We start from the raw sequence: 55,465 nt of genomic DNA on the forward strand, positions 1-55,465 counted from the left end.
TCCGGCCAGGCGCGCATAGGCCTTTTGCCGAATGGTATGCTCGGGCCGGGCAAAGGCGTCTTCCCAGCCGATGTAGTCCCAATAATCGACATGCAGGGCCAGCGGCAGTACATCGTCGCGCTCCGCAAGTCGATGCAGCAGCGCGTCGGCAGGCGGACAGGACGAGCATCCCTGCGAGGTGAAAAGCTCCACCACCACCAGGTTCCCGCTTTCCCCGGCAAGGGCGCTTCGAACCCCTGCAACCGCGGCAAGCCAGACCAATACCGGCATTAAAAAGTACGACTTCATCGGCAGCATGAGTTCCCCTATCCGCCTACGTCATAGCGCCCCTGACCGGTCCAGACCAATCAAGGATTTGCGAGAGCCTGTTTCACTTTTGCGTCGTGCCCTGACCGCGACGCATCGTCCGTTTGCGGGCTGCGCCCTGCCCGGACAGCCCGGCGCCGCCACAGACGGTGTGCCATGGTATACCAAAATTGCCGCACCCGCCGATCTTCCCTTGATTGCGCCTGCGACCTCGGGCAAAGCGTTGGCAGCGAAGCCCTGAACATGAAAGGGAGGCCATCTCATGACGATTACTGTTGGAACGGATACAGCCAAGACCCGCAAGGATCTTACCGTTGGCGGAAAGACCTATTCCTATTATTCCATTCCCGCCGCTCAGGCCGCGGGCCTTGGCGACTTTTCCAGGCTGCCGGTGGCCCTGAAGGTCGTGCTGGAAAACATGCTGCGTTTCGAGGATGACGGCTTCACCGTTTCGGTCGAGGACATCAAGGCCTTCGCCGAATGGGCGACGCTCGGCGGCAAGAACCCCCGCGAAATCGCCTATCGCCCGGCCCGCGTGCTGATGCAGGATTTCACCGGCGTTCCCGCGGTTGTCGATCTGGCGGCGATGCGCGATGGCATCGTGGCGCTTGGCGGCGACCCCGACAAGATCAACCCGCTGAACCCGGTCGACCTCGTGATCGACCACTCGGTGATGATCGACGAATTCGGCAACCCGCGCGCCTTCCAGATGAACGTCGACCGGGAATACGAGCGCAACATGGAGCGCTACGTCTTCCTCAAATGGGGTCAGAAAGCGTTCAACAACTTCCGCGTCGTGCCGCCGGGAACCGGGATCTGCCACCAGGTCAACCTCGAATACCTCGCGCAGACGGTCTGGACCGACAAGGATCAGGCGGGCAACGAGGTCGCCTATCCCGACACGCTCGTCGGCACCGACAGCCACACCACCATGGTCAACGGCGCGGCCGTGCTGGGCTGGGGCGTTGGCGGGATCGAGGCCGAGGCCGCGATGCTGGGCCAGCCGATCTCGATGCTGATCCCCGAGGTCGTCGGCTTCAAGCTGACCGGCGAGATGGTCGAGGGCACGACCGGCACCGATCTGGTGCTGAAAGTGGTCGAGATGCTGCGCAAGAAGGGCGTCGTGGGCAAGTTCGTCGAATTCTACGGCCCCGGCCTCGACAAGCTGCCGCTGGCGCAGCGCGCCACCATCGCCAACATGGCCCCGGAATACGGCGCCACCTGCGGCTTCTTCCCGATCGACGACGAAACGCTGCGCTATCTGCGTCAGACCGGCCGTGACGAGGAGCGCATCGCGCTGGTCGAGGCCTATGCCAAGGAAAACGGCATGTGGCGGACCGCGGATTACGATCCGGTCTATACCGACACGCTCGAACTCGACATGAACACGATCGTTCCGGCGATTTCGGGGCCGAAGCGGCCGCAGGATTATCTGGCGCTGACCGCCTCTGCCGACGCCTTCACCAAGGTCGTGGCCGATTATCGCGGCCTCGACATCTCGAACGGCGCCAAGGACATGGCGGACGAAGGCCCGGTCGCGACCAAGCAGGTCGATGTCCACAGGACCGCCAAGGTCGAGGGCGAGGATTACGAGATCCGCGACGGCTCGGTGGTGATCGCCTCGATCACCTCCTGCACCAACACCTCGAACCCCTATGTTCTGATCGGTGCCGGTCTGGTGGCGCGCAAGGCGCGCGCGCTCGGCCTGACCCGCAAGCCCTGGGTCAAGACCTCGCTTGCCCCCGGCTCCCAGGTGGTGACCGAATACCTCGAGGCCGCCAACCTGCAGGAAGACCTCGATGCCGTGGGCTTCAACCTCGTTGGCTATGGCTGCACCACCTGTATCGGCAACTCGGGGCCGCTGCAGCCCGAAATCTCGAAGGCGATCAGCGACAACGACCTGATCGCGACCGCGGTGCTGTCGGGCAACCGCAACTTCGAGGGCCGGATCAGCCCCGATGTCCGCGCCAACTACCTCGCGTCGCCGCCGCTGGTTGTGGCCTATGCGCTGGCGGGCGACATGAACATCGACCTGACGACCGAGCCGCTTGGCAAGGGCAAGGATGGTCAGGACGTGTACCTGAAGGACATCTGGCCGACCAACCTCGAAATCGCCGAACTGGTCGAAAAGGTCGTCACGCGGCAGGCCTTCCTGTCCAAATATGCCGACGTCTTCAAGGGCGACGAGAAATGGCAGGGGGTCGAGATCACGGACAGCAAGACCTATGACTGGCCGACCTCCTCGACCTATATCCAGAACCCGCCCTATTTCCGCGGGATCACGATGGATACGAAGAAGATCGAGAACCTCAAGGACGCCAAGATCCTTGCGATGCTCGGCGACATGATCACCACCGACCACATCTCGCCCGCAGGCTCGTTCAAGGATACTACCCCGGCCGGCAAATACCTGGTCGAACGGCAGGTGCCGGTGCGCGAGTTCAACTCCTACGGGTCGCGTCGTGGCAACCACGAGGTGATGATGCGCGGCACCTTCGCCAACATCCGCATCAAGAACGAGATGCTGGACGGCGTCGAGGGTGGCTATACCAAGGGTCCTGACGGCGAACAGACCTCGATCTATGACGCCTCGATGGCCTATCAGGAAGCCGGCACGCCGCTGGTGATCTTTGCGGGCGAGCAGTACGGTGCCGGGTCGAGCCGCGACTGGGCGGCCAAGGGCACGGCCCTTCTGGGCGTCAAGGCGGTGATCGCGGAAAGCTATGAACGTATCCACCGCTCGAACCTGGTCGGCATGGGCGTCATTCCGTTCGAGTTCACCGGCGGCGACACGCGCAAGTCGCTGGGCCTGACCGGCGCCGAGACGGTGTCGATCTCGGGTCTCGACACGATCAAGCCGCTGCAGGAAGTGCCCTGCACCATCACCTCGCCCGACGGGACGGTGAAGGAGATCACGTTGAAGTGCCGGATCGATACCGCGGTCGAGATCGAATACATCGAAAACGGCGGCGTGCTGCATTACGTGCTGCGCAACCTCGCGCGGGCCTCATAGGCCGCAATCGCCGAGCTTGAAACACGGAACGCCCCGGCCAGAGATGGCCGGGGCGTTTTGCGTTGCGGAGCGTTGCGGGCTCAGCGCCGGCGGCGACGGGCGCTGAACGCGGCCACCCCACCGATGGCCCCGGCCAGCAGCAGCCCGGCCGCCGGCAGCGGCACGGGTGCCGTGTTCAGCGGATCGTGCGGATCGCGCGGACCATTGCCGCCGTGATATGGCCGCGAGGGTTCGTCGATCTCGCAGCCCTTCAGCGGCCCCTTCATGTCGGTGAACATCAAGGGACGGTCCCGGTTGCGGGCCCTGTCGCGATCCCTGTCCCCAAGGACGGAAATGACCAGACGGCGACCGCGATCATCCAGGCGGTTGTCGTGGAACTCGTGCCGGTCGCCATCGGTCAGGCCGAAGTGGAACTCCGACATGTCGCGACCACCGCCATGGCCGGCTTCGAAGTGGCCGCGTGTCTCGGCCGATTTCCGGGCCTCGCCCCGGTCGCCGTCAGTCTCGGGGCGGTTATCCGAGACGTCCTTGCCGCCCTTGTCCTTTCCCTTCGATCCGTCCGTGTCGGACAGGAAACCGGGGTCGGTCAGGGCGTACCCGGCACCGTCCTCGTGCCGGGCCTTGGAGCCGTCATCCTCGGAATCAATATGCATGGCCGATACGGCGGTGCCAGCCAGCGCCAGCGCCAGCGTCAGCGCGGCAAATAGGGTGCGATACATCGCGATATCTCCAACTCGTTACCCGGATGCCACCACCGGCGATCCGAACTTTGATGGAGATATCATGTCAGACCCGGGCCAATGCCGCAGGCGCTATCAGCGTTAATTTCCGTTTTATCATCAGATGGTTAACAGACAAAACGAAGAGTTAGGGTTAATATCGCCCGAGCGCCTCACCCGAGGGTCGCAAGCCCCGGGAACGTCTCGAGCAGCCAGAACGAGAATTGGGAAAAGCCGCCGGTCAGCATCATCAGCCCGATGGTCCACAAAAGCAGCCCCATAACCCGCTCGATCAGGTCCATGTGGCGCTTCATCCAGGCCATGACCCCGGTAAGGCGCGGGAAGAACGCCGCAACCAGAAGGAACGGAATGCCAAGCCCCAAGGCATAGACCGCCAGCAGCAAGGTGCCGCGCCTGACGTCCGCCTCGGAGGCGGCAAGGCTGAGGATTGCGCCAAGCTGCGGGCCGATGCAGGGCGTCCAGCCGAAGGCAAAGGCAAGTCCCAGCACATAGGCACCAAAGGCCGAGCCGCCGCGATCCCCGGCATCGAGCCGGGCCTCGCGGTTGAGGAAGGGAATGCGCAGGATGCCCAGAAAATGCAGACCGAAGACCATCACGAGCAGCCCGGCAAGCAGGTTGAACACCTGCTGGTTGCCAAGGAAGAACGCACCGAAGGCCGAGGCGGTGAAGCCGAGGAACAGGAAGACCGTCGACAACCCCATCACGAAGAACAGCGCCGCCAACACCACACGGCGGCGCCCGGCCGCCTTGTCGTCGGTCATCTCCGCCATGGAAATCCCGCTCATGTAGGCCAGATAGGGCGGCACGATCGGCAGCACGCAGGGGCTGAGAAAGCTGACCAGCCCGGCCACAAGCGCGATCGCCATTGCCGGCAGCAAGGCTGCGTCGATGATCTCTGGTCCTGCCATTTTGCTCTCCTTCTCCTGCGGCATAGCCGCTAATGCCGCGCTGGTCACGGGACCGAGCGTCACATTGCCGTGGATCGCCATGGACCGACGGCGCCGGCCGATCTAGATCATTTTCATGGACCAGATCGAGACCCTCGTTGATGCCCGCGGGCTGCTTTGCCCGCTGCCGGTACTCAAGGCCCGCAAGGCGTTATCGCGGCTGTCCGCCGGCGCCTTTCTGCGGGTTCTGACCGACGATCCCGCCGCGTTGATCGACATGCCGCATTTCTGTGCAGAGGCCGGGCACGCCCTGCTGACGCAGCAGGACACCGGGACCGGCATGAGCTTTGTCATTCGCAAGGGCGGTTGAAATGGATCGGGCGGCCCCCTGGGGGCCGCCCGATCCTTAGCTTGCTTTCGCGCCCTGGCTTCAGGCCGACCACCAGCCGCGCCGCTTCGGCTTCGGCTGTTCGGTAAAGCTCGTGTCTGCCGCGACAGGCTCCTCGGCGTCGGCGGTCTGCATCGAATCGGTGCCCTCGGCCGGCGCGGGGGCGGCCTCGGGGGTGATCTCGACAGCCTCCGCGTTGGCGGTTTCGACCTCGACCGGCGCGGACACCGGTATCTCGGCCTCTTCGGGCACCGCCTCCGAGGACCATTCACTTGCGGCTATTGCCACTTCAGCCACGTCGGGCGTGGACCATTCGGCGACCGGCACGGCTGCGTCGGGTTCGGTCCATTCGGCCTGCGCCTCGACAACCGGGACGGCTGCCTCGACTGGGGCCTCTGCGACCGCCTCGACCGGTTCCGCAACCGGCGCAGTATCGGACTCGGGCTCGGCCGCGACCTCGGTTTCCGCAGCGGAGTCGTCGTCGCTGTCGCCACTGTCGCTCGACTCGCCATCCTCCGACCAGGTCTCGTTGCCGGCCGCGTCGGTCCCGTTACCGTCGCCGTTGGCACTGCCACCCCGCCGCCGGCGCCGCCGACGCCGCCGCTTTTTCGGCGACTGGTCGTCGTTCGTCGTCTCGTCCGCCGCGGGCTCGCGAACCTCGGCCACGGGTTCCGCCGCAGCCTCGACCACGGCTTCGATTTCGTCTTCGTCCTCGTCTTCCTCGAGATCCGGCAGATCCGACGAGTCGACCGAAATCACCGTCGTGGTCGGCTCGGGCACGACGCGGGTCGCTGTCTTGAGCTTTTCGAGCGTGAAGTCAGGCGGGATCATCAGCGCATCGGCCTCGACCCGCACAGCCAGGCCGAACTCGGTCTCGATCTGGGCGATATGCTCGCGTTTCTGGTTCATCAGGAAGTTGACGATGCTGACCGGGGCCCGCACCACAACCTCGCGCGACCGCTTGCGGCCACCCTCTTCCTCCAGCTGGCGAATGATCTGCAGGCCGATGCTGTCGTCCGACCGCAACAGGCCGGTGCCGTGGCAATGCGAACAGGGCTGGGTTGTCGCTTCCAGCATCCCCGGCCGCAGCCGCTGGCGGCTCATCTCGAGCAGACCGAAGCCCGAAATCCGGCCGACCTGAATGCGCGCACGGTCGGTTTTCAGCCGCTCCTTGAACCGCTTCTCGACCGAGGCATTGTTGCGCCGTTCTTCCATGTCGATGAAGTCGATCACGATCAGACCGGCAAGGTCGCGCAGACGCAACTGGCGGGCGATTTCCTCGGCCGCTTCCAGGTTGGTTTCGAGCGCGGTTTCCTCGATCGACCCCTTCTTGGTCGCCCGACCGGAGTTGACGTCGATCGCGACCAGCGCCTCGGTGACGCCGATCACGATATAGCCGCCGGACCGAAGCTGCACGACCGGGTTGAACATCCCGGCAAGGTAGCTTTCGATCTGGAAGCGCGCGAACAGCGGCAGCGCTTCGGTGTAGTGTTTCACGTTCTTGGCGTGGGACGGCATGATCATCTTCATGAAGTCCTTGGCCACGCGATAGCCTTCTTCGCCCTCGACCAGCACTTCATCGATATCGCGGCTGTAGAGGTCGCGGATCGAACGCTTGATCAGGTTGCCTTCCTCATAGATCGGCGCAGGCGCAATCGACTTCAGCGTCAGTTCGCGGATCTGTTCCCACATCCGCTTGAGATATTCATAGTCGCGCTTGATCTCGGCCTTGGTGCGGTTGGACCCGGCGGTGCGGATGATCAGGCCGGCACCTTCCGGCACGTCCATCTCGCCGGCAATTTCCTTGAGCTTCTTGCGGTCGGTCGCGTTGGTGATCTTGCGCGAGATGCCGCCGCCACGCGCGGTGTTCGGCATCAGCACGCAATAACGGCCGGCAAGCGACAGATAGGTCGTCAGCGCAGCGCCCTTGTTGCCGCGTTCTTCCTTGACCACCTGCACCAGCATGATCTGGCGAACCTTGACGACTTCCTGGATCTTGTAACGCCGCATCCGAGGCTTGCGCGGGCGCTCGATCTCTTCCTGAACGTCGTCTTCAGCGACGGTCTCGATCTGCTGGTCCGGATGATCGTCCTCGCCATCGTCGGACTCGTCCGAACTGCCATTGTCCTGCGGGAACTCGTCGTCTTCGGCCGCATCATCCTCGGCCCCGGCCGAGTCCGGCGTTTCGCCAGCGTCGATATCCGAGGTCACGACATCGGCCGGATCATCCTCGAGCCGTGCCGCCATGGTCCCGCCACGGTGTCCGGTTTCGGGCTCGCCGTCATTCGCGGTTTCATCGGGTTCGGCAGCCGTCTCTGGGGCAACATCGGGCACTTCGGACGCCTGTTCGGGCGTCGCAGGCTCTGCGGTCTCTGCAACCGGCTCGACCGTCACTGCCTCGGCCGGAGCTGTCTCGACCGCGTCTGCCACTGCCTCGGGCGATGCGGCCTCTTCGGTTGCCGCGTCGTCGACGGGGTCCGCAGCGGCCTCTGCCGGGGCTGCTTTCGCCGCCCGTTCGGGGCGCCCACCGAGACTGTCCTCGATCACATCGACAGGGGTGTTCGCTTCTGCCGCTCCGCCGTTCTCGTCCAGATCGACGACGTCCATTCCAGCAATCTTGTCATTGCCGCCCTCGCCCGAGGACGAGCGTTTGCGGCTGCGAGAACTGCGGCGCCCGCGGGAGCGCGGTTTCTGGCCCTCCTCGGTCTCGTCGTCGTCCTCGGCCAGCACGGCTGCGCGTTCTTCGGCCAGCAGCGCCTCGCGGTCGGCGACCGGGATCTGGTAATAATCCGGGTGGATCTCGGAAAACGCGAGGAATCCGTGGCGGTTGCCGCCGTAGTCGACGAATGCCGCCTGCAGCGAGGGTTCGACCCGCGTTACTTTTGCCAGATAGATGTTGCCTGCGAGTTGTCGCTTGTTGACCGATTCAAAATCGAATTCGTCAACTCTGTTGCCGTCCACCACCACGACGCGGGTTTCCTCCGCGTGGGTGGCATCGATGAGCATTTTCTTTGCCATTCAGATCTTTCGCACCCGGGCGGGTCCTGCGTCCGTTCAGCGCAGAACAGAAAGCCGGGGTGAAGGGTTATGGCGATGGCGGGAGGCATGCAATCGGGCGCAACGGCGCGTTTCCGCGCGCTGTCCGATCCGTTGTGTTCCCTCACGCGTTCCATCGCGGTTCTTGTCTCCGATGACGCCACGGTCGAGCGGGGCGCACCAATTCATCACATAGCCCGGGCCTGGCCACGGGCGCTTTGTTCATTACAACCGGACGCTCTGGACCTTGCGTGCGCCAAGGGGCATACACCGCAAGTTCCAGGAAATTTCCTCGGCCGGGGGCATCCTTGCCCTTGTCAAGCCGTGAAACCGACTTTAGCGGGTGCGCTCGGGGAAATACAATCGGAAAAGTGTTTACCCGATTCCTTGCGACAGCGGTTACAGGTAGTCCGACCGCTGCAGCCCGTATTTCGCCATCTTCTCGTTCAGCGTCCGGCGCGGCAGGCAAAGCTCGTCCATGACCGCCGAAATCGAGCCCTTGTGGCGGCGCATCGTGTTGTCGATCAGCATCCGCTCGAAGGCTTCGACATATTCCTTCAGCGGCTTTCCCTCGGTCGTCATCACCGGATCGACGGTCTCGCTTTCGGCCATCAGCAGCGAGGCGATGGTGCCCGAGCCGCGGCGGCTTTGCAGCACGGCACGTTCGGCCACATTGATCAGCTGGCGCACGTTTCCCGGCCACGGCGCCTGCAGCAGCTGGGCCGCCTCCTGGGCACCGACCTCGGGCGCATCGCAGCCGTATTCCTCGGCAAAGTCGCCGGCGAAGCGGTTGAAAAGCTGAAGAATATCTTCGCCGCGCTGGCGCAGCGGCGGCAGCGTGATGCGCATTGCCGCCAGTCGATAAAACAGGTCCGGGCGCAGCGCATCCTCGCAGGTCTTGCCCTGCTCCTGCAGGTTCGAGACCGCGACGATGCGGGTCTCGGCCGGGGAACCCTGGTCGTTGATGAAGGTCAGGATCCGGGCCTGCACCGAAGGGCTCAGCGCCTCGATGTCCTCAAGGCACAGCGTGCCGCCGCGAGCCTGTTCGACCAGCGGAAGCACACCGCCATCGGGATTGCCCTCGAACAGCTTCACGCCCATCTCGTCGTCGGGATAGGCCGCGCAATGGACCAGAACGAACGGTTTCGAGGCCCGCGCACCGACCGCATGCAGCGCGTGCGCGGCCAGCGTCTTGCCGGTGCCGGTCTCGCCGTCGATCAGCACATGGCCGTCGGCCTGGCCGAGATCGAGGATATCCTCGCGCAGCCGCTCCATCGCCGGGCTGGCGCCGATCAGCTTGCCCATGATCTGGGTGCCACCCGACAGGTCGCGGCGCAACGCGCGCGCGTCGAGCGCCAGCCGCCGGCGCTGGGTCGCCCGCTTGGCCAGTTCGGTCATCTGATCGGGATTGAACGGCTTTTCGAGAAAGTCGAAGGCACCGACCCGCATCGCCTCGACCGCCATCGGCACATCGCCATGGCCGGTGATGATGATCACCGGCAGGGCGCTGTCCTGGCTCATCAGCCGCTTGAGGAAGGTCAGCCCGTCCATTCCGGGCATCCGCACGTCCGAGATCACCACGCCGGGGTAATCCGCCCCGATCCGCTTCATTGCCTCTTCGGCGGTCGCGAAGCTTTCGGTATCGAATCCGCTCAGTGCCAGCCATTGGCTGATCGACTGACGCATATCCTGCTCGTCGTCGACAATCGCAATCTTCATTGCCTTTGCCATCATGCCACCTCCCGGTGCCTCTGGACCATCTGGACGCGCGCGGTTACTCGGCGGCCCGTCGATCCGGTTCGTGCTTGGGCAGGCGGATCTCGAACACCGCGCCGCCGCCGGTCGCATTGCGCGCCGTAAGCCGTCCTCCGAAGTCGTTTATGATCCCCGAAGAGATCGCGAGCCCGAGGCCAACCCCGTCGCCCGCCTGTTTGGTCGTGTAGAAGGGTTCGAACAATCTGTCGAGGTCAGCAATCCCATGCCCGTTGTCCCGTACGCTGACCATTGCCGTTTCGCCGGAATAGAGGATCACCTCGATCTGCGGGTCGGCCAGCAGCTTGGTGGCGTCAATCGCGTTCCGGAACAGGTTGATCAGCACCTGTTCCAGCCGCAGCCGGTCAGCCATCACAATGACGGGATCGCGCGGCAGGGTTCGCACGATTGCCACCCGGCGGTTGCGCAACTGCGGCTCCATGATTGTCAGCGCGGCCGAGATCGCATCGCGCACGTCCAGCGGCTCGAACGCCACGCCGCCCTTGCGGGCATAGGATTTCAGCTGCCGGGTGATCGCGCCCATCCGCTCGATCAGGTCGTCGATGCGCTGGAACGAGCTGAGCGCCTCGTCCGGCCGCCGGCGTTGCAGCAGCAGCCGGGCGCCCGCCAGATAGGTCTTCATCGCCGCCAGCGGCTGGTTCAGCTCGTGACTGACCGAGGCCGACATCTCGCCAAGGGCGGCAAGCTTCGAGGATTGCTCGAGCGTCTGCTCGGCCACCTCGAGGTTCTTTTCCGCCCGCTGGCGTTCGGCGATTTCCCGCTGCAACCGTTCGTTCAGCCGCCGAAGTTCGGCCGATTCCATCTGGAACCGCCGCGACCAGGTCTGGGCCCGGCGCGACAGGAAATAGAACGTCATCGCCAGCAGCACCGCAAATCCCATGATCTCCAGCGCCAGCACGCCGTTCACCCGGTCGCGCACCGATGAAAAGGCGGTGAAGGCGGTGATCCGCCAGCCGCGGAACGGGATCCGCCCGTCCGATCGCAGCACCGCCTGCCCCTGCAGATAGGCATCGGGTTCGTGCTGGGACCAGTCGGTCGTTGCCAGCAGTGCCCGCTCGATCGCCGAGGGTGCGGATTGTGTCGCCAGCGCCTCCTCGACCGTGCGGCCGCGCCAGCGCCGTTCCGTCGCAAGGATGATCTTGCCTTCGCTGTCGGTCACCAGAACCGCGTCCGAAATTCCCGCCCAACTGCTTTCCAGCTTGCGCAGATCGACCTCGACCACGATCACGCCCATCGCCTGGCGATCCGACATGACCTTGCGCGAATAGGTGAAGGTCTTGGCGCCGGCCTCGTTCTCGACCACCGAAAACACCGTATCGTTGGTGCGCAGCGCGTCGATGAAATAGGGCTGGGCGCGAAACTGGCTGCCAAGCAGATTGCGGTCGGTCGCCGCCACGACCCGGCCGTCGAGGTCGAGCAGCATCAGCGCCGCCGCACCGATCTCGTCCATGAAGCTGATCAGGCGTTGCGAGCTTTGCGTGAAGTCGCTGGAATTGAGCGCATTCGACAGCGCCGGGTCCTGCGACAGCAGCAGCGGCACGACGGAATTGCGCTGCAACTCGCTGATGATATTGCCCGAATAGAGCGCAAGCCGAAGCTCGGCGCGGTTGCGCGTGGTTTCGGTAAATCGGTCGGTCAGCCAGATATTGGTGAAGTAGAGTGTGAAACCGGCCAGAAGCACGATCGTTGCGGCCACCAGACGCAGGGGTCTGGTGGTGCGCTCTCCGCTTTGATCGGGCTGCGTGCTAGTGTTCGTCATGCCGAACAAACTAGGCTTATCCGGTCCGAAACTAAAGTCCGGCGCAATACACTCAGGCGGATACCAGCGCTTCTGCGAGACCGGAGAACAGCGCAAGCCCGTCGGTGCCGCCGTGCAGCGGGTCAATCGCCCGTTCGGGATGGGGCATCATGCCCAGAACCCGCCGGTTCTCGGACAGGATCCCGGCGATATCCCCCGCCGACCCGTTGGGATTGTCGCAATAGCGGAAGGCGACGCGCGCCTCGGCATCGAGCATCCGCAGGGTTTCGGCATCGGCCTGATAGTTGCCGTCGTGATGGGCGACCGGAATCGTCACCTCGGTGCCGCTGTCGTAAAGCCCGGTAAAGGCCGAAAGCTCGGTCTCGACCTTCAGCGCGACGGGCTTGCAGACAAACCGCAACCCGGCATTGCGCATCAGGGCCCCGGGCAGCAACCCGGTCTCGACCAGCACCTGAAAGCCGTTGCAGACGCCCAGAACATGGCCACCGCGTTTGGCGAAGGCAATCACCTCACGGCAAATCGGCGCATTGGCGGCAATCGCCCCACAGCGCAGATAGTCGCCAAAGGAAAATCCCCCTGGCAGACCCACGACGTCAAGGTTGTCGGGCAGCGCGGTGTCCTTGTGCCAGACCCGTTCGACCTCGAAACCGGCGGTCTCGAAGGCCACGGCCAGATCCCGGTCACAATTCGACCCGGGAAAGGTGACAACAGCGGCGCGCATTGGCTTCTCCTTGAAACGCGGCGAACTGGGAAACGCGGCAAACGGGGTCGGGGTCGCTCAGGCGACCTCGACCCGGAAGCTTTCGATTACCGTGTTGGCGAGCAGTTTCTCGCACATCGCGGTCACCGCGGCACGGGCGGCCTCGGCGTCGGTCTCGGCCAGATCGAGTTCGATCACCTTGCCCTGGCGCACGGCCTCGACGCCCTCGAACCCGAGCGCGCCGAGCGCGGTTTTCACCGCCTCGCCCTGCGGATCCAGAACCGCCTGTTTGAGCATGACATGAACGGTGGCTTTCATCTCAGCGCGTCCTTTTCGGTTTCGGGACGGGCCCAGGCTGGTCGGCAGACCTGACCAGCCGGAGCTTTCAATTGATCAGCGTCGGTTTCCCCGACTGAGGTGCATTGGTCGGCAGAACGCCCAATCGACGGGCGACCTCGGTATAGGCATCGGCCAGATCGCCCAGATCGCGCCGGAACACGTCCTTGTCCAGATGCGCGCCGGTGTTGACGTCCCAGAGCCTGCAGGAATCAGGGCTGATCTCGTCGGCGACCACGAGGCGCATGAAATCGCCCTCCCAGATCCGCCCGACCTCGATCTTGAAGTCCACCAGCTTGATGCCGACGCCCATCATGATGCCGGACAGGAAATCGTTGACCCTGAGTGCCAGCGCCACGATGTCGTCAAGGTCCTGCTGGCCGGCCCAGCCGAAGGCGATGATGTGCTCTTCGGTGACCATCGGATCGCCGAGCGCATCGTCCTTGAAGTAGTATTCGACGATCGGCCGCGGCAGCGGCGTGCCCTCGGCAATGCCGAGCCGCTTCGAGATCGACCCGGCGGCAACGTTGCGAACAACGATTTCAAGCGGAATTATTTCAACCGCTCGAACGAGTTGCTCGCGCATGTTGATGCGTTTGATGAAGTGGGTCGGAACGCCGATATTGTTCAACCCGGTCATGAAGAACTCGGACAGGCGGTTGTTGAGGACACCCTTGCCCTCGATCACGTCCCTCTTCTCGGCATTGAACGCGGTGGCATCGTCCTTGAAATACTGAACGAGGGTCCCGGGCTCGGGTCCTTCGTAGAGAATCTTCGCCTTGCCTTCGTAGATCTTCTTTCGGCGTGCCATGGGATCCTTTCCTCGGCCCGTCTGCGTCAATTAGGCCGTGTTCCTGCTGCCCTATAAGCCAAGCCCGAGATCCTCGCAAGCGTGCGCCCCCGATGGCCCGGCTCAGGTTGACACCGCCCCTCGCCTCGCCGAGTCTGGGGCACCGAAAACAATGTCTCGCCGCAGTCTGGCTGGCGCACGGGAGTGGGGCAAGATGAGCGATGATTTCGTTCTGATCGACTTTGCCGTGGCGGCGCGCCCGCCGATCCATATCGTCTCGGCGATCGGGCGGCTCAGGCTGGCCGAGGCGCGGGCCGCGCGCGACCGTGCGCGGGCAAAGGCGGCGGGCGCAGGCTTTCTGAGCCGGTTGTTTCGCAGTGGCGGGACCGGCACCCCTGGTCTGGCCGAACTCATGATCCAGCCGGACGGCACCTTGCCGCCGGCGCCATTGTCGCGGCCAACCATGGCGCCGCCCGCGGACGATGCCGGCGGCGGCGGGGCGCTGCGGCTGACAGCGCCGGTCGGCAGCGCCGGGATGACGCTGATCGAGTTCCTGTCCGGCGACGGCGAGACCTCGGGCTTCTGCGAAAGGCTCAGCCAGCAGCTTGGCGGCGACGAGATCTTTTATTTCCGGCACTCCGGCAACAGCCATCCAGGCGCGTTCTTCGCCTTTCACGTCTATCGCAACGGCCGCGCCACCCGTCGTGCCGCGTCGATCAGCGCCGCTGGCACCGCGCCCGAGGCGGATTGGATCGGCATCGACGCCGGCATGCCGCATCCGGTCGAGGTCGACAGCCTGCCGCCGCCGGGCATCCCGGATTTCGAGGTCATGACCCCGATGCGCCAGGGCAGCATCCTCGAGGCACTCGGCATCGACCCCGAGGCGCTGTTCGAACCGCCCTCGGGGGACATGATGGTGTTGGAGCTGTCGACCGATCCGGGCGGCGCACCGCTGTCGGAGGCCGAGATGATCCTGTCCCACCGCCTGCGTCGCCCGCGACCGCCCCTGCGCGCGCTGCAGGGCGGCGCGGTCAAGCCCGAAGCACCTCAAGACGTCACCCCAGAACCGCCCGGCGTCACCGCGCCGCCCCCCGAGGCGTCCGATCTTGCTGCCCCGGCCCCGGCAGCACCGCCCCCGGCACCGTCCGCCGCAACGGCAAACCGCCGCACCCCGGACCAGCGCGACCTGTCGCGGCCGCCCTGGGAGCAGCAGACGCCAGCACCCTCCTGGGAAGAGGAAGTGACCTCGATCCTGGTCGCGGCCGTCGAGGCGGCGTTGCCGCCCGAGGAACAGGTCGCCTGGCTCGACATGCTGACAGCGCACCTGGAGGCAGGGCGGCTTGACGAGGCGCTGGAGGAGGCAACGGCCGTCATTTCGGCCGGCCACCGCTCGGACATTGTGCGCGCATCTGCGGCCCGGCGGCTGGCAGAACTGTTCGGCCGGCAGCCCTAGGGCTGCCGTTTGCACCGCCACCGCCACCGGCACACTAGGCAAGTCCCTCGCACACGCTTACATATGACGTAAAATATATGTGAGGAGGGAGATCCGTATCATGACCACTTTCGACGACCGCGAGGCCGCATACGAGGCAAGGTTCGTGCGCGACGCCGAACTGGAATTCATGGCGCAGGCGTCCCGGAACAAGCATCTCGGATTCTGGGCTGCCGCGATCATGGGAATGAACGCCGAAGAGGCGGTGCGTTATGCCAAGGACATCATCCGAACCGATCTGCAGGAGGGCGGCGAGGAGGCCGTGGTGCGCAAGATCGGCAAGGATATGGGCGATTTGCGCAACGAGGCGCGGATCCGCGAGCGGATGGCCGAGTTCCTTGTCGAGGCGCGCAAGCGGGCCAAGGCGGGCGATCTGGTCACGTTGATCTGAGCGCAGCCCCTGACGGGCGCCTCGCGCGCCCCTCAGGGAACCGCACCAAGGGTGCATGTTCTGGCCCGGCTCGCCCGCGCCAATTGCTCCTTGGGTCTGCACCTGGCGGGATTTGTAATCCGGGCCTGCGGGCAGGCGCGGGCCTCGGCAGATCGGTAACGAAGGTATGTGCACAAGATGACCGACGCACTTTCCCGCCTGCTGGTGGACCGCGGCTGGTTGATGGCCGACGGCGCGACGGGAACCAGCCTGTTCAACATGGGGCTGCGGCAGGGCGATGCGCCCGAGTTGTGGAACGCCGACTGCCCCGACCTGATCCGCACGCTTCATCGCAACGCCATCGCGGCCGGCAGCGACATCATCCTCAGCAACACCTTTGGCGGCACCGCGGCGCGGCTGAAGCTGTTCGGGGCGCAGGCACGGGTGCGCGAGCTGAACCGGCGCGGCGCCGAACTTGGCCGCGAGGTGGCGGATGCCGCCGGGCGCCGGGTGATCGTCGCGGGCTCTGTCGGCCCGACGGGCGAGATCATGGCGCCGATGGGCATGCTGAGCCACGCGCAGGCGGTCGAAATGTTCCATGAACAGGCTGAGGCGCTGAAGGAGGGCGGCGTCGATGTGCTGTGGGTCGAGACGATCTCGTCGGCCGAGGAATACCGCGCCGCGGCCGAGGCGGCGCTGCTTGCCGCCATGCCCTGGGTCGGCACCATGAGCTTTGATACCGCCGGGCGCACGATGATGGGGCTGACCACGGCCGACATGGTGGCGCTTCTCGCCCGGCTCGACAATCCCCCCGTGGCCTTCGGCGCCAATTGCGGCGTCGGCGCCTCGGATCTTGTGCGCACCATCCTTGGCTTCTCGGCGCTCGCCCCCGAGATCCCGATTGTGGCCAAGGGCAATGCCGGCATCCCGAAATATGCCGACGGGCACCTGCACTATGATGGCACACCCGCGCTGATGGCGGACTATGCCTGTCTGGCGCGAGATGCCGGGGCGGTCATCATCGGCGGCTGCTGCGGCACCACGCCCGAGCATCTAAGGGCCATGCGCCACGCGCTCGAAACCCGTGCGCCGGGACCGCGACCGACGCTCGAGGGGGTCGCGGCGACGCTTGGCGGTTTTTCCTCGGCCAGCGATGGCGCGCGCGAGGATGCGTCGCCGGGCCGGGGCCGAGGCCGGCGGCGCAGTTGAGCGCCGCGGGCCGGATCGGCCGCGGTCCCCGGCGCAGCGACACGGCGCGGCTCAGAACAGGCTGAGCTGGTCGCCCGGCTTGGGCGGGATGGCGAACAGGTCGCACCGCAGCGCCGGCCCCGGCCCGTCCATCCCCAGTCGCCGGCGCCAAAGGCGAAAGCGCTGGTGAATCATCTCGGCATAGCTTCCCTGCCCGGTCATGCGCTGGCCCCAGGTGGCGTCGTAATCGGCCCCGCCGTGGGTCTCGCGCACCCGCGCCATGACCCGCGCCGCGCGGCCGGGCTGGCAGGCCTGCAGCCATTCGCGGAACAGCCCCGACACCTCCAAGGGCAGACGCAACAGGATCATCGAGGCATGGCTGGCACCGGCATCGCGGGCGGCGCGCAGGATCGCCTCGATTTCGGAATCGGTGAGGCCCGGGATCACCGGCGCGACCGACACGCCCACCGGGCAGCCGGCCTTTGCCAGCGCCTCGATCGCCTTCAGCCGGCGGGCCGGCGCCGGCACCCGCGGCTCCATGCTGCGCGAAAGCTCCGGGTCAAGCGTGGTGATCGAGATCGCCACCTGTGCCAGCCCCGCCTGCCCCATCTCGCCCAGAATGTCGGCGTCGCGTTCGACCAGCGTCCCCTTGGTGGTCACGGTCAGCGGGTGGCGGAACGCCTGCAGCACCTCGAGGCAGCCGCGGGTGATGCGGTGCTCACGCTCGATCGGTTGATAGGGATCGGTGTTGGTGCCAAAGGCAATCGGCGCCACCCGGTAGCGCGGACGCGAGATTTCGGCCTGCAGCAGCACCGGGGCGTCGGGCTTGGCCTTCAGCCGCGTTTCGAAATCGAGCCCCGGCGAATGCCCCAGAAAGGCGTGGCTCGGCCGGGCAAAGCAATAGATGCAGCCGTGTTCGCAGCCGCGATAGGGGTTGACCGACCTGTCAAAGCCGATGTCGGGCGACGTATTGCGGGTGATGATGCTGCGCGGCCGTTCCAGCGCCACCTCGGTGCGCAGCAGCGGCAGATCCTCGATATCCCGCGCCCAGCCGTCATCGACGGCAGCCCGGACATGCGGTTCGAACCGCCCGGGGCGGTTCGATTGTGCGGCACGGCCCTTCACCCGGGCCTCGGGCAGATTGCGGGGATCGTCCTGTTCCATCGCACGAGATTAGAACAAAACAGGAACAAAAGACAAGCGGCGCGACGCCTCCCCTTGGCACATGCCGTAGCGGTGGCCATATCGGGACAGGAAGGAGGGATCGTCCCATGCCCTTGAATCGACTTGTTCTGCTCGTCCTGACGGTGATGGCCGCAGCGGGCGCCACGGTGCTTGCAGGCGCCGTTCTTGCCACCAGATTCGATATGCCCGCGAGCGTCCTTGGCATTGCGATACCACTTGCCGCGATCGCCTATCTGCTGTGGCGGGTGATCGCCGCGCGGATGGTCAAAAAGTAGCGGGACGACTTCACCCAGATTACCGAGGATGCCCGCAGGCTTGGCGCCGACGCAATTGTCGCGGTGCGGGTGCAGACGACGACCGTTCAGATCGTCGCGTCTGAGGTTATATGGTATGGCACAGCGGTGCGGCTTGGCCAGAAGTCCATGACCTGACCGAACCGGCCCCTTGCGGCGCGCAGCTTCAGGCCGCCGCCTTTTCGGACAGCACCCGGATCCGCTGAACCATGGCGCGCAGCCCGTTCGAGCGTTGTGCCGACAGGTGATCGTCAAGCCCGAGGCGCGCAAGCTCTGCCAGGGCATCGACCTTCAGAACCTCGGCGACCGAAAGACCGGAATAAAGCGCCTTCAGAACCGCGACGAGGCCGCGCACGATCATCGCATCGCTGTCGCCCTTGAACGTGAACCTGGCCCCTGCGCCTTCGCCCTCGATCTCGGGCACCAGCCAGACCTGGCTGACGCAGCCATCGACCTTGGTTGCGGGCATCTTCAGCGCTTCGTCAAGCGGCGCCATCGCCTTGCCCAGTTCGATGACATGGCGATAGCGTTCCTCCCAGTCATCCAGGAACTCGAACGTATCGACGATGTCTTCGAAATCCGGCTGTGCCATGGGCTGCTCCCTTGCTGGCCCCCTGTCCCTTTGCGTGATAGGTCGCCCCCGTCCCGAGGTCCAGTCCCCGGTCACGCGATGGCACAGGCTTTTCATCCCCGCTGCTTTTCGCTAATCGGAACCACGACGTCTTCGACGCTGGGGAGAACCTATGAAGATCTACAGGCTTGCCGGGCTACTGGCTCTGGTTCTCCTTGCCGGATGCGGCACGAGGCTCAACCCCGGCAACTGGGGCTGGTTCGGCGGCGGCCGCGACCGGACGCCGACGCTGGAACCGAAGAAAGGGTACGAGGACACAACCGACTATCGCCCGATGGTCGCCCGCGTCGTTTCGGTGCAAGTGGAGCCGGTGGCCGGCGGCGTGATCGTCACCGCCGTGGGCCTGCCGCCGACACAGGGCTATTTCGCAACCGACCTCGTGCCGACCTTCACCTCGGAAATCGGCAAGCCCGCACCGAAGGACGGCGTCATGGCGCTCGAGTTCCGGATCGTGCCGCCGCCGCGTCCCTGGCCTGCCGGCAGCCAGGCCTCGCGCGAGGTCACGGCAGCGCTGTACCTGACCGACCAGAGCCTCGGCAACACGCGCCAGATCACCGTTGCGGGCAGCCAGAACAAGGTCAGCGCCAGACGCTGACCGCCCGACCTGCACGGCGCCGCGACGGGGACCGGAGCGCCCCCCGGGCCACCGGCAAGGCCCATCGCCTGTTTGATTGTCAGCCTGTCACAGGATGCCGGCCGCGATTGAGCCGGGCCTAGAGCTCTATGATCGCGACGTCAGATCCCTTAGCCGCCAGCGCGATCTTGCCTTCACACAGCCGCAGTGCGTCGCTGCCAAAGACTTCGCCGCGCCAGCCGCGCATCACCGCACCGTCAAGCTGACCGGCCGCGATCTCGTCGAGATCGGACGACGTGGCGATCAGCTTCTGGGCCACACCGGCCTTCTCGGACTTTGCCTTCAGCAGCACCCGCAGCAGATCGGACAGCGCCGGATTGACCTGCAGCTTGTCGCGGCTGGTATCGGCGGCGGGACAGTCGGCTGTGGGCGTCGCAAGCCCGGCCTCGATTGCCGCCAGAATCCCGTCGGCGACCGGCCCCTTGCGGCCTTCGCGCATCAGCATCCGCGACTTGGCCAGATCCTGCAGGCTGCGCGGCTTGGTCGAGGCAAGCTCCAGCAGCGCATCGTCCTTGAAGACCCGGCTGCGGGGAATGTTGCGTTCCTGGGCATAGACCTCGCGGAACTTCGCAAGTTCGCGCACGATGGCCAGAAACTTGCCCGAATTTGTGCGGGTCTTGACGCGGCGCCAGGCTTCGTCGGGTTCGACCACATAGGTCGCGGGATCGGTCAGGACCGACAATTCTTCCTCGACCCAGTGCTTGCGCCCGGACCGCGCCAGCTCGGCGGCAAGAAATTCGTAGACCGACCTCAGATGCGTGACGTCGGCGAGGGCATAGGTCTTCTGGGCATCGGTCAGCGGCCGGCGCGACCAGTCGGTAAAGCGCGAGGTCTTGTCGATCACCCCGCGCGAGATCTTGCGCACCAGCGTCTCGTATCCCACCTGCTCGCCGAAACCGCAGACCATGGCGGCGACCTGGGTGTCAAACAGCGGCACGGGAAAGACATTGCCCTCGTGGAAGAAGATCTCCAGATCCTGCCGTGCGGCATGGAACACCTTGACCACCGACGGATCGCGAAACAGCTCATAGAGCGGTTCAAGCGACAGCGCATCGCCGCCCTCGATCGGATCGACCAGCACCGCCTCGCCCCCGTTCGGCAATGCCATCTGCAACAGGCAGAGCCTGGCCCAGTAGGTGCGCTCGCGCAGGAACTCGGTGTCGATTGTCACATAGGGGAAAGAGCGGGCCGTTGCGCAATACTCGGCCAGATCATCGGTCGTGATAAGTGTTCGCATCCAGTCGGTTCTTCTTGTTGTTGGCGGAATGGCGCGTCTGCCTGTTTGGTCAGTCTTCTGCCTGCTTGGTCAGTCTATAGACAAAAATCCCGCATCGGGAAAGCTTCAGGGCAGGAACAATTGCGTCCGGTCGCCCGCTGCAAATCGGCGCAGCACTGCGGGATAAAGCCTGTGTTCCATGGTCAGTACCCGGGCGGCCAGAGTCTCGGGCGTATCGCCTTCGATGATCGGCACCCGCGCCTGACCGAGGATCGGTCCGTCGTCAAGCTCGGGCGTGACCTCGTGGACGGTGCAGCCGTGTTCGGCATCACCCGCCTCAATGGCGCGCGCATGGCTGTGCAGCCCGCGATATTTCGGCAGCAAGGAGGGATGGATGTTCAGCATCCGCCCCGACCAGGGGGTCACAAAACCCGCGGTCAGCACCCGCATGAAGCCCGCCAGACAGATCATGTCAGCGCCGTGATCGGTGATGATCCTGTGCAGTTCGGCCTCGAACGCCGGGCGATCCTTGCCAAAGCGCCGGTGGTCGAGCGCAGCCGTGGCGACGCCCCTTTCGGCCGCCCGGGCAAGCCCCGAGGCCTGCGGATCGTTCGAGGCAACAAGACAGGGCATCCCGCAATGTCCCGGCTCGGCCATGCTGTCGAGCAGCGCCAGCATGTTCGACCCGCCGCCCGAGATCAGGATTGCGACGCGCTTCAAGTCAAGGCGCCCCGATAGCTGACGCCCTGCCCTTCGGTGACGGTGCCGATGCGGTGCACGGTCTCGCCAGCCTCGGCCAGCAGCGTGGCAATCGCCTCGGCGCGATCCGCCGCAACCACCACGACCATGCCGATCCCGGAATTGAAGGTCTTCAGCATCTCGGCCTCGGCCAGCCCGCCCGCCGCGCCGAGCCAGGCAAAGACCGGCGGCAGGGTCCAGGCCCCGAGGTCGATCTCGGCCCCCAGCCCCTCGGGCAGGACCCGCGGCAGGTTTTCGGTCAGACCGCCGCCGGTGATATGGGCCAGCCCGTGCACCCCGCCCGCGCGGATCGCTGCCAGCGCCGGGCGAACATAGATCCGGGTCGGCGTCAGCAACGCCTCGCCGAGCGTTCCTTCGGCAAAGGGCGCCGCGGCATCCCAGCCAAGGCCCTGCAGCTCGACGATGCGGCGCACCAGCGAATAGCCGTTGGAATGCACCCCCGAGGACGCCAGCCCCAGCAGCACGTCGCCCTCGCCCACGCCCGCGGGCAGCGCCGTGCCGCGTTCCATCGCGCCGACGGCAAAGCCTGCGAGGTCAAAGTCCTTGGCCGCATACATCCCCGGCATTTCGGCAGTCTCGCCGCCGATCAGTGCGCAACCGGCCTGCCGGCAGCCCTCGGCAATGCCCTCGACCACCTGCGCCGCGCCATCGACGTCGAGCGCACCGCAGGCATAATAGTCGAGGAAGAACAGCGGCTCTGCCCCCTGACACACCAGATCGTTGACACACATCGCCACAAGGTCGATGCCGACGCCCGCGACCACCCCGGTATCGATGGCGATCTTCAGCTTGGTTCCGACGCCATCGGTTGCCGCCACCAGCACCGGATCGGTGAAGCCCGCCGCCTTCAGGTCAAAAAGCCCGCCGAAGCCGCCAAGCCCGCCGGCAACGCCGGACCGGTCGGTCGATTTCGCCGCCGGCTTGATGCGGTCGACCAGCGCGTTGCCCGCGTCGATGTCCACACCCGCCTCTGCATAGGTCAGTCCGTTCTTGCCCGCGCTCACCGGCCCGCCCTTTCGTGCCATGAAATCTGTTGGCGGGGTAGCAAGCCCCGCAGCCGGTGTCCATGACGAGAAACGGAGGCCGGCACGCGATGCTGCCCGTCCCCGATTTGGATCGAGCGTTTTTTCGGGGCGGCGGAGAGCCCTTCGCGACCGCCCTTCGCCTGTCGACGCCCCCGGGGAGGGACGGCAGAGCCGCTTGACGCCGGGACCGAACATGCTAGGCAAATGCGCGGGGGCCTGTAGCTCAATTGGTTAGAGCAGAGCGCTCATAACGCTTTGGTTGCGGGTTCAAGTCCTGCCGGGCCTACCAGTTCCCCCAGATTTTCCGAACCGGACGCCGGAGCGAAGATCTTTCGCCGCCGCGCGATGTTCCGGGCCCTATCTTGGCCCGCCCGAATTTGTATTCAATATATTGAATTTTTCCCCGAAAGCGGTATATCCATCGCAAAGGTCCCGGGCTGCGGGGCCGGTCGGTTCGGGAAAGGACCCTGCCATGTCGCTTGATCGCGCGGTGATGATGTTCGCCGGTTTCATGATCCTTCTGTCGCTTGCCCTCGGCACCTGGGTGTCGGGTTGGTGGTATCTTTTCACCGCTTTCGTGGGCGTGAACCTGATGCAAAGCTCGGTGACCGGTTTCTGCCCGGCGGCAATCGTGTTCCGGAAGCTCGGGATCAAGAGCGGACCCGCCTTCGAATAGCCCCCGGGGCACCCCGGAAAATTCGCCTGACCCTGCGGCGGCGCGCTTGTCGCGGCGCCGGCTTTGGGGTTTCCATGGCGCGACCACAGCAGCGCGGGAGAGGCGAGATGAAGTTTTGCAGGATCAGGACGGCCGACGGAATCGTGCCGGCGGCTGTCGATGACGCGGGTGTGCTGCGCAGCCTTGCCGGTCATATCGGGGACCTCACCCGCGACTCGGTCGCCTATGGCGGGCTCGCGCCGCTCGAGGGGATCGAGCTCTCCACCCTGCCCGCCCTGTCCGAGCGCGACTATGCCCCGGTGCTGGCGGACATCAGGCGGATCTTCTGCATCGGGCTGAACTATGTGGAACATGCCGCCGAAAGCGGCTCGGCCGTGCCCGACCAGCCGCTGATGTTCATGAAGGTCTGTCCGCCCAGCGGTGCGACCGACCCGGTGATCATCCCCAAGGGGTCCGAGAAGACCGACTGGGAGGTCGAGCTTGGCGTGGTGATCGGGCGCAAGGCCGCCCATGTGACGGTCGACCAGGCGCTCGACCATGTTGCCGGATACTGCGTCGTCAACGACGTCTCGGAGCGGCACTTCCAGAAGGACTGTGGCGGGCAATGGGTCAAGGGCAAGTCCTGCGACAGCTTTGCCCCTGTCGGCCCCTGGCTGGTGACCCCCGACGAAGTGCCCGACCCGCAGGCGCTCGACCTGTTTCTCGACGTCAACGGCGTGCGGCGCCAGACCGGGCACACAAGCTGGATGGTGTTTCCGGTGGCCGAACTGATCGCCCATATCAGCCGGTTCATCACGCTGCTGCCGGGCGATCTGATCGCAACCGGCACGCCGCCCGGCGTCGGCATGGGGATGACCCCGCCGCAATACCTGAAACCGGGCGACCGGATGCGGCTGGGGATCACCGGGCTTGGCGAACAGGACCTGGCAGTCGAGGCCTATGCGCCGTGAGCGGCGCGGCCTTGCAGACCATCCCGGGGTTCGACCGGATCGGTGAGGAGAACGCCTTTGCCGTTCTGGCGCGGGCCGCAGCGCTTGCGGCCGAGGGGCGCGAGATCATCAACCTCGGGATCGGCCAGCCCGATTTCGCGACCCCCGAGCATATCGTCGAGGCGGCGGTGAAGGCGCTGCGCGACGGCCACCACGGCTATACCCCCGCGGCCGGATTGCCGGACCTGCGCGAGGCGGTGGCAGCCGATCTGTGGCGGCGCCACGGGGCGCAGGTCGATCCGGGCCATGTGCTGGTGGTGCCGGGCGGCAAGGTGACGATGTTCGCCGCAATCCTGATGTTCGGCGCCCCCGGGGTCGAGATCCTCTATCCCGATCCCGGGTTCCCGATCTATCGCTCGATGATCGAATTCACCGGTGCACGCCCGATCCCGGTGCCGGTCCGCGAGGAAAACGGCTTTGCCGTCTCGGCGGACGAGATCCTCGGTCTGATCACGCCCCGGACCCGCCTGCTGATCCTGAATTCGCCGGCAAACCCCTGCGGCGGCGTGACCCCGCGGGACGAGGTCGCGCGGCTGGTCGCGGGGCTCGACGCGCATCCGCAGGTGGCCGTGCTGTCGGACGAGATCTATGACCGGATCCTCTATGACGGCGAAGAACATGCGAGCCTGCTCGGATACCCCGAGATACGCGACCGGCTGATCGTACTGAACGGCTGGTCGAAGACCTATGCCATGACTGGCTGGCGGCTGGGCTATGGGGTCTGGCCCGCGGAACTGATCGACAAGGCGCGAAAACTTGCGGTCAACTGCTGGTCCTGTGTCAACGCGCCGGCGCAATACGCCGCCATTGCAGCGCTCGACGGCCCGCAGGAGGCGGTTGCGGCGATGGTGGCCGAGTTCGACGCCCGCCGGCAGATCATCGCAGCCGGGCTGAACGCGCTGCCGGGTGTAAGCTGTTCGGTGCCAAAGGGCGCCTTCTATGCCTTTGCCAATATCTCGGCCACCGGCTGGAAGGCGAAGCCGCTTGCCACCGCCCTGCTGGAGCAGGCCGGGGTCGCGACCGTCGGGGGACCCGATTTCGGTACGCTGGGCGAGGGATTCATCCGGCTGAGCTATGCCGCGCGCCGGGACCAGATTGCCGTGGCGCTGGAGCGGATGGCGGCGTTTCTGGCCCGGTCGGCCTGATCCCGTGAGGAGCCGGTGGCGCGCTGTTCCGGCGGCGGTGCCGCGTCGCGTGCGGGTGCCTCCGGCGGGGATATTTTTGAACAGAAGAAATCGGCAGTTGCGCCCGGCGGTTTTTGGCCGGGCGCGGCGATGGGTCAGAATGTGCCGGTGGCGTATAGCAACAGCACGATGACCTGTGGGGCAAAGATCCTCAGCCCCATGACCAGCGGATAGACCGCGGCATAGGCCACCGAAGCGGCCGGGCTTTCGTTCTGTGCATTGGCGAAGGCCAGTGCCGGCGGGTCGGTCATCGAGCCTGCCAGCACGCCGCAGAGCGTGAGATAGTTGAAGCCGAAGACGAAGCGCGCGACGAAGCCCACCACCATCAGCGGGATCAGAGTGATCATCACGCCATAGGCCATCCAGTGCAGGCCCTCGCCGTTCAGCAGCGTGTCGAGGAACTGATCGCCCGCCTTGATCCCCACCACGGCGAGAAACAGGATGATGCCGAATTCCCGCAGCGCGTGGTTGGCCACCGGCGGCATGAACCACATGAAGGGTCCCCAGCGGCCGAGCCGGCCGAGCAGGATCGCCACCACCAGCGGGCCGCCGGCCAGCCCGAGTTTGAGCGGGGCGGGCAGACCCGGCAGCGCGATCGGGATCGAGCCCAGCAGGATGCCGAGCGCGATACCGATGAAGACGCCGGGAAAATCGACCAGATCGAGGCGTTTGGACTGGTCGCCCAGCACGCCGCGGGTCTCCTCGATGGCTTCGGGTGTGCCGACAACGGTGACGATGTCGCCGAATTCGAGGGTGCTGTCGGCCTGCACCGGAAGTTCGATCCCTGCACGCATGATGCGCGAGATCGTGGCGCCGTGGCTTTCCTCGAGCCCGAGCGAGCGCAGGCGATGGCCGAGCACCGATCGCTCTGTCACCACCATGCGGGCCCAGGTCAGCTTGGTGCCCTTGGTGGTCAGTTGCGTGTCGGTTTCCTCGCCCAGCACAAGGCGGATCGCGTTCAGCCGGTCGGGCGCACCGACAAGGTGCAACATGTCGCCGTCGTTCGCCACGGTGTCACGTCTTGGTACAAAGAGATCGCTGCCCTTTTTCATCCGCGAGGCCACCACGCCCTGATCGAACAGGCCCGGCACCTCCGACAGCTTCAGGCCGTCGAAGTTCGGGTTCCGGATCACGACGTTCAGCGACGGCAGCGCGCCCGAGCCGCCGCGGCGTTCGGTGTCATAGGCCCCCGCTTCACCGGCTACGTCGACGCGGGCGAGAAAGCGGATGCTCAGCATGGTCAGCAGGATGCCGAGGATGCCGAAGGGATAGGCGACAGCATAGCCGAGCGAGGGTTGCGCCACCGCATCGGTACCGGCGCCGACATCGCGCAGCGCCTGGGTGGCGGCACCGAGGCCGGGCGTGTTGGTCACCGCCCCCGACATCAGGCCGACCAGCGCCGGCACCGGGACATCGAAGGCAAAATGGATCGCAACGGTGACCAGGACCCCCAGCACCACGATCATCGCGGCCGCGATGTTCAACTGCAATCCGGTCTTGCGCAGCGACCCGAAAAACCCGGGGCCGACCTGGATCCCGATTGTGAACACGAAGATGATCAGCCCGAATTCTCGAATGAACTCGAGCATTTCCGAGCTGAAATGAAGCCCGACGCGGCTGGCGAGGTCGCCGACCAGAATGCCTGCGAAAAGCACGCCGCCAATCCCGAGGCCGACGCCGCGATAATTCAGCCGGCCCAGCAACAGGCCGAGCGCGCCCGCAAGCGACAGCGCGATCGTGGTCAGGGCCACGCCGCTCATGGTTGGAAGGAACGGTATCATGCGATATCCCTCACTTGGCCGTTTGGGGTCGCCACCTGTGTAGCGTGCCACCTCGCAGGGCCGCAATGGGCTGCTATGGCGCTCGGTCAAGATCGTCACAGGTGTCGCGTATTCGCAGACATTGCCGGGGTCCGCCATGCGTGGGCCGCCAAGGACGGTGCAGGGCGTTCTCTCCGCTCAGCGCGCCAGAACGAGGCTGGCCTTGAGACCACCGAGCCGCGCGCTTTCCTCCAGCCGCAGGGTGCCACCATGACGGCGGGCAATGTCGCGCGCGATCGACAGGCCAAGGCCCACCCCCGACCCGCGATTCTGGTTGCGCGCCGGATCGAGCCGGGTGAAGGGGCGCATCGCCTCTTCGCGGCGCTCGGGCGGAATGCCGGGGCCGTCGTCTTCGACGCAGAAAGTCACCGTGCGCCGACCGAGGCTGACTGTGACCTCGGCCCGGGTGGCATAGCGCAGCGCGTTGCCGATCAGGTTGCCAAGCGCACGCTCCACAGCCTGGCCGCGCAGGACGACCGGTTGCTCGGTACCCGGCCCGAGGGTCAGCACCACCTCACCGCCGCTGCGCAGCGCCTTGTCCACCACGTCCCGGGCAAGCAGCGACGGCGCCACCGGCTCGGGATCGTCCAGTTGATCGCCGCGGGCGAAGTCGAGAAAGCCGTTGATCAGCGCCTCCATCTCCTCGACATCGCCCAGCATATCCGCGACATCGCCGTCGGGCGGCATCATCGACAGCGCCAGGCGCATCCGGGTCAGCGGCGTGCGCAGGTCATGACTGACCCCCGACAGCATCTGCGTGCGCTGTTCGATCTGCCGTTCGATCCGTGCCCGCATGTCGAGAAAGGCCCGCCCTGCGGCCCGCACCTCGATCGCTCCGGCCGGACGGTAGGACACGATCTGACCCTTGCCGAAGGCCTCGGCAGCATCCGCAAGCCGCGTGATCGGCCGCAGTTGATTGCGCAGGTAGAGAAAGGCGATGCCGGTCATCAGCGCCCCGATCGAGATCATCAGCACGAGAAACTGATGTGGGTTCGAGGCCGAGGCGCGTTTGCGGTCGATCACCGCGTCCACGAGCCCGTGTCTGGTCTGGATCTGGACCAGAAGCTTGCGGCTCGACCCGGCCAGATCGACGGCGTGAACCTGATGAAGCCCTTCGCGCAGGGTCCGGATGATCATCCGCCCCGAGACGTCATAGAACTCGCGCCGGTCGCCGGGCAGTTCCTCGCCCGACGGCGACAGCTGCACGCCGAGCGTATTGGCAATCGGCGCCGCCGAGAGAAGCCCGCGGTGCAGGTTGTCCACCGCGTCGATCTGTTTGACGATCTCGCGCAGCTCCAGCACGATGCCGCGGGTCAGCTGCTGGGTCACGTCTTCGAAGTGCCGCTGGATGAAGACCATCGACACCACCAGCATCAGCACCGTCACCGGCACGATCAGGATCAGCGCCGCGCGCCCATAGAGGCCGCGGGGCATGGATTGTTTGAGCCAGTCGAAATTCATGGCAGAAGGCTAGCGCCGCCATGGTGCGAGAGGAATGACCAAATTGCCCGAGCCCGCCTTCAGTTGCGTCACGATCCCGGAACCGGGCCTGCGCCGGGTGCTGGCGCCGAACCCCTCGCCAATGACCGAACGCGGCACCAACACCTATCTGGTGGGCAAAGGTGCTGTGGCCGTGATCGACCCCGGCCCCGACGATGCGTCCCATCTTCAGAAGATCCTCGGCGCGCTCGGCCCCGAGGAGCGGATCAGCCATATCCTCGTCACCCACGCCCATAAGGATCATTCGCCACTCGCCCGGCGGCTCGCCGCGCGCACCGGCGCCCCGGTGCTGGGATTTGGTCCGCACGATGCCGGGCGCTCGGCGCTGATGGAACACCTGGCCGCCGAGGGGCTTGGCGGCGGCGAGGGCATCGACGCGGACTTCCTGCCCGATCATGCGCTGGCCGACGGCGCCGTCATCGAAGGCGCGGGCTGGCGGATCGAGGCGGTCTGGACACCGGGGCATCTGTCGAACCACCTGTGCTTTGCCTGGCAGGGCGCGCTCTTTACCGGCGACCACGTCATGGGCTGGGCCTCCTCGCTGGTCTCGCCGCCCGATGGCGATCTGACCGCCTTCATGGCCTCCTGCGACCGGCTCGCGGCACGGTCTGACCGGGTCTACTATCCGGGCCACGGCGCCCCGGTTCAGGACCCGGCCGAGAGGATCGGCTGGCTGATCGCCCACCGCAGGGCGCGCGAGGCACAGATCCTCGCAGAGCTCGATGCCGCGCCGGCCGATGCCGCCACACTGGCGCACCGCATCTATCGCGACACCCCTGCCCCGCTGTTGCCGGCTGCGGAGCGTAACGTGCTGGCGCACCTGATAGATTTGTCCAGCCGCGGAATGGTCGCCCCGCTCGGCCCGCTCGGCCCCGGGACTGTCTTTCGCCCCGTCGCGGACGGCGACGGGATCATTGCGACAAAATCGTGAAATCCCCTCTGGACGCCCCCGAGAGCCATTGCTATACGCGCCCCGTGTTCCGGCGTAGCTCAGCGGTAGAGCAGTTGACTGTTAATCAATTGGTCGTAGGTTCGATCCCTACCGCCGGAGCCAAAAATCCCAAAGATTTCAGCTACATACGAAAAGACCCGCCACTGGCGGGCCTTGCCGTTTGGCTCTGGGGGAACACCGGGGGAACAGATTCACCCCCCTCTTGGCGGTCTATCCCCTATGGCGCGGCGTGCGTAATTGGCGGGGAATGAGCGCGTAGTTGAACTATGGGGCTATGTTCCGGCAAGGTGCGAGTCGGCAAGCCATACCTCTGCAACATGACCGTTTTGGGTAGTTTCAGGGGAGCCACGTCGCAAAGCCTGCACTCGGACCGAAATCCCGATCAGATACGCGATAAGCAGAATCCGGAGGACGAGTTCGGGACCGCTTGTGTGTCGTCCAGTAGAGCCGGTTGAAAGTCAGCGATGCGCAAGGAGCGTTCGCTGCAAAGTTGCGAACCGAGGTCGGCCCAGACGACGTGACCGGCCCGAAGCCGCCGTCCGATGCCCAACCTCGGTGTCGCGCTACGGCACGTCATTGCGGACCTTCGCCGCAACTGAAAAAATTAGGTGACGGGCGAACTCACACGTTGTGGGGCAGAGCTGTCGTTTCTAGTCTCGGGATCAATGACCAAGGCTTTTCGGGCTCATCCTTGGTTGCCCGAGCGGTCAATATGTTCTCGACACGAGGGGCGTTATCGGAGGGAAGTGATGATCAACCTGAGTGTGGGCGAACGAGATGCCATTGAAGACATGGATGTGGATGCACTTCGAAATGCCATCGAGGAAGCACGGAAAGCGCACAGCTCGACTGCAGTGACCCGCCTACAGCTTTATCGCCTTGGCGCTTACGTTCAGGAAGCCGAACGGCGGTTCAACTTGGCATTGGCCAACCTACGCAAGGCGAAGGCCGCGGCAAAGATTGCAAGTGCTGAGCAAGAAGCCATTCGTGCCGGATGGGATCTCGCCTCAGCAGTCGATCAGATGAAGAATCGGGCAAGACAGGAGAGGCGCGATGGTGAGCGCTTTTGTGTCGATGACCACATCCACGAACCCTTCACGTTCCGACCAGAGATGACTGTCTCGGTTTCGTACCGCTGGCGGACCATGGAAAACGACGACTGGTCTTATGGTCGGATAATCTTCCATCACCAGCATGTTGCCCGGCCCCAGCTCGGGGCTTTCGCTGATCGGCGCAAGCTCACTGCGCGTCAGCGCGAGAACGAGCTATCGGAGGCGCTCCGCCGGGAGTGGTATCACATGCGCGATTTGGCACTTTTCAGCGTGAGGGATTTTTTCCGCGATGGTGGCAACGGGGCCGACATCCCGGAGACGTTCGATGCCATCACTGATCGCGGCAGCTTGAATAACTTCAGTCTGAACTTCTGGGCATGACAACCTCGCAGCTGCCGATCTCCACAGTGCAGCGTTTCGTGGGGCCATATTCGGGTAAATCCGTTGTTCACGGCCCAGACCGGACCTTCGCCGCCCAGTAAAATGCTGCAATGCAGCAGATCGAAAGCGGACATCAAACCTGCTTTGATTTGCTACAGCTTTCGAGCCAACCAGCGATTGCGTCATGGAGCATCCATGGGGACGGGGCGCTGCACGTGATATCTGAAGCTCCATTTGCAGTGAAGTGACACCACTCTTCGTCATCTGACACCCATTCGCCGATGATTTCGCCATCGACCAGCAACACGTCTCCTTTGAATGCTTTATTGTGGTAGCCGAGCATTACGATGCCATGACGAACCATGCCGCCACTGTCGATCAAGTGGCAGATAGCTGCAAACAGAGCACGCAAATCGTCTTGCGAGCGCCCTGCAATTTGGCCAACCTCGAAGGAGCGGAATTTTAGTTTCCCAGTGAGTTGCTCGCTGCTATTGCCTTGTTCAACCTCACATGACAAATCGCCTTGGCTCAACGTCTCAATGTGCATATTCCTGACGCCTATGCCAACGTTTCGTTGATACGCTTGAACAGCGCCTCGAAGGCATTCAACGTCTCGTCCGACAATGCGGCAACCCGCTTCGCGCGTTCTCGCAGCAAAACCTCCGCTGGGGCATTGTGGTCATATCGATCCACGCCTTCTTGGCGGGCGATCTGCCGCACAATTGGGTCAGTGCCCTTAAGCTCCGCAGCCTTGAGCTTCTTACCGAACGCGGCGTTGTAGAGCGCCACATAGTCATCCTTGGCGAACAGGTCCTCAATGTCGGCCATCTTCCGGTCGGCAACCTCACCGATGGTGACGATCCGCTTCTCCCCGAGGAAACCAGCCTTGGCGAGGGCAGTCAGCTTCTGGTGGCCCTCCTTGCGAGAATCCACCACGACCGTAACATCAAGGTGGTTGCCCAAGAGCGCGACAAAGGCAGGGATCACGTCAGCGCCTCCCAGCGGCATGATCGACCAGCGCTTGTCGAGCCCCTCGCGCCCGTCCTCAATCAGCCGCTCCGAAATGGTCTGCATGAACAGGAAGTCAGACGGCCCCTCAACCACGAGGTTGTCCTTGGCGATAAAAAGGTGTTGGGCGATGTCGTATCCGAGCGCTGCCTGTAGCGGGAACAGTGTGTCGCTGTCGGTGGTCAACACGTCTGAAGTAGTCACGGAGCCACGGTCACGTCCCTTATCCTCAACAAGCCGCGCCCGCTCAAGGTGGTCTGGCTGGATCATGAAGGGCGAGTGCGTCGTGTAGATCACCTGACAGCGTTTCGACAACCGCTCCTCTATGAAGCGCAGGAAGTCGCGTTGAGCGGTTGCATGGAGCCCCAAGCCGGGTTCATCAAGGAGGATAATGATGGGGGTATCGTCAAACTCATAACGGGAGAAGGCAGTCAGGAAGGAAAAGAACCAGCGAAACCCGGAGGAGCGTTCATCAAAGCGCAGGGAAAGTTTGTGCTGGTCGTCCCACATTCTGATGTGGAGTTCATCAATGACAGTTGTTTGCCCGTTGTTGGCGGGCTGCTTCGTCAGCGTAAGGTCCATCTCCACGCGAAGGTGTTGATTGGTCGTCCAATAGTCTAGGACCTGTTCGCCCAACTCATTCGCTACATTCTGAAGTTCCCTTTTCCTGGTTTCATAGTCGGTATCAAGAAGATGGTCCTTCTCAAACTCAGCCAATTGGAGCAAGGCAAGCGCCGTTTGCTTATCGTCTTCAAGTTTGTCTTCATCGGCTTCCAGCAGTTCGCGGATTGGAACGGTGCTCGGGAGGCTGCTGTATTCCGAGAAGTAGAAGAATTGGGGCACCCGGGCGAACAACACACGCCAAACGGACTGCCAAAGTGTCGTGTCCTCCGGCAGCAATTCGTTGATGGCCTTCGTGACCTCCGCCAATGCGAGGGTGGTTGCGCTCGCCTCGCCTCCATCTGGCGAGAGGCTTGCGACTTTGGCGCGGAGGGTACTGAATGTCTCACACGAGTTGAGTGGTTCTAGGACCGTGGGAAGTTCAATATCTGCGAGCAGATTGACAACTGCTTTGGCCTCATCGACCTCAAAAACACCGGCGTATTTATTGGTGTATTTCCGCTCGATCGTAACCGTATCTGACAGCAACACATCTTCGCCAAACCTAGCTTCGACTGCCGCAACGTCCTCTGGCTCTATGGTGAAGGTCGCATTGATGGGGGACTTTTCGTCAAGGTCGCGTCCCTTCGCCTTCGCCTCCCGGCGATGCCTCTTCTCCAGCCAGGCGGGGTAATGTGTCGGTGAGGAAAAACTCGCTGCGCCCTGAGCAGGCTTGAGCCGTCGTAGCGCTTCAAGGAAGGCGCTCTTGCCGCTTTCGTTCTTGCCGACAAGGCAGGTGATGTCCGGCTGGATGGCAACCTCAGTCGAATCTAGCACGTGCTTGAAATGATCTATCCTAACTGTCTTGAGCTTCATACCCCTATCCCTCGAGCCTATTGCGCGCATTGATACGACATCGTGTGCCTGCCCGTCTTTAGGTTCAAGCTCAAATGGTGAAAATAGCGCGGCGCATACAACAGAAGCGGTCGCTGAAGCTCTGCTAAATTGTTGTCTACTTGCGTGCCGCTCAGGAGACCCACGGTTCATTGTACAAACGTTCAGCCCTTGCACTCGCGGCGAACGACCTCTTCCCTGAAGATCTGTCCCAAAACAAGATCAACCAGAACTCTCGGTGTCGAAGGTCCGTTTTCGCGGTTTCTTCACATCCTCGCTGCGGCGCGGCGAGTTCAAACTTTCCGGCCGCCCTCCACGTGTCGCGGCTGGACGTTGGTGCCCGCGAAGCGAACGGCAAATTTGGGCTGGCTCCGGACCTCCACCGCAATTCGTGCGAGGGTCCGGTCAGGGCCGTTCGCTCTGGTTGGGACAGCGCCCGAAGATGCCTGAAGCATCCTGCGCGTTGCCCGCCTGCGGCTGATCCGGAGCCTCGGAACGCCGAGGTCTCGGGGAACCCGGAAATCGCGCGAGATCTCGGCGACCGGGCTGATCGGCTTCCCTGCACTGAGGCGCCCTGCGTTACAGCAGGATTACAGGGCCGAGTTTCGTGATCGTCCCCCCACATGCGCCCCGCCCCACTTCACTTCACAGCCATTGATGATGTCCGCCCCGCAAGACCCTGGCAGCCTGATCCAGCGCCTCCGGATCCTGCGTTTCGGCGGTGCGGTTGACGCTCCGCATGACGGTCGAGGCGTGGACGCCCGACGCGGCGGCGATCTCGCGAAAGCTTTTGCCCTCGTAGACGTGCTGCACATACCAGGACAGATCGCGCTCCCCCGGCGCCTGCAGCTTGACCAGCCGGTAGCCGACCCCGTGTTCGGTCTCGATCCGACAGGGCGCGCCGTCGAGCTTTTTCCGGATCTTGCAGACAAAGACGTCGAGGATCTTCTGGTCGGGGGTATCGAGGGGGCGATCGGCATAGAGCCGTGCGAGCAGCGTCTCCTTGCCGATGCAATTCCCGGCCGAGCGTTCGAGAATGCGGAACAGACGCGCCTCGCGCTGGGTAAACCCGAACCGCTCCATCAGCGGGATCAGATCGCGCGCGTCGTCTGCCATAAGGAACGCGACGGTCTCGCGCGCGCTGGCGTCATCCTCGCCTGCCTCCTCGTGCGATCCCTGCATTTCCTGCAGCGCGTGCAGGATCAGGCCGACGATGGCCTTGGCCGACCGGGCGGGCCAGCCGCGCCGCTTCTCCATCGTCTCGAGCGGCTCGTCCCGCAGGATCGCGTCGTGCAGGACGCGATAGAGCGTCGGCGCGACGACGAAGGCGTTCGGGTTTTTCGAGAACCTGTGGGCGGCGAGGACCTGCTGTTCGGTCAGCAGACCCTTCCGCTTGAGCGCCACGATGTTCTGCAAGGGCTGCCGACGCACCATTCGAGCGCCTCCATTGTCCTGTTGCGGCATCGGATCCTCGTCAGGCCGCGGGCATCGTGCCGAGGACGCGGTCATAGAGAGCGTCGATCCAAGCGTCATCGACGCCGGTCGCGGCCGAGAACAGCGTTGCGGTGTCCGCGTCGCCGCGCACGAAGCGGGTCGCATATTCCCAGATCACCGCGGCCGGATCGTCGGCGGGCAGTGTCGCGACATGGCGCTGGACGAGGTCGAGCAGATTGCCCGCCTCGGGGAAGGCTGCGGCGAGCGGCGCCATCTCGGCAATGTCTGCACGCCCGCGCAGGGCGAGCCGCAGCTGCACGGAAGACAGCTCGGCCGTGGTCCGCCAGCGCGCCAGCCGTTCGTCGTATGGATCGACGATTGGATCTTCGAGCACCGGAACGCCGCCCGCCCCGGCGACGATCCGCTGGCCTGCGGCCTGTCCGGCCAGCAGGGCCGCATGCGTCTCGACAGAGATTTCGACTGCATCTTTGGGCAGGACGTCGGTGATCCGGCTGTCGTAAAAACCGCCGGTCGAAGCAGAGTAGCTGATCATGTCATTTTCCCACTGCGAACCAGGTGAACGGGACGGTTTTGTTGATCGTCGTGAAATGCAGCACGTCGCCTGTGAACAGGATCTGGGTCAGGGTGTTCGAAATCGACCCCATCACCGGCCAGCCGCCGGCGGCCGTGTTCACACCGTTCCGGGCGGTCGCCACGGCCGCAAACATGGCGCTCGGCCAGGCGGTCGGGAAAATCACCGCGACGGTCGACACCGTGTCGTTCGAGACCGGCAATGTGCCGGACCCCCATTGCAGGATCAGGCCGCCCAGCCACGACGGGAATTTGATATACCCATTTCCGTTCAGGACGGCGGCAAAGCCGGCCTTCACAGCCAGTGCGCCAAGCGCGGTATAAAGCCGGCCCGGCGACACCGCCTTCTCCGTTACAACCCCGGCATCGGCCTCGGCCTGCGTCGCAAAATCGACCGCGAGCGTCCGGTTCTGGCTCAGATCGCCGCCGCCGGTCAGGCCGGATCCGGTGTCGACGTGCCGCTCGGCCGGCACGAACGCATTGACGCTGTCGATCCGGATCACGAGGTTTTCGAGGGTCGAGAACGCCACGATCATGTCGGCGGCCGGACAACGACCGTGCAATGGCAGCGTGCCCAGGCCCGCCGGTCAGCCATCGATGGAGGCCGCCGACGAGATCGGGATGGCGGTCATCGGCCTGCTCTTGCTGATGGGGATCGTCTCGAAGAACTCGATCTTGTTGGGGATTACGCGCGGCTCGCGCGCAAATTCGGCATGAATCGCTTCGATGCTCTGGTGGATGCCTGTCACCGATGCGCGCGGCCGATCGTCATGACAACGGTTGCCATGTCCGACGGGATGTTGCCCGCTGCATTCAGCCTCATTGAGGGGGATTCAAGCTTCCGCCAACCAACGGCCACTGTGGTGATCGGCGGACTGATGACGGCGACGCTGCTGCGCCTGCTCGTCATCCCCGTGGTCTGCACCCTCGTCGACGATTTTGAACGCTTCGTGACAGGGCAATTCCGCGCGCCGTCCAAACAAGGGCCCGCAGAGTGACCTAGAAGCGGTGAAAGCCGCTCTCTCCAAACGGAATCGCAACGTGCCAGGCCTGCGGTTTCAAACCCCGGGCTGACGGAGAGAGCGCCCACGAAAGAGGTCCGCCGCCCGGCTTCGGACAACGTCCCAAGGCAGTACTATGGCGCAGGCTGCGTGGCGCCAAGCGATCAACGCGAACATGATCCTTGCCGGTCGCGCATCCCTCACCCTGCGCTCAAGGCCGAACCGACGAACACGGCGCGCACTTGCGCCTGTTCCGGCTGCGCGGCACTCACACGCGCCCCTCGGCCGCCGCCTGCCTACCCTTCCATCGCCTCCAGTTCGTCGATCATCCCCGAGATCATGCTAAGCCCCTTGTCCCAGAACGCCGGGTCCGAGGCATCGAGGCCGAAGGGGGCCAGCAGCTCCTTGTGGTGCTTCGAACCGCCGGCACGCAGCATGTCGAAATACTTCTCCTGGAACCCCGGATCGCCCTCCTCATAGACGGCATAGAGCGCATTCACCAACCCGTCGCCAAAGGCATAGGCATAGACGTAGAACGGCGAATGGACGAAATGCGGGACATAGGCCCAGAATGTCTCGTAGCCCTCCATGAAGGCAAAGGCAGAGCCGAGGCTCTCGCCCTGCACCGACATCCAGAGCGCGTTGATGTCATCCGAGGTCAGCTCGCCCGCCCGCCGCGCCGCATGCAGCTTGCACTCGAAATCATAGAAGGCGATCTGACGGACCACGGTATTGATCATGTCCTCGACCTTGCCGGCCAGCAGCACCTTGCGCTGACCCGGGTCCTTGGCGCCGGCCAGCAGCTTGCGGAAGGTCAGCATCTCGCCGAAAACGCTCGCCGTCTCAGCGAGCGTCAGGGGCGTCGAGGCCAGAAGCTCGCCCTGCCCCGCCGCCAGCACCTGATGCACGCCATGGCCAAGCTCGTGGGCCAGCGTCATCACGTCCCGCGGTTTGCCAAGGTAGTTCAGCATCACATAGGGATGCACATCGACGACCGTCGGATGCGCAAAGGCGCCCGGCGCCTTGCCGGGCTTCACCCCGGCGTCGATCCAGCCCCTGGTGAAGAACGGCGCGGCGATCTCGGCCATGCGCGGGCTGAACCCGGCATAGGCCTCGCTGACCGTCGCACAGGCCTCGTCCCAGCCGATGGTCCGGGTCTCCTCCAGCGGCAGCGGCGCATTGCGGTCCCAGACCTCCATCACCTCAAGCCCCAGCCACTTGCGCTTCAGCTCGTAATAGCGGTGGCTCAGCCGCGGATAGGCCGCCACCACCGCATCGCGCAGCGCCTCGACCACCTCGGGCTCGACATGGTTCGACAGATGCCGCCCGGTCTGGGGCGTCGGCATGCCGCGCCAGCGATCCTCGATCTCCTTTTCCTTGGCCAGAGTGTTGTGCACCCGCGCGAACAGCTTGATGTTGGCCCCGAAGACCCGCGCCAGTTCCCGCGCCGCCGCCTCGCGCAAGGATCGGTCCTGATCGGTCAGAAAGTTCAGCGTCGATTCCAGATTGTGCGGCTCGCCCTGAACCTCGAATTCCAGCGCCGCGGTCGTCTCGTCGAACAGCCGGTTCCAGGCGGCCGCCCCCACGGTCGACTGATCGTGCAGGAACTTCTCCAGCTCGTCCGACAGCTGATAGGGCTTCATCGCCCGCAGCCGGTCGAAGATCGGGCGGAACCGGCCAAGATCGGCATTCGCGTCCAGCAACGCATCAAGCTTGGCATCCTCGATCCGGTTCAGCTCCAGCGAGAAGAACACCAGCGGGGTCGTGAAATTGGTGATCTTTTCCTGACAATTGCCAAAGAACTGCGCCCGCTCGGCATCGACCGTGTTCTGGTAATAGCGCAGCCCGGCATAGGACATGATCCGGCCCGAAACCGTCTCGATCCGCTCATAGCGCAGCACACAATCGAGCATCCCTGCCGCATCGAGCGTCGCAAGCCTGCCCTCGTAGTCGCCGGCAAAGCCGATGCAGGCAGCCTCGAGCCAGTCGAGGTCGCGCTTCAGTTCGGGCGCGTCAGGGGCGGGATAGAGGTCGCTCAGGTCCCAATCGGGCAGCGCGCCAAGGCCCTTGCCGCCGGCGGGATCGGCATCGAAGACGGGATGAGACTGGGCAAAGAGCATGCAAGGTTCCTTTCGGGATGGATGGCGCCCAATAAAGGCCGTGGCGGCGCAGACTGCAAGCGCCGGTTCGGCCGATCCGTGCCCCTGCAGCTTGCGATCCGAAGGCCAGGTGCCGAAGGACCGGGATCGCCATCCGGCAAGGGCTGGATCGGTTGTGGCGCGGCGCCCTCTGGCGCCCAAAACCGGCGGCCCCCGCGCTACCTGTGCCCGATGAAACCACCCCCCAGTTCTTCTTGGTCAAAATACCTCGGGGGAGTCGCGGGCACCCGCCCGCGACGGGGGCAGCGCCCCCTGCCACCGCCACAGCCCGAGTCCCTCCGTCAGAACAAAGCCGACCGACCCAGGCCCTACCCGGCCTCGTTCAGCCGCGCGACATAGCGGGCGAGCGTGTCGATCTCGAGATTGGCGAAATCACCGACCGCGATCCCGCCCCAGGTCGTCACTTCCTTGGTATGGGGGATGAAGTTCACGCCGAATTCTGCCCCCTCGACCTCGTTCACGGTCAGCGAGGTGCCGTTCAACGCGACCGATCCCTTCGAGGCGATAAATTTGGCCAGTTGCTCCGGGGCACGGAACCGGACCCGGGTGCTGTCGCCCTCGTCGGCGATGCCGATCACCTTGGCCACGCCGTCGACATGGCCGGTCACGATATGGCCGCCCAGTTCGTCGCCCACTTTCAGCGCCCGCTCCAGATTGATGCGCCGGCCCGCGCCCCAGGAATTGGCGCCGATGGTCGTCATCGACACCGTCTCGGCCGAGGCATCGACGGCAAACCAGTCCGGACCCTTGTCGACCACGGTCAGGCAGACCCCGTCGCAGGCAATCGAGGCGCCGATCTCGACGCTGTCCATGTCATAGCCTGTGCCAATCCGCAGCCGCAGATCGCCGCGCTGCTCGATCTGCCTGATCTCGCCGATGTCGGTCACGATGCCGGTGAACATGAGGGGCCTCCTTGAGTTTCCTCAGGACGTAGCCCCGGTGGGGCGGCTCGGCAAGAGCCCGGCTGCGGCTGGCCCGTCCACCCGGCCGCCAGATCAGGGCGTCAATGGCCGCCAGCAGGCCATCATGTCCGGCCCGATCTGCGCCACCCGGTCGAGCGCGAACCGCGGCGCCTCGGCCAGACGGTCGATGCCCATCGCGCCGAGCCCCGGCTGGCCCTCGGCGCCGAGCCCGAGACCGGCGGTGAAGGTGACCAGCTCGTCCACCAGCCCCGCCGACAGCAAGGCCGCGGCCAGCATGCCGCCACCCTCGCAGAACACCCGTGTCAGCCCCTCGGCTCCAAGCGCGGACAGCATCGCGCCCGGGTCAAGCTGGCGGTCGCTTGCGGTCGCGACCTCGATCGGATGCGCACCGCGCGCGCGCCAGACCGCCACCCGTTCAAGTGTTGCATCGGGCCCATGGCAGAGCCAGACCGGTGCCTCCGAGATCTCGTCAAACAGATGGCTGGCAGTCGGGATCTCCAGCCGCCGCGAGGCCACGATGCGCACGGGCTGGCGGTCGATGCCAAGGCCGCGGATTGTCAGCGAGGGGTCATCGGCGCGCGCCGTGCCGGCGCCAACCAGAACCGCATCGTGACTGGCCCTCAGCGCATGGACCTGGCGCCGCGCGGCCAGCCCGGTGATCCACTGGCTCTCGCCCGTCGCGGTGGCGATCCGCCCGTCGACCGAGGTCGCAAGTTTCAGCGTCAGATGCGGCCGCCCGCTCGTGACCCGCCGCAGAAAGCCCTCGTTGGCGCGCCGCGCCTCGGGTTCCAGCACACCGGTCGTGACCGCAATCCCGGCCCGGCGCAGGATCGCATGGCCGCCGCCCGCAACCCGTGGATCGGGATCTTCAAGCGCCGTGACGACCCGGGCGACCCCTGCGGCGACCAGCGCCTCGGCGCAGGGCGGGGTGTGCCCGTGATGCGCGCAGGGCTCGAGCGAGACATAGGCCACAGCCCCCCGCGCCGCCGCGCCCGCCTGTGCCAGCGCGATAACTTCGGCATGGGGCCGCCCGCCATCCTGCGTCCAGCCGCGGCCGACGATGCGGCCGTCCCGCACGATCACGCAGCCGACGGCCGGATTGGGCCAGACACGGCCCAGCCCGCGCCGCCCGAGCGCGATTGCCAGCGCCATGAACCGGCGGTCCGCCTCCGGTCCGACGCTCACTCCTTCGGGGGGTCCTTGGGCCGCAACTCGCTGACAAAGCGGTCGAAATCGCCGGCCTCCTGGAAATTCTTGTAGACGCTGGCGAAGCGCACATAGGCAACGGTATCGATCCGCGCCAGGCTCTCCATCACGATCTCGCCAATGACCTTCGAAGGGATGTCGGTCTCGCCCATGCTTTCGAGCCGGCGCACGATGCCCGAAATCATCTGATCCATGCGCTCCGGCTCCACGGGGCGCTTTTGCAGCGCGATGCGGATCGAGCGTTCCAGCTTGTCACGGTCGAAATCCTCGCGCCGACCGTTCGACTTGATCACCACGAGGTCGCGCAGCTGCACGCGCTCATAGGTGGTGAAACGGCCGCCGCAGGCCGGACAGAACCGGCGCCGCCGGATTGCAACGTGATCTTCCGCGGGTCGCGAATCTTTCACCTGGGTGTCGACGTTTCCGCAAAACGGGCAGCGCATGGACCCCTCTTTCGTTGCTGATCTTGGGCCTCGTCCCTGGCCCCTCACGACGACTATAGGGAAGCCTCCACGCCTTGGGTAGGGGATTTATCCACATACCCTATCTGGGTCCAACGGACGTTGCGGCTGCGCTACCGTCACGCCAGATGCGCCACCACGTGGCGCCGGTGCATCGCCCGGCGGTGTTCGAACAGATAGATCCCCTGCCATGTTCCCAGCGCCATGCGACCGCCCGACACCGGGATCGACAGGCTGACCGGCATCAGCGCGGCCTTGATATGGGCCGGCATGTCGTCGGGTCCTTCGAAGGTATGGCGCAGATAGCTCATCGCCGGGGTGTCGGCCGGTGGCACCAGCCGGTCGAAGAACGCTTCCAGATCGGCCCGCACCTCGGGGTCGGCATTCTCCTGGATCAGCAGGCTGCAGGAGGTGTGGCGCACGAACAGCGTCAACAGCCCCTCGGCAACATGCAGCCCGGCGACCCAGACCGCGACCTCGTGGGTGAACTCGTACAGCCCGGCGCCGGAAGTCCGGATGGAAAACTCGGTCTGCATCGCCTTGCTCCTTTCGGGACGACAGGAAGGCGCCCGCAGCTGGCGGGCGCCTTACGTGTCGCGCGGATCCTGCCGGCCGTTTCCGGATCCGGTCAGGCAGTTTCTGTCAGGCCGGCACTAGGGTATCGCCCGGCACGCCGTGGTAGAAGCCGTTGACGAACGGCGCCGCGATGCCGAGCGCGCCCAGCCGCGCCGCGCCCTCGGCCGCCTCGATCCGGCCCTGCAGCACGTCGTCAAAGGCCTTCGTCACCTCGATCATGTCGCAGGAATGCGGCATGACCCGGAAGTGGCTGACCCCCATGTCCCGCATCTCGTGCATCTCGGCCATCATCTCGAGATAGCCATAGCTGAGGGTCTGGATGCCGTTGACCGCCAGGAACGGCTTCTCGTCGAGCGTGGACAGGACCATCCCGTCGTCATCCTCGCCACAGACGAACTGGCAACTGTCCTTGATCCGGCCGTGCGCCCGCGCGTGATAGCAGCGCGCCGACAGCGCCAGCGAGGCGCGTCCGAAGACCTGCACCTCGACCCCGACGCCAAGCCCGCGCGCCGCTTCGGCAAGCCCTGCGACGGCCGGTTTCGGCAGTTCGGCCAGCAGGCTGAAATGGGTTGCGCCGCGACCGGCCAGATAGGCCATGGTGTCTTCGTTATAGACATTCAGCAGCGCGCCGATCCGGTGCGGCCGGTCCTTGAGATGCAGCAACGCGGCGGTGTTGTTCACCTCCAGATCGCGGCCCTGCTGCTGCGACCACTCCATCAGCAGCTTGCGCTCGCGTTTGATCACCACCTCGGCGAGCGAGGAATACACCACCTGCTTGCCCGCGCGTGTCAGCCGCTCGGCGACCTCTTCGAGATGACGATCGTCGAAGAACGGCGTGCGTTTCGAGCAGACGACCTCGCCCAGATATACGGTGCCCACAGGGCTTTCATCGGCAATCCGGCGATAGAAATCGAGCTTCCGCTCGGGGGCCCAGTGAAACAGGTTCGGGCCCAGGGTCAGTTGCGCGTCCATCGCCGTCACCTCCACGTCTTGGTTTTCAGCGCGCCTTCGGTCTGTTTCTGCCCCTCGGTCAGGGCGACCAGATCGGCCAGCACAGGTTCTTTCCCGGCGACGATGGCATCGACTGCCGAACGGAAGGTCGACACCACTTTCTTGACATAGGCGCGGCTGCGCTGCCGCCCCTCGATCTTGAAGGCATGGACCCCGGCCGCAATCAACTCGGGCAGGACGGTCGCGGCATTCAGGCTCACCGGCTCCTCGAAGGCATAATATCCGCCCTCGCGCGAGTCGGTCAGATAGCGTCCCTTGCAGATCGTCGGATATCCCGCGGTCTCGTTGGCGCCGAAGCGGTCGATGGTATATCCGCCGAGCCGCGTCGACAGCGTTCCGTCGGGCGCCGACTGATAGCTGACATTGGCCGCCGGCGAACAGGCGCCGTCCATGTTGGTCGACTGGCCGGTGACATAGCACGACAGCGAACAGCGCCCCTCGACCATCAGGCCATGGTTGCCGAAGATGAAGGTCTCGACCTCGCAGGGGATCTCGGCGACCAGCCCGCCGATTTCGCTGACCGTCATGATCCGCGGCAACACCACACGCTTCACCCCGAATTCGCGGACATAGAAGTCGATGGCCTCGGGGCTCGAGGCTGCGGCCTGCACCGACAGGTGGATGCGCAAGTCGGGATACATCCGGCAGATATAGTCGGCGACCGAGATGTCGGCGACGATGCAGGCATCGGCCCCCAGTTGCGCCGAAAGGTCGACCGCCTGTTTCCACAGCGCCACCTTGCCCGAGGGCGGGAACGTGTTCAGCGTGATCAGCACCTTTGCGCCGTGATCGTGGGCATAGGCGATGGATTGCTCCATCTCGGCGGGAGTAAAGTTCAGCCCGGTGAAGTTCCGCGCATTGGTCGCGTTCTGATAGCCGCAATAGACCGCGTCTGCCCCGGCATCGACGGCGCTGCGCAGCGCCGCTGGCGTGCCGGCGGGACAGATCAGTTCGGGTTTTCTCATGACGGGTTGTCCTCCTTGCCTGTATTTCTGCTGGCTGCCCCTGCCCGTCTGAGCGCGTCGAGCGCAGCCTTGCCGGGCCGGCCCAACAGGCGGGCCACCGATTCCGCAATCGGTTCATCGACGTCGTCGAGCGCATTGCGCAGGCAGACCACCGCCTCGGTGTCGCCGCTGACGGTCAGCGCACGCGAAAAGAACAGCGCATCGCCGTCCTGTTCCCCGTCCATCAGGGCCAGCAGGTCGAGGAAACGCCCCGAGATCCGCGCCGCGTAGACGGGCATGTGGCGCCGGTCGAGGACCCGGAAATCGAGCGCGTCGGGGTCCGGGCGCAGGTACAACACGACCGGCAGGTCTGTCGGGTCGATCAGGAAGTAGACGTGCCGGTGCGGCCCCAGACGGTCGAACATCTCGGGGTTTTCAGCCGCGATCGCGGCCGCGATCCGCTTCAGGATCGGGGTCAGCAGGAAGGTCGGCAGCGGCGGATGCGGCAATGACCGCAACAGCGATAGGGGAAACCTCCCCGTGGCGCCGGATGGGCGTGAGGAACTGAGGTCGATCGTCATTGCACTGGAAAAACCGTATCGGGAAAGGACACCCCGGTCATAAAGCAGATCGCCGTCGATGTCCGCGGAACGTATTGTCACAAGCAGCAGGACAGGCCCTCAGCAACACATTAAAATAAGAATTATTTCAATGTGTTGCTGTGCACACCGGGGCAACCGCCCCGGGGGGTGCCTGCCGGCGCCTCAGAACCCGATCTGCCGCATCTTGATCCGGCTGTCGCGGCACAGCGCCCAGCCGTGGGCTGCAGAATAATTCTGCCCGATCCGCGTGGCATTCATGTCCATCCCCTGCGGATCAGCCGCACCCTTGGCCACCGGGCCCGACGGATCGATGGTGAACACGACCGAGCGGCTGCGTTGCTGCGTCAGCGACGGCCCCAGCGGTCGTTCGAGATAGACCCGCGTGGTGCCGGACTGGTTGACGAATCGGCGGGTGAAATCCCCTGCCGCGCACCAGAAATCGGTGTCCACCGCGCGCGGCTTGTAGATCACCTCGAACGCGCCTTGCCGCCCCGGGATCTCGTTCACCACGAGAGTGTTATAGGCCCAATAGGCATTTGCCGGCGCCATGCCGGCAAGGCTTGCCGCCGCCGCGATCATCGCCCCGGCAAGCCGTTTTCCGATGTGTCGTTTCATCGCCCTTCTCCCCAAGTTGACTACCCCGCCGGCCCGTCAGATCTGTCCGGGCTCGACAACAAACGAACTCACGCACCCCGCCTGCGCGTGCGAGGCGCCATAGCTGTGGCCAACGGATTTTACGCTCATCGCATGGCCCTGTTCCGCCGCAGCAGCAGCGCCCGAGACCTCGGTCGAGGGGCGAACCGTGAAGGTGACCGAACTGCGCCCGGGATTGATCGCGCTTTTGCCGACAGGAGCGGCAACATAGATCCGTGTGTCACGCGGCAGGCCGAGACCCCGGATCGCATGGTCGCCGGCCGCACACCAATAGTCCTTGGCCCCCGCACCGGACATCCGGAACACCTCGAAGACACCCGGCCGCGCCGGATCGTCGATCACGATCATCCCGTTCGCCGCCCGATCCGCCAGCGCCGCAACCGACATCAGCGACAGCGCTCCGGCAGCTATCACAGATCCGAACCGAAGACGCATTTCCCCCCCTAGGACGACGACGACGTTGCGTTCGGGACGTTGCAGAACGACAGCGAATGCGCGACCGAACGGTTCATGCCCACCCTGCGTGGCGTGACCAGCACCCCGCCACCCCAGGGCGAGCGCACATCGCGTCCGACAAGCGCAAAGCTCACGCTGTAGCGGGTTGCGACCGTCGGGCTCGGACCGAGGGGGCGGATTATCACCAGCCGGTCGGTCATCCGGGCATTGAGCGGGCCATCGGCATAGCGCGCGGCATTGCAGAAAAAGACCGACCCTTGCTGGGCCCCGCCACCGGCAAACACCTCGATATTGTCAGGAGTGCCTCTGGTCAGAAGCCGCGGCGCATTCCCGTTGCGCGCAAGTGCCTGCCCCGCAGACAGCGCCAGTGTCACCGACACTGCCGCCGCCACCCCGAAAGCCATCAATCCGCGCCGTACCATGCGTCGTTCCTTCCACAGCAGTTATTCTGGGCCGCCGCACGCCTCCAGACAATTCACGTCTGCGCGCCCGGACCCCCGATGCCCGACCCTAGCCCGCCGGCATGGCGCCTGCCAGACCGGCCCGGCAACGCGGGCAAGCCGACAGGGACCAAAGATAGATGGTATGCAGCCCCTGGGTTTGCCAGCCCCGCCCCCGTCGCCGCCGGCGGCTCTCAGGCCGGATGGATGGCGCCGGATACGGCGCGGCTGCCGCCCGGATCGGGCATGTGCAGAAACCGGGCAAAGGCGCGCCAGACCTCTTCATCCCAGCTTCCGCTCGCGGCGCCCGAGGTTGACGGCAAAATCCACATCGCCATGCCTCCGACCTCGATCGGACCATAGTCGACATGACGCCGTTGCAGAAATCTCTTGGCGGCGTTCTTGCCGTTGAAGGCAAAGCTCTGCGGGCGGTGCTGGCGCAGGAAGGCGGCAAGACGGCCCGGATCATAGGCTGCGGCCGGTATCGCGGCATCTGCGCCCGACACCCCCTTGGCAAGATCGGTCAGACCGATGCCAAACCCCAACAGCCGCAACTCGTCGCCCACCGACAGCGGCTCCGGGACCAGCCCGGCCCGAAACAGCACCGGCCAAAACTTGTTGCCCCGCCCGGCGTAATAGGCGCCAATTTCGCCGGACCTGCGCCCCGCGGCTGTGCCGCAGATCACGCTGCGGAGATTTGGGGCAACATGGTCCGGCAGCATGGCAAAACGCCCCCGAACCGGGGGCGCCTTTCGTCACTGATCCAGAAAGCTGCGCAGCTTGCGCGAGCGGCTGGGGTGCTTGAGCTTGCGCAGCGCCTTGGCCTCGATCTGGCGGATCCGTTCGCGGGTAACGCTGAACTGCTGGCCGACCTCTTCCAGCGTGTGGTCGGTGTTCATGCCGATGCCAAAGCGCATCCGCAGCACCCGTTCCTCGCGCGGCGTCAGGCTGGCCAGAACCCGCGTCGTGGTCTCTTTCAGGTTCTCCTGAATCGCCGAATCGAGCGGCAGGACCGCATTCTTGTCCTCGATGAAATCGCCGAGCTGGCTGTCTTCCTCGTCGCCGATGGGGGTCTCGAGGCTGATCGGCTCCTTGGCGATCTTCATCACCTTGCGGACCTTCTCGAGCGGCATCTGCAGCTTGGCGGCCAGTTCCTCGGGCGTCGGTTCGCGACCGATCTCGTGCAGCATCTGCCGGCCGGTACGCACCAGCTTGTTGATCGTTTCGATCATGTGGACCGGGATCCGGATCGTGCGCGCCTGATCGGCAATCGAACGGGTGATCGCCTGACGGATCCACCAGGTGGCATAGGTCGAGAACTTGTAGCCGCGGCGATATTCGAACTTGTCCACGGCCTTCATCAGGCCGATATTGCCTTCCTGAATAAGATCAAGGAATTGCAGCCCGCGGTTCGTGTATTTCTTGGCAATCGAGATCACCAGTCGAAGGTTCGCCTCGACCATTTCCTTCTTGGCCTGACGGGCTTCCTTCTCGCCCTTCTGTACCTGCTGGACGATGCGGCGGAACTCGCCGATATCGACACCGACGTACTGGCCGACCTGGGCCATTTCGCCGCGCAGTTCAGCCACCTTGTCGGTGGAACGCTCGAACAGCGCCGTCCAGCCGCGGCCCGGCTGTTCGGCCATCCGGTCCATCCAGCTCGGGTCGAGCTCGTAGCCCTTGTAAGCGTCGATGAATTCGCGCCGGTTGATCCGCGCCTGATCGGCGAGTTTCACCATCGAGGAATCGATCGACATGATCTTGCGGTTGATGCCGTAGAGCTGGTCGATCAGCGCGTCGATCCGGTTCGAATGCAGGTGCATCTCGTTGACCAGTTCCACGATCTCGGAGCGCAGCTTCTGATAACGCTCTTCCTCCATGGACGAGAAACTGTCGTCCTCGTTCAGCGTCGCCGACATCCGCTGGTCCTGCATCTGTTCCAGATCGGAATAGTCGCGGGCAATCCGGTCGAGCAGGTCGAGCACGCGCGGCTTCAGCGCGGCCTCCATCGCGGCAAGCGACATGTTGGCCTGCTCGTCTTCCTCGTCGTCGTCCTCGCGGCGGATCGGATTGCCGTCGGCGTCGTATTCGGGGTCCTCGGATTTCTCGCCGGATGGCGCCTCGGGCTGGGCCTCGACCTTGAGCCCTTCGGCAACAGGTTCGGACTCCTCTTCGCCGTCCTCGTCGATGCCGCGGCCGAACGTGGCCTCGAGGTCGATGACGTCGCGCAGCAGGATGTCTTCGCTCAACAGCTCGTCGCGCCAGATCGTGATCGCCTGGAAGGTTAGCGGGCTTTCGCAAAGCCCCGCGATCATGGTGTTGCGCCCGGCCTCGATCCGCTTGGCGATGGCGATCTCGCCCTCGCGGCTCAGCAGTTCGACCGAGCCCATCTCGCGCAGATACATCCGCACCGGATCGTCGGTGCGGTCGAGCTTTTCGGTCTCGCTTGTGGAGACAGCCACTTCGCGCGAGGTCGATGCCTCGACCACCTCGGTGGACCCGACGGGCGTTGCGACGTCGTCGTCCTCGGCCTCCTCGGCCTCGATCACGTTGATGCCCATTTCCGAGAGCATCGACATCACGTCCTCGATCTGCTCCGAGGACACCTGGTCGGGCGGCAGGACCTGGTTGAGCTGATCGTAAGTGATATAGCCCCGCTCACGAGCATCGGCGATCATCTTCTTGACCGCTGTCTGGGACATGTCGAGCGTGATTTCCTGCTCGTTGTCCTCGGGCTTGCGGTCTTCGGTGTCCTTGGCAGCCATCCAGATCTCCTGTCTCGCGGGAGCTGATTCGAAAAGGTACGGATCCCTGATTCCATACCCCACGAATCGCGCAGTTTCACCCGCCATAGTCGCAAGCACCGGTGATTCCAATCCCCACCGCTCGCATGGTTTAAAGCTCTGCCGCTAAGTCTTCTTCGGGGTTCCTAACCCGATCAAAGACAGCAGCGCATCCAGATCCGAGCGTTCGTCCCGGTCGATCCGGGCACCGTTCTCGGCAATATCAAAGTCCGCCCTGTCCCCGTCGTGGTTGCGCGAAACCTGCTCGCGCGCCCGCGCCGAAAGGCTCAGGCGATGGTCTATCCACTCTTCGGGCGTCTCGGCGAAGCCGGCAACCGCTTCCTCGATCTCGCGCCTCGTGCCGCTCTCGGCGGCCAGCTTGGCGATTTCCTCGGTCAGGCACATGCGGGCCAGGTCAACGTCGCCGGGATGACGCACCGACGGGGCGAGCGAGACATGGCGCCCCTTGAGAAGCCTTTCAAGTACCTCGGGGCCGAGTGAGTCGCGAATCTGTGATTCGATTCGCTCGGCCGTGGCATCCGCATCGCATCTGAGCAGCGCAGAGGCCAGAGCCGCGTGGCCGGCGCCGACAAAACTCATCTCCTCCAGCGCATGGCCGAACTCCTCCAGCAGCGCCGGGATCTGCGTCAGCGTGACAAGGATCACCGCCTCGCGCAGCACGGTCGCCGCGCCGTCGTCGGACGAGGCCAGAAGCGAGGCGCGCGTGCCCGCGGTCGGAACGGCAGATCGGTCCGACCGCTTGCTGCCCCAGTCGCGACCCCGCCCCTTGCCCTTCCCCTTGGCGTCCCAGGGCCGGAACGGCCGGTCGCCGCGATCCCCCCCCGCAGCCCCGAAAAGCCCGGCCCTGAGCCGGCCGATCTCATCGGCATAATGCGCCCGGATGCCCGGGTCGGCGATGCCGCGGATCACGGCGCGCAATTCCTTGTCGAAGGCCGCCCGCCGTTCGGGACTGTCCAGCACCTTGCCTTCGGTCTCGCGCTCCCACAGCAGGGCGATCATCGACACGGCCGTATCGAGCGCCGTCTGCATCGCATCGGGCCCGCGGCTGCGGATCAGTTCGTCAGGGTCGAGCCCGCCCGGCAGCAGGCAGAACCGCAACGACTGGCCGGCCTGAACCAGTGGCAGCGCGGTGTCGATGACCCGCATCGCCGCCCGCCGGCCCGCCTCGTCGCCGTCGAGCGCGATCACCGGCTCGGGATGGGTGCGCCACAAAAGCTGCAGCTGGGCGGGCGTGATCGCGGTGCCGAGGTTGGCGACGGCGCCGCCAAACCCCGCCTCGACCAGCGCAATGGCGTCCATATAGCCCTCGGCCACGACCAGCGGCGTGCCTTTGCGTCCGGTCGCCTCGCGCGCCGGGCCAAGGTTGAACAGGTTGTTGCCCTTGTCGAAGATCTCGGTCTCGGGCGAATTCATGTATTTGGCGCGGTCGGCCGGGTCCATCGCTCGGCCGCCAAAGCCGATGGCGCGGCCACGGGCGTCGCGGATCGGGAACATGATCCGGTTGCGAAAGATGTCATAGGGCTCGCGCCCCTTGTCCGAGGGCCGGGCAAGCCCGGCGGCAAGGATCAGGTCGGGGGCGATTCCCTTGGCAGTCAGGTGTTGCCACAGCCCGTGCCAGTCTGCCGGCGCAAACCCCAACTGCCAGCGCTCGATCGCCTCGGGCGACAGCCCGCGGGTGCCGGAAAGATAGGCACGTGCCGCACCGGCGGCCGACGTCTTCAGCTGCAGGCGGAAGAAACGCACCGCCTCCTCCGTCACCTCGATCAGCCGGCTGCGGCGGTCGGTGGTTTCCTGGGCCCGCGGGTCGCGTTCGGGCATCGGCAGTCCGGCCTCGCCGGCCAGAAGCTCGATCGCCTCCATGAAGCCGAGGTTCTCGGTCTCCTGCACGAATCGGATGGCGTCGCCCTTGGCGTGGCAGCCGAAGCAGTAATAGAATCCCTTGCGGTCATCGACGTGGAACGAGGCAGTCTTTTCCTGATGAAACGGGCATGGCGCCCACATGTCGCCCTTGCCGGGGATCGAACGACGCGCATCCCACGTCACCTTGCGCCCGACCACCTGGGCAAGCGAGAGGCGCGAACGAAGCTCGTCAAGGAATCCGGGGGGCAGCGACATTTCGCGACTATCGCCCCGGACGCAGTTGCTGTCTAGCGGCCGCGACCTGCCAAAGGCCCGCGCCGCGACAAGACCTTCTCCGGCATCTGTGCTAGTCTGGCAGCAGGCAGAGAACATGCCATCAAAAAAACAGACCATCGGAGCAGGCAAGATGCGAAACGGATTCAGGCGGGCGGGCCGCGGCCGCCTCCTCATTCTGGCGATAGTGGCAGCGCAGGCAATCCCCGTGGCGGCGCTGGCCGCGGGACCTTCGGGGCGCACGTCCATGGTCGAGGTGACCGGGGTCGAGGACGAGGACATGCTGAAGATGCGTGCCGGTCCAGGCACCGGCTATCGCGTGATTGTCGGGCTGCCGAACGGAACCGTTCTGCGCAATCACGGTTGCAACCGGGTCGGCGGGACGCCGTGGTGCAAGGTCTCGCTGCGCGAGGCGCGCGGGCTGACGGGCTATGTCTCCGGGCATTATCTGACCGGCAACTGAGCCGGACCGGCAATCGACGCCGCCGCGGCGGCACGGGCGCACCCCGGCCAGACGGAAGGGTGCGCCGCATGCCGCCGGAGACAGGGCGGGAACCCGCACCGGGCCCGCCGCTCCTTGCGCGCCGGTCAGAGCCCCTTTTCGCGATAGCTCAGGGCAACCCGCTGGATCGCCACGATATAGGCCGCCATCCGCAGGTCGGGCACGTCCTCGCGGGAATGCCAGACCTCGCGCATCGCCTGATAGGCGATCCGCATCGTGTCATCGAGGCCCGAGCGCACCAGTTCCAGCTCGTCGGCGCCGCGCAGATAGCGTTCCTTGAAGGTCGGGGTCATCGACCAGCTGTCGCCCAGATAGCGGTCCAGCCGTTCGAGTTCGTTCACCACCAGCCGGTGCCGCGCCTCCTCCTGGCGCCGCTGCATCCGGCCGAACCGGATATGGCTGAGGTTCTTGACCCATTCGAAGTAGGACACCGTCACACCGCCGGCGTTGGCATAAAGATCTGGGATCAGCACGACGCCGCGGCCGCGCAGGATCTCGTCGGCGCCCGCCGTCACCGGGCCGTTCGCCGCCTCGATGATCAGCCGCGTGTTGATCCGCGCCGAGTTTTCGCGGTTGATCACGCCCTCCATCGCCGCCGGGATCAGGATGTCGCATTCCTTTTCGAGCACCCTGGCGCCGTCGCTCACATAGCTGCCTTCGGCATAGCCTTTCACCCCGCCATGAGAGACGATCCAGTTGTGCAGTGCCTCGACGTCGATCCCGTTGTCATCGATGATCGCCCCGTCGCGTTCGACGATGGCGGTGACCTTCGCCCCGTCCTCCTCGCTGAGAAACTTGGCGGCGTGATAGCCGACGTTGCCAAGCCCCTGCACGACAATCCGCTTGCCTTCGAGCCCGCCGTCGAGACCCGCGACCGCGCAATCCTCGGGATGGCGGAAGAACTCCTGCAGCGCGTATTGCACCCCCCGCCCCGTCGCCTCGACCCGGCCGTGGATGCCGCCGGCGTGGATCGGCTTGCCGGTCACGCAGGCCATGGCGTTGATGTCGGTGGTGTTCATCCGGTGGTATTGATCGGCGATCCAGGCCATCTCGCGTTCGCCGGTGCCCATGTCGGGGGCCGGCACGTTCTGGCTGGGATGGATCAGGTCGCGCTTGGCCAGTTCATAGGCAAAGCGGCGGGTGACCAGCTCCATCTCGTGTTCGTCGTATTCCCGCGGATCGATGCAAAGCCCGCCCTTCGATCCGCCGAAAGGCGCTTCGACCAGCGCGCACTTGTAGGTCATCAGCGCCGCAAGCGCCTCGACCTCGTCCTGGTTGACGCTGAGCGCATAGCGGATGCCGCCCTTCACGGGCTCCATATGTTCGGAATGGACCGAGCGGTAGCCGGTGAAGGTCTGGATCCTGCCGCGCATCCGCACGCCGAAGCGCACGATATAGGTCGCGTTGCAGACCCGGATCTTCTCTTCGAGTCCCGGCGACAGGTCCATGACCGCGACCGCGCGGTTGAACATCAGATCCACCGATTCCCGGAAGGAACGCTCTCTTACACGCCCTGTCGTGTCGTTTGCCATCACACTCTCCCTGTCCCCTGGATGCTCCGGCCCGGCGCACAAATGCGCCGCTCCCTGAAACAAAGCCTAGGCGGAAAGCACGAAAAAAACACGGATAATCTCAGTCAGGGGCAGCGTCATTCCGGCTCGACCCGCCCCTGCGCTGCCTCGGCCTCGACCAATGCGGCAAGGATCTCGGCCATGCCGCGCGCTTCGGCGGCAGAAGCAAGGCCGCCGACCCCGACCCGCCGTCCGATACGCCACCACAGGCCCGGCGCCCAGGCGATGCCGCCCGGCTCGGGCTCTGACAGGTGCAACAAAAATCCGTTCGAGGGTTTGAGCGCCAGCGCGCCGCGGTCGACCGCCGCAATCCGCGCAACGGACGCGATCCGCCGTCCCGATGCCTCGCGCAGTTCCTCTGCCGTCAGCTCGAGCCCCCGTCCACCGAGCAGGGCGAGGCGCGTACCCAGCCAGATCACAAGCGCGCCGAGCCCCAGCATGCCGCCCCGGATCACAAGCGACACGGGATCGAGCAGCGCCAGCGCACAAAGCAGCCCGCCAAGCCCGAATACAATCACGACCCCCAGCCAGCGACGGGGCGGCGAGACGTGCAGCCGGGCGAGAATGCCATCAGAATCGGGATTTCCCATCCTGACTGTCTAGCGTTTTACGGAGAGACCGGCGAGTCCCGGCGGCCGTTGTTCAAAAATGCACAGGTTGGCGCAGTTTCATCGAGATTCCGCGCATTGCCGCAAGGTCGCAGTCCCCCTACTTTCATCAGCAACGGACATTTCCAGCGCGAAAGGAGAGCTTCCATGTCTCTCAGACCCATAGAACGTCTCAGCCATGCCCGCCCGACCATGGAGGGCGCCGGCGTCAAACTGCACCGTGCCTTCGGCTTCGGCGATCCAAGCGAGCTCGACCCCTTCCTGTTGCTCGACGATTTCCGCAACGAGCGGCCCGAGGACTACCTGGCCGGCTTTCCCTGGCACCCGCACCGCGGGATCGAGACCATAACCTATGTTCTGTCCGGCTCGGTCGAACACAGCGATTCGCTCGGCAACAGCGGCCGGCTTGGCGGTGGCGACGTGCAATGGATGACTGCCGGATCCGGGATCCTGCATCAGGAGATGCCGACCGGCAATAAAAAGGGCCAGATGCACGGCTTTCAGCTTTGGGCCAACCTGCCCGGATCGCTGAAGATGACCGCGCCGCGCTATCAGGACGTCTCCGGTGGCGAGATCCCCGAAGTGATCGACGACGACGGCACGCGGGTGCGGGTGATCGTCGGCAGTTTCTGGGGCAAGACCGGCCCGGTGGACGGCATTGCGGCCGAACCGCAGTACCTCGACATCTTTGTCCCTGCGGGCGTGAAAAAGACCTTCCCGGTCGACACCTATCGCCGTGCCTTCGCCTATGTCTTCGAAGGCGCCGGCGCCTTTGCCGACGCCTCGAAACCGACCGGCGTGCTGCTGGAAAAGGAGGTCGCGGGCCGCGAGGTGAATATCCGCGACATGTCAGGCGACCGGACGCTGATCCGCTTTGGCAGCGGCGACGAGGTGACGGTGCAGGCAGGACCCGAGGGCATCCGGTTCCTGCTGATCTCGGGCGCGCCGATCCAGGAGCCTGTTGCCTGGCACGGTCCTATCGTGATGAACACCCAGGCCGAGCTGGCACAGGCGTTCAGCGAGCTGCGCAACGGCACCTTCATTCGCCCGGCGCACTGATCGGGCCTTGGCGGATTCGTCCCCTTGCCGGCGCTCTTTTCGTGCGCCTGCGAGGGGCGGTCGGCCGGGTTACGACCCGTCGTCGACGCGGACAACGGCCGTCTGCGTGCTTCCAGCCTCATGTGCCATCGGAAATTCCGACGGTGCGGCGCGTCATGTCCCAATAGATGTTCTCGACATCCGTCCGGCTCAACCGCCCTCCATCGCGAAACCAGGTGCTGGCACCGGTCAGCATGGCGATCAGTCCGCGGGTCATCACCTTGGCGTCACCAATGACAAAGACCCCTGCGGCAGCGCCCTCGGCAAGAATCGTTCCAAGTTCCAGCTCGTAGCGCCGGCGCATTTCCTCGATTGCCGCGAAATTCCCCGGTTCGAGGTTGCGCAACTCCATGTAGGAGACAAAGACCTCGTCCGGCCGGTCGAGGTGATAGCGGATGTGAAACCGGGTGAAGCTTTCCAGCCGACCCTCGGGCCCCTGCCCGCGCGGCTCTGCCTGCCAGCTTTCAAGCAGGTGTTCCATATGCGCGGCCATCAGGTCGAACAGCAACGCCTGCTTGTCGGCGGTATAGGTATAAAGCGCGCCCGCCTGCACTCCGACCTGGTTCGCGATCTGGCGCATGGACACCGCGGCATAGCCATGGCGCGCGAACAGGCGCAACGCGGCCTCCCGGATCCGGGGGCCGGTGATCTCTGCGTGGGATCCGGTCTTGCGCGCCATGTCACGAATTGGCATTGAACAATTGTTCAATTCAA

At 65.0% G+C, this 55,465-nt stretch carries 54 protein-coding genes and 2 tRNA genes (1 of these 56 only partly in view); 18 read left to right on the forward strand and 38 right to left on the reverse strand.

What is annotated here, in order from left to right; translation table 11 throughout:
- Nucleotides 1-297 carry the start of a thioredoxin family protein gene (locus tag DQG17_RS06870; RefSeq protein WP_232829348.1) on the reverse strand. It extends 426 nt beyond the left edge of the window, so only the first 297 of its 723 coding nucleotides appear in the window; it begins with the start codon at nt 295-297; its stop codon lies beyond the left edge, outside the window.
- Nucleotides 298-568: 271 nt separating this feature from the next.
- On the opposite strand from DQG17_RS06870, the gene acnA reads away from it, so the two are divergent.
- Nucleotides 569-3,319 carry an aconitate hydratase AcnA gene (acnA, locus tag DQG17_RS06875; protein WP_116131974.1) on the forward strand — a complete coding sequence of 917 codons (2,751 nt, stop codon included), beginning with the start codon at nt 569-571 and terminating at the stop codon, nt 3,317-3,319.
- Nucleotides 3,320-3,399: 80 nt separating this feature from the next.
- Here acnA and DQG17_RS06880 read toward each other — a convergent pair whose 3' ends face one another.
- Nucleotides 3,400-4,038 (reverse strand): hypothetical protein, encoded by a 639-nt coding sequence (locus DQG17_RS06880; RefSeq protein WP_116131975.1) that lies wholly within the window; start codon nt 4,036-4,038, stop codon nt 3,400-3,402.
- A gap of 173 nt (nt 4,039-4,211) precedes the next feature.
- Complete coding sequence (locus DQG17_RS06885) at nt 4,212-4,967, reverse strand: cytochrome c biogenesis CcdA family protein (protein ID WP_116131976.1); 756 nt, start codon at nt 4,965-4,967, stop codon at nt 4,212-4,214.
- Between the two features lie 115 nt (nt 4,968-5,082).
- On the opposite strand from DQG17_RS06885, the gene DQG17_RS06890 reads away from it, so the two are divergent.
- A complete protein-coding gene (locus tag DQG17_RS06890; RefSeq protein WP_116131977.1) occupies nt 5,083-5,316 on the forward strand; it encodes a sulfurtransferase TusA family protein in 234 nt (77 codons plus the stop codon).
- Between the two features lie 60 nt (nt 5,317-5,376).
- Here DQG17_RS06890 and DQG17_RS06895 read toward each other — a convergent pair whose 3' ends face one another.
- The 6 genes from DQG17_RS06895 to purC all read right to left on the reverse strand — a co-directional run bounded on the left by DQG17_RS06895 (nt 5,377) and on the right by purC (nt 13,749).
- Nucleotides 5,377-8,352: a ribonuclease E/G gene (locus tag DQG17_RS06895; RefSeq protein ID WP_116131978.1), complete on the reverse strand. Its 2,976-nt coding sequence runs from the start codon at nt 8,350-8,352 to the stop codon at nt 5,377-5,379.
- 417 nt (nt 8,353-8,769) lie between these two features.
- Entirely contained in the window at nt 8,770-10,101 is a 1,332-nt protein-coding gene (locus DQG17_RS06900) for a sigma-54 dependent transcriptional regulator (RefSeq protein ID WP_116132630.1), read from the reverse strand.
- Nucleotides 10,102-10,144: 43 nt separating this feature from the next.
- Nucleotides 10,145-11,902 carry an ATP-binding protein gene (locus DQG17_RS06905; protein ID WP_116132631.1) on the reverse strand — a complete coding sequence of 586 codons (1,758 nt, stop codon included), beginning with the start codon at nt 11,900-11,902 and terminating at the stop codon, nt 10,145-10,147.
- Between the two features lie 52 nt (nt 11,903-11,954).
- The gene (gene purQ / locus DQG17_RS06910) at nt 11,955-12,623 is read right to left on the reverse strand and encodes a phosphoribosylformylglycinamidine synthase subunit PurQ (RefSeq protein WP_116131979.1); all 669 of its coding nucleotides are present in this window, start codon (nt 12,621-12,623) and stop codon (nt 11,955-11,957) included.
- A 57-nt stretch (nt 12,624-12,680) separates the two neighbouring features.
- Complete coding sequence (gene purS / locus DQG17_RS06915) at nt 12,681-12,920, reverse strand: phosphoribosylformylglycinamidine synthase subunit PurS (RefSeq protein ID WP_116131980.1); 240 nt, start codon at nt 12,918-12,920, stop codon at nt 12,681-12,683.
- A gap of 67 nt (nt 12,921-12,987) precedes the next feature.
- Complete coding sequence (gene purC / locus DQG17_RS06920; RefSeq protein WP_116131981.1) at nt 12,988-13,749, reverse strand: phosphoribosylaminoimidazolesuccinocarboxamide synthase; 762 nt, start codon at nt 13,747-13,749, stop codon at nt 12,988-12,990.
- A 193-nt stretch (nt 13,750-13,942) separates the two neighbouring features.
- On the opposite strand from purC, the gene DQG17_RS06925 reads away from it, so the two are divergent.
- The 3 genes from DQG17_RS06925 to bmt all read left to right on the forward strand — a co-directional run bounded on the left by DQG17_RS06925 (nt 13,943) and on the right by bmt (nt 16,799).
- Nucleotides 13,943-15,181: a hypothetical protein gene (locus tag DQG17_RS06925; protein ID WP_116131982.1), complete on the forward strand. Its 1,239-nt coding sequence runs from the start codon at nt 13,943-13,945 to the stop codon at nt 15,179-15,181.
- Between the two features lie 100 nt (nt 15,182-15,281).
- On the forward strand, nt 15,282-15,611 hold the full coding sequence (locus DQG17_RS06930; protein WP_116131983.1) for a DUF1476 domain-containing protein: 330 nt from the start codon (nt 15,282-15,284) through the stop codon (nt 15,609-15,611).
- Nucleotides 15,612-15,788: 177 nt separating this feature from the next.
- A complete protein-coding gene (gene bmt, locus DQG17_RS06935; RefSeq protein WP_116131984.1) occupies nt 15,789-16,799 on the forward strand; it encodes a betaine--homocysteine S-methyltransferase in 1,011 nt (336 codons plus the stop codon).
- A gap of 51 nt (nt 16,800-16,850) precedes the next feature.
- On the opposite strand, the gene DQG17_RS06940 is transcribed toward bmt, so the two are convergent.
- Nucleotides 16,851-17,942 carry a PA0069 family radical SAM protein gene (locus tag DQG17_RS06940; RefSeq protein WP_116131985.1) on the reverse strand — a complete coding sequence of 364 codons (1,092 nt, stop codon included), beginning with the start codon at nt 17,940-17,942 and terminating at the stop codon, nt 16,851-16,853.
- Nucleotides 17,943-18,049: 107 nt separating this feature from the next.
- Between DQG17_RS06940 and DQG17_RS06945 the strand changes: the two genes are divergently transcribed.
- A complete protein-coding gene (locus DQG17_RS06945; RefSeq protein ID WP_116131986.1) occupies nt 18,050-18,238 on the forward strand; it encodes a hypothetical protein in 189 nt (62 codons plus the stop codon).
- Nucleotides 18,239-18,256: 18 nt separating this feature from the next.
- Nucleotides 18,257-18,394, forward strand: coding sequence for a heavy metal-binding domain-containing protein (locus DQG17_RS22135; RefSeq protein WP_116131987.1), 138 nt, complete (start codon nt 18,257-18,259; stop codon nt 18,392-18,394).
- A 28-nt stretch (nt 18,395-18,422) separates the two neighbouring features.
- Here DQG17_RS22135 and DQG17_RS06955 read toward each other — a convergent pair whose 3' ends face one another.
- Nucleotides 18,423-18,848, reverse strand: a complete 426-nt coding sequence (locus DQG17_RS06955; protein WP_116131988.1) for a SufE family protein — start codon at nt 18,846-18,848, stop codon at nt 18,423-18,425.
- A 151-nt stretch (nt 18,849-18,999) separates the two neighbouring features.
- Here DQG17_RS06955 and DQG17_RS06960 point away from each other — a divergent pair, with 151 nt between their 5' ends.
- Nucleotides 19,000-19,482, forward strand: coding sequence for a hypothetical protein (locus tag DQG17_RS06960; protein WP_116131989.1), 483 nt, complete (start codon nt 19,000-19,002; stop codon nt 19,480-19,482).
- Between the two features lie 118 nt (nt 19,483-19,600).
- Here DQG17_RS06960 and rnd read toward each other — a convergent pair whose 3' ends face one another.
- From rnd to purM, 3 genes are all read right to left on the reverse strand, one after another.
- Nucleotides 19,601-20,758, reverse strand: coding sequence for a ribonuclease D (gene rnd, locus DQG17_RS06965; RefSeq protein ID WP_116131990.1), 1,158 nt, complete (start codon nt 20,756-20,758; stop codon nt 19,601-19,603).
- 105 nt (nt 20,759-20,863) lie between these two features.
- Nucleotides 20,864-21,457, reverse strand: a complete 594-nt coding sequence (purN, locus tag DQG17_RS06970) for a phosphoribosylglycinamide formyltransferase (protein ID WP_116131991.1) — start codon at nt 21,455-21,457, stop codon at nt 20,864-20,866.
- Entirely contained in the window at nt 21,454-22,521 is a 1,068-nt protein-coding gene (gene purM / locus DQG17_RS06975) for a phosphoribosylformylglycinamidine cyclo-ligase (protein ID WP_198666041.1), read from the reverse strand. The genes purN and purM overlap by 4 nt, the downstream gene beginning before the upstream one ends.
- 212 nt (nt 22,522-22,733) lie before the next feature.
- On the opposite strand from purM, the gene DQG17_RS06980 reads away from it, so the two are divergent.
- The 4 genes from DQG17_RS06980 to DQG17_RS06995 all read left to right on the forward strand — a co-directional run bounded on the left by DQG17_RS06980 (nt 22,734) and on the right by DQG17_RS06995 (nt 25,331).
- Nucleotides 22,734-22,810, forward strand: a tRNA-Ile gene (locus DQG17_RS06980).
- 183 nt (nt 22,811-22,993) lie between these two features.
- Nucleotides 22,994-23,197 carry a DUF2892 domain-containing protein gene (locus DQG17_RS06985; protein ID WP_116131992.1) on the forward strand — a complete coding sequence of 68 codons (204 nt, stop codon included), beginning with the start codon at nt 22,994-22,996 and terminating at the stop codon, nt 23,195-23,197.
- A gap of 107 nt (nt 23,198-23,304) precedes the next feature.
- The gene (locus tag DQG17_RS06990) at nt 23,305-24,147 is read left to right on the forward strand and encodes a fumarylacetoacetate hydrolase family protein (protein ID WP_116131993.1); all 843 of its coding nucleotides are present in this window, start codon (nt 23,305-23,307) and stop codon (nt 24,145-24,147) included.
- Nucleotides 24,144-25,331, forward strand: a complete 1,188-nt coding sequence (locus tag DQG17_RS06995) for a pyridoxal phosphate-dependent aminotransferase (protein WP_232829349.1) — start codon at nt 24,144-24,146, stop codon at nt 25,329-25,331. The genes DQG17_RS06990 and DQG17_RS06995 overlap by 4 nt, the downstream gene beginning before the upstream one ends.
- Nucleotides 25,332-25,465: 134 nt before the next feature.
- Here DQG17_RS06995 and DQG17_RS07000 read toward each other — a convergent pair whose 3' ends face one another.
- Nucleotides 25,466-27,151: a putative transporter gene (locus tag DQG17_RS07000; protein WP_232829350.1), complete on the reverse strand. Its 1,686-nt coding sequence runs from the start codon at nt 27,149-27,151 to the stop codon at nt 25,466-25,468.
- 177 nt (nt 27,152-27,328) lie between these two features.
- Nucleotides 27,329-28,651, reverse strand: coding sequence for an ATP-binding protein (locus DQG17_RS07005; RefSeq protein WP_116131995.1), 1,323 nt, complete (start codon nt 28,649-28,651; stop codon nt 27,329-27,331).
- A gap of 34 nt (nt 28,652-28,685) precedes the next feature.
- On the opposite strand from DQG17_RS07005, the gene DQG17_RS07010 reads away from it, so the two are divergent.
- The 3 genes from DQG17_RS07010 (at nt 28,686) to DQG17_RS07020 (ending at nt 31,075) form a co-directional block, all read left to right on the forward strand.
- Nucleotides 28,686-29,621, forward strand: coding sequence for an MBL fold metallo-hydrolase (locus tag DQG17_RS07010; RefSeq protein ID WP_116131996.1), 936 nt, complete (start codon nt 28,686-28,688; stop codon nt 29,619-29,621).
- 48 nt (nt 29,622-29,669) lie between these two features.
- A tRNA-Asn gene (locus tag DQG17_RS07015) sits at nt 29,670-29,744 on the forward strand.
- A gap of 647 nt (nt 29,745-30,391) precedes the next feature.
- The gene (locus DQG17_RS07020) at nt 30,392-31,075 is read left to right on the forward strand and encodes a hypothetical protein (protein ID WP_116131997.1); all 684 of its coding nucleotides are present in this window, start codon (nt 30,392-30,394) and stop codon (nt 31,073-31,075) included.
- Between the two features lie 133 nt (nt 31,076-31,208).
- Here the strand turns inward: DQG17_RS07020 and DQG17_RS07025 are convergent, their stop codons facing one another.
- The 5 genes from DQG17_RS07025 to DQG17_RS07045 form a co-directional block, all read right to left on the reverse strand.
- Nucleotides 31,209-31,622: a hypothetical protein gene (locus DQG17_RS07025; protein WP_116131998.1), complete on the reverse strand. Its 414-nt coding sequence runs from the start codon at nt 31,620-31,622 to the stop codon at nt 31,209-31,211.
- A gap of 11 nt (nt 31,623-31,633) precedes the next feature.
- Complete coding sequence (locus DQG17_RS07030) at nt 31,634-33,559, reverse strand: AAA family ATPase (RefSeq protein WP_198666042.1); 1,926 nt, start codon at nt 33,557-33,559, stop codon at nt 31,634-31,636.
- Between the two features lie 663 nt (nt 33,560-34,222).
- On the reverse strand, nt 34,223-35,011 hold the full coding sequence (locus DQG17_RS07035; protein WP_198666043.1) for a winged helix-turn-helix domain-containing protein: 789 nt from the start codon (nt 35,009-35,011) through the stop codon (nt 34,223-34,225).
- 40 nt (nt 35,012-35,051) lie between these two features.
- A complete protein-coding gene (locus tag DQG17_RS07040) occupies nt 35,052-35,564 on the reverse strand; it encodes a hypothetical protein (protein WP_116132000.1) in 513 nt (170 codons plus the stop codon).
- A gap of 1 nt (nt 35,565) precedes the next feature.
- Complete coding sequence (locus DQG17_RS07045) at nt 35,566-36,138, reverse strand: hypothetical protein (RefSeq protein ID WP_116132001.1); 573 nt, start codon at nt 36,136-36,138, stop codon at nt 35,566-35,568.
- 21 nt (nt 36,139-36,159) lie between these two features.
- Here DQG17_RS07045 and DQG17_RS07050 point away from each other — a divergent pair, with 21 nt between their 5' ends.
- Nucleotides 36,160-36,600: an efflux RND transporter permease subunit gene (locus tag DQG17_RS07050; protein WP_198666044.1), complete on the forward strand. Its 441-nt coding sequence runs from the start codon at nt 36,160-36,162 to the stop codon at nt 36,598-36,600.
- Nucleotides 36,601-36,899: 299 nt separating this feature from the next.
- Here the strand turns inward: DQG17_RS07050 and DQG17_RS07055 are convergent, their stop codons facing one another.
- The 14 genes from DQG17_RS07055 to dnaG all read right to left on the reverse strand — a co-directional run bounded on the left by DQG17_RS07055 (nt 36,900) and on the right by dnaG (nt 50,954).
- Nucleotides 36,900-38,723 (reverse strand): M3 family oligoendopeptidase, encoded by a 1,824-nt coding sequence (locus tag DQG17_RS07055; protein ID WP_116132002.1) that lies wholly within the window; start codon nt 38,721-38,723, stop codon nt 36,900-36,902.
- Nucleotides 38,724-39,070: 347 nt separating this feature from the next.
- A complete protein-coding gene (locus DQG17_RS07060) occupies nt 39,071-39,664 on the reverse strand; it encodes a riboflavin synthase (RefSeq protein WP_116132003.1) in 594 nt (197 codons plus the stop codon).
- A gap of 93 nt (nt 39,665-39,757) precedes the next feature.
- Nucleotides 39,758-40,837 carry a bifunctional diaminohydroxyphosphoribosylaminopyrimidine deaminase/5-amino-6-(5-phosphoribosylamino)uracil reductase RibD gene (ribD, locus tag DQG17_RS07065; RefSeq protein ID WP_116132635.1) on the reverse strand — a complete coding sequence of 360 codons (1,080 nt, stop codon included), beginning with the start codon at nt 40,835-40,837 and terminating at the stop codon, nt 39,758-39,760.
- Between the two features lie 29 nt (nt 40,838-40,866).
- The gene (gene nrdR, locus DQG17_RS07070) at nt 40,867-41,334 is read right to left on the reverse strand and encodes a transcriptional regulator NrdR (RefSeq protein WP_116132004.1); all 468 of its coding nucleotides are present in this window, start codon (nt 41,332-41,334) and stop codon (nt 40,867-40,869) included.
- Between the two features lie 137 nt (nt 41,335-41,471).
- A complete protein-coding gene (locus DQG17_RS07075) occupies nt 41,472-41,888 on the reverse strand; it encodes a secondary thiamine-phosphate synthase enzyme YjbQ (RefSeq protein WP_116132005.1) in 417 nt (138 codons plus the stop codon).
- Between the two features lie 106 nt (nt 41,889-41,994).
- Nucleotides 41,995-42,900 (reverse strand): U32 family peptidase, encoded by a 906-nt coding sequence (locus DQG17_RS07080; protein ID WP_116132636.1) that lies wholly within the window; start codon nt 42,898-42,900, stop codon nt 41,995-41,997.
- Nucleotides 42,901-42,905: 5 nt separating this feature from the next.
- Entirely contained in the window at nt 42,906-43,904 is a 999-nt protein-coding gene (locus tag DQG17_RS07085; protein ID WP_116132006.1) for a peptidase U32 family protein, read from the reverse strand.
- Complete coding sequence (locus DQG17_RS07090) at nt 43,901-44,392, reverse strand: SCP2 domain-containing protein (protein WP_232829351.1); 492 nt, start codon at nt 44,390-44,392, stop codon at nt 43,901-43,903. The genes DQG17_RS07085 and DQG17_RS07090 overlap by 4 nt, the downstream gene beginning before the upstream one ends.
- A gap of 255 nt (nt 44,393-44,647) precedes the next feature.
- The gene (locus DQG17_RS07095) at nt 44,648-45,100 is read right to left on the reverse strand and encodes a hypothetical protein (RefSeq protein ID WP_116132008.1); all 453 of its coding nucleotides are present in this window, start codon (nt 45,098-45,100) and stop codon (nt 44,648-44,650) included.
- Between the two features lie 36 nt (nt 45,101-45,136).
- Nucleotides 45,137-45,574, reverse strand: a complete 438-nt coding sequence (locus tag DQG17_RS07100; protein WP_157973547.1) for a hypothetical protein — start codon at nt 45,572-45,574, stop codon at nt 45,137-45,139.
- Between the two features lie 8 nt (nt 45,575-45,582).
- Entirely contained in the window at nt 45,583-46,017 is a 435-nt protein-coding gene (locus DQG17_RS07105) for a hypothetical protein (protein ID WP_116132010.1), read from the reverse strand.
- Nucleotides 46,018-46,229: 212 nt separating this feature from the next.
- Nucleotides 46,230-46,757 (reverse strand): mismatch-specific DNA-glycosylase, encoded by a 528-nt coding sequence (locus DQG17_RS07110; RefSeq protein WP_116132011.1) that lies wholly within the window; start codon nt 46,755-46,757, stop codon nt 46,230-46,232.
- A gap of 33 nt (nt 46,758-46,790) precedes the next feature.
- Nucleotides 46,791-48,800 carry an RNA polymerase sigma factor RpoD gene (gene rpoD / locus DQG17_RS07115; RefSeq protein ID WP_116132012.1) on the reverse strand — a complete coding sequence of 670 codons (2,010 nt, stop codon included), beginning with the start codon at nt 48,798-48,800 and terminating at the stop codon, nt 46,791-46,793.
- Nucleotides 48,801-48,944: 144 nt separating this feature from the next.
- Entirely contained in the window at nt 48,945-50,954 is a 2,010-nt protein-coding gene (gene dnaG / locus DQG17_RS07120; protein WP_116132013.1) for a DNA primase, read from the reverse strand.
- Nucleotides 50,955-51,105: 151 nt separating this feature from the next.
- Here dnaG and DQG17_RS07125 point away from each other — a divergent pair, with 151 nt between their 5' ends.
- Nucleotides 51,106-51,435: an SH3 domain-containing protein gene (locus DQG17_RS07125; protein WP_232829352.1), complete on the forward strand. Its 330-nt coding sequence runs from the start codon at nt 51,106-51,108 to the stop codon at nt 51,433-51,435.
- 125 nt (nt 51,436-51,560) lie between these two features.
- Here the strand turns inward: DQG17_RS07125 and DQG17_RS07130 are convergent, their stop codons facing one another.
- Nucleotides 51,561-53,006: a Glu/Leu/Phe/Val dehydrogenase gene (locus DQG17_RS07130; RefSeq protein ID WP_116132015.1), complete on the reverse strand. Its 1,446-nt coding sequence runs from the start codon at nt 53,004-53,006 to the stop codon at nt 51,561-51,563.
- Nucleotides 53,007-53,122: 116 nt separating this feature from the next.
- Nucleotides 53,123-53,635 carry a hypothetical protein gene (locus tag DQG17_RS07135; RefSeq protein ID WP_116132016.1) on the reverse strand — a complete coding sequence of 171 codons (513 nt, stop codon included), beginning with the start codon at nt 53,633-53,635 and terminating at the stop codon, nt 53,123-53,125.
- Between the two features lie 165 nt (nt 53,636-53,800).
- Between DQG17_RS07135 and DQG17_RS07140 the strand changes: the two genes are divergently transcribed.
- Nucleotides 53,801-54,712 (forward strand): pirin family protein, encoded by a 912-nt coding sequence (locus tag DQG17_RS07140; protein ID WP_116132017.1) that lies wholly within the window; start codon nt 53,801-53,803, stop codon nt 54,710-54,712.
- A 118-nt stretch (nt 54,713-54,830) separates the two neighbouring features.
- Here DQG17_RS07140 and DQG17_RS07145 read toward each other — a convergent pair whose 3' ends face one another.
- A complete protein-coding gene (locus tag DQG17_RS07145) occupies nt 54,831-55,430 on the reverse strand; it encodes a TetR/AcrR family transcriptional regulator (protein WP_116132018.1) in 600 nt (199 codons plus the stop codon).
- Nucleotides 55,431-55,465: the final 35 nt, after the last annotated feature.

Source organism: Tropicimonas sp. IMCC34043 (genome assembly GCF_003390845.1).
In the GTDB taxonomy this organism is placed as follows: domain Bacteria; phylum Pseudomonadota; class Alphaproteobacteria; order Rhodobacterales; family Rhodobacteraceae; genus Tropicimonas.

Excerpts from the sequence above, each read along its gene's own strand:
- acnA (WP_116131974.1), top strand. The coding sequence starts at position 569 with ATGACGATTACTGTTGGAACGGATACAGCCAAGACCCGCAAGGATCTT.
- DQG17_RS06880 (WP_116131975.1), bottom strand. The coding sequence starts at position 4,038 with ATGTATCGCACCCTATTTGCCGCGCTGACGCTGGCGCTGGCGCTGGCT.
- DQG17_RS06885 (WP_116131976.1), bottom strand. The coding sequence starts at position 4,967 with ATGGCAGGACCAGAGATCATCGACGCAGCCTTGCTGCCGGCAATGGCG.
- DQG17_RS06890 (WP_116131977.1), top strand. The coding sequence starts at position 5,083 with ATGGACCAGATCGAGACCCTCGTTGATGCCCGCGGGCTGCTTTGCCCG.
- DQG17_RS06895 (WP_116131978.1), bottom strand. The coding sequence starts at position 8,352 with ATGGCAAAGAAAATGCTCATCGATGCCACCCACGCGGAGGAAACCCGC.
- DQG17_RS06900 (WP_116132630.1), bottom strand. The coding sequence starts at position 10,101 with ATGGCAAAGGCAATGAAGATTGCGATTGTCGACGACGAGCAGGATATG.
- DQG17_RS06905 (WP_116132631.1), bottom strand. The coding sequence starts at position 11,902 with ATGACGAACACTAGCACGCAGCCCGATCAAAGCGGAGAGCGCACCACC.
- purQ (WP_116131979.1), bottom strand. The coding sequence starts at position 12,623 with ATGCGCGCCGCTGTTGTCACCTTTCCCGGGTCGAATTGTGACCGGGAT.
- purS (WP_116131980.1), bottom strand. The coding sequence starts at position 12,920 with ATGAAAGCCACCGTTCATGTCATGCTCAAACAGGCGGTTCTGGATCCG.
- purC (WP_116131981.1), bottom strand. The coding sequence starts at position 13,749 with ATGGCACGCCGAAAGAAGATCTACGAAGGCAAGGCGAAGATTCTCTAC.
- DQG17_RS06925 (WP_116131982.1), top strand. The coding sequence starts at position 13,943 with ATGAGCGATGATTTCGTTCTGATCGACTTTGCCGTGGCGGCGCGCCCG.
- DQG17_RS06930 (WP_116131983.1), top strand. The coding sequence starts at position 15,282 with ATGACCACTTTCGACGACCGCGAGGCCGCATACGAGGCAAGGTTCGTG.
- bmt (WP_116131984.1), top strand. The coding sequence starts at position 15,789 with ATGACCGACGCACTTTCCCGCCTGCTGGTGGACCGCGGCTGGTTGATG.
- DQG17_RS06940 (WP_116131985.1), bottom strand. The coding sequence starts at position 17,942 with ATGGAACAGGACGATCCCCGCAATCTGCCCGAGGCCCGGGTGAAGGGC.
- DQG17_RS06945 (WP_116131986.1), top strand. The coding sequence starts at position 18,050 with ATGCCCTTGAATCGACTTGTTCTGCTCGTCCTGACGGTGATGGCCGCA.
- DQG17_RS06955 (WP_116131988.1), bottom strand. The coding sequence starts at position 18,848 with ATGGCACAGCCGGATTTCGAAGACATCGTCGATACGTTCGAGTTCCTG.
- DQG17_RS06960 (WP_116131989.1), top strand. The coding sequence starts at position 19,000 with ATGAAGATCTACAGGCTTGCCGGGCTACTGGCTCTGGTTCTCCTTGCC.
- rnd (WP_116131990.1), bottom strand. The coding sequence starts at position 20,758 with ATGCGAACACTTATCACGACCGATGATCTGGCCGAGTATTGCGCAACG.
- purM (WP_198666041.1), bottom strand. The coding sequence starts at position 22,521 with ATGGCACGAAAGGGCGGGCCGGTGAGCGCGGGCAAGAACGGACTGACC.
- DQG17_RS06985 (WP_116131992.1), top strand. The coding sequence starts at position 22,994 with ATGTCGCTTGATCGCGCGGTGATGATGTTCGCCGGTTTCATGATCCTT.
- DQG17_RS06990 (WP_116131993.1), top strand. The coding sequence starts at position 23,305 with ATGAAGTTTTGCAGGATCAGGACGGCCGACGGAATCGTGCCGGCGGCT.
- DQG17_RS07000 (WP_232829350.1), bottom strand. The coding sequence starts at position 27,151 with ATGATACCGTTCCTTCCAACCATGAGCGGCGTGGCCCTGACCACGATC.
- DQG17_RS07005 (WP_116131995.1), bottom strand. The coding sequence starts at position 28,651 with ATGAATTTCGACTGGCTCAAACAATCCATGCCCCGCGGCCTCTATGGG.
- DQG17_RS07010 (WP_116131996.1), top strand. The coding sequence starts at position 28,686 with ATGACCAAATTGCCCGAGCCCGCCTTCAGTTGCGTCACGATCCCGGAA.
- DQG17_RS07020 (WP_116131997.1), top strand. The coding sequence starts at position 30,392 with ATGATCAACCTGAGTGTGGGCGAACGAGATGCCATTGAAGACATGGAT.
- DQG17_RS07025 (WP_116131998.1), bottom strand. The coding sequence starts at position 31,622 with ATGCACATTGAGACGTTGAGCCAAGGCGATTTGTCATGTGAGGTTGAA.
- DQG17_RS07030 (WP_198666042.1), bottom strand. The coding sequence starts at position 33,559 with ATGAAGCTCAAGACAGTTAGGATAGATCATTTCAAGCACGTGCTAGAT.
- DQG17_RS07035 (WP_198666043.1), bottom strand. The coding sequence starts at position 35,011 with ATGGTGCGTCGGCAGCCCTTGCAGAACATCGTGGCGCTCAAGCGGAAG.
- DQG17_RS07040 (WP_116132000.1), bottom strand. The coding sequence starts at position 35,564 with ATGATCAGCTACTCTGCTTCGACCGGCGGTTTTTACGACAGCCGGATC.
- DQG17_RS07045 (WP_116132001.1), bottom strand. The coding sequence starts at position 36,138 with ATGATCGTGGCGTTCTCGACCCTCGAAAACCTCGTGATCCGGATCGAC.
- DQG17_RS07055 (WP_116132002.1), bottom strand. The coding sequence starts at position 38,723 with ATGCTCTTTGCCCAGTCTCATCCCGTCTTCGATGCCGATCCCGCCGGC.
- DQG17_RS07060 (WP_116132003.1), bottom strand. The coding sequence starts at position 39,664 with ATGTTCACCGGCATCGTGACCGACATCGGCGAGATCAGGCAGATCGAG.
- ribD (WP_116132635.1), bottom strand. The coding sequence starts at position 40,837 with ATGGCGCTGGCAATCGCGCTCGGGCGGCGCGGGCTGGGCCGTGTCTGG.
- nrdR (WP_116132004.1), bottom strand. The coding sequence starts at position 41,334 with ATGCGCTGCCCGTTTTGCGGAAACGTCGACACCCAGGTGAAAGATTCG.
- DQG17_RS07075 (WP_116132005.1), bottom strand. The coding sequence starts at position 41,888 with ATGCAGACCGAGTTTTCCATCCGGACTTCCGGCGCCGGGCTGTACGAG.
- DQG17_RS07080 (WP_116132636.1), bottom strand. The coding sequence starts at position 42,900 with ATGGACGCGCAACTGACCCTGGGCCCGAACCTGTTTCACTGGGCCCCC.
- DQG17_RS07085 (WP_116132006.1), bottom strand. The coding sequence starts at position 43,904 with ATGAGAAAACCCGAACTGATCTGTCCCGCCGGCACGCCAGCGGCGCTG.
- DQG17_RS07095 (WP_116132008.1), bottom strand. The coding sequence starts at position 45,100 with ATGAAACGACACATCGGAAAACGGCTTGCCGGGGCGATGATCGCGGCG.
- DQG17_RS07100 (WP_157973547.1), bottom strand. The coding sequence starts at position 45,574 with ATGCGTCTTCGGTTCGGATCTGTGATAGCTGCCGGAGCGCTGTCGCTG.
- DQG17_RS07105 (WP_116132010.1), bottom strand. The coding sequence starts at position 46,017 with ATGGTACGGCGCGGATTGATGGCTTTCGGGGTGGCGGCGGCAGTGTCG.
- DQG17_RS07110 (WP_116132011.1), bottom strand. The coding sequence starts at position 46,757 with ATGCTGCCGGACCATGTTGCCCCAAATCTCCGCAGCGTGATCTGCGGC.
- rpoD (WP_116132012.1), bottom strand. The coding sequence starts at position 48,800 with ATGGCTGCCAAGGACACCGAAGACCGCAAGCCCGAGGACAACGAGCAG.
- dnaG (WP_116132013.1), bottom strand. The coding sequence starts at position 50,954 with ATGTCGCTGCCCCCCGGATTCCTTGACGAGCTTCGTTCGCGCCTCTCG.
- DQG17_RS07125 (WP_232829352.1), top strand. The coding sequence starts at position 51,106 with ATGCGAAACGGATTCAGGCGGGCGGGCCGCGGCCGCCTCCTCATTCTG.
- DQG17_RS07130 (WP_116132015.1), bottom strand. The coding sequence starts at position 53,006 with ATGGCAAACGACACGACAGGGCGTGTAAGAGAGCGTTCCTTCCGGGAA.
- DQG17_RS07135 (WP_116132016.1), bottom strand. The coding sequence starts at position 53,635 with ATGGGAAATCCCGATTCTGATGGCATTCTCGCCCGGCTGCACGTCTCG.
- DQG17_RS07140 (WP_116132017.1), top strand. The coding sequence starts at position 53,801 with ATGTCTCTCAGACCCATAGAACGTCTCAGCCATGCCCGCCCGACCATG.
- DQG17_RS07145 (WP_116132018.1), bottom strand. The coding sequence starts at position 55,430 with ATGGCGCGCAAGACCGGATCCCACGCAGAGATCACCGGCCCCCGGATC.